Annotated in this window: 50 protein-coding genes (2 of these 50 only partly in view); 28 read left to right on the plus strand and 22 right to left on the minus strand. The window is 71.6% G+C overall.

The features are described from left to right. Positions 1-70 carry the final stretch of a MurR/RpiR family transcriptional regulator gene (locus tag CP983_RS25850; RefSeq protein ID WP_030952500.1) on the plus strand. The gene continues 791 nt to the left of window position 1, outside the view, so 70 of the gene's 861 nt are visible here — the last part of the coding sequence; its start codon lies off the left edge, out of view; the stop codon is at positions 68-70. A gap of 93 nt (positions 71-163) precedes the next feature. Continuing rightward, complete coding sequence (locus CP983_RS25855) at positions 164-751, plus strand: hypothetical protein (RefSeq protein ID WP_150502112.1); 588 nt, start codon at positions 164-166, stop codon at positions 749-751. Position 752: 1 nt separating this feature from the next. On the opposite strand, the gene CP983_RS25860 is transcribed toward CP983_RS25855, so the two are convergent. The 5 genes from CP983_RS25860 to CP983_RS25880 all read right to left on the minus strand — a co-directional run bounded on the left by CP983_RS25860 (position 753) and on the right by CP983_RS25880 (position 4,494). After that, entirely contained in the window at positions 753-1,127 is a 375-nt protein-coding gene (locus tag CP983_RS25860) for a roadblock/LC7 domain-containing protein (RefSeq protein WP_030965085.1), read from the minus strand. Between the two features lie 14 nt (positions 1,128-1,141). Next, entirely contained in the window at positions 1,142-1,639 is a 498-nt protein-coding gene (locus CP983_RS25865; protein ID WP_150502114.1) for a roadblock/LC7 domain-containing protein, read from the minus strand. A 79-nt stretch (positions 1,640-1,718) separates the two neighbouring features. Continuing rightward, on the minus strand, positions 1,719-2,510 hold the full coding sequence (locus CP983_RS25870) for a transcriptional regulator (RefSeq protein ID WP_150502116.1): 792 nt from the start codon (positions 2,508-2,510) through the stop codon (positions 1,719-1,721). Further along, entirely contained in the window at positions 2,507-2,899 is a 393-nt protein-coding gene (locus CP983_RS25875; RefSeq protein ID WP_030951831.1) for a hypothetical protein, read from the minus strand. Before CP983_RS25875 ends, CP983_RS25870 begins: the two co-directional genes overlap by 4 nt. A gap of 182 nt (positions 2,900-3,081) precedes the next feature. Then, positions 3,082-4,494, minus strand: coding sequence for a type III PLP-dependent enzyme domain-containing protein (locus CP983_RS25880; RefSeq protein WP_150502118.1), 1,413 nt, complete (start codon positions 4,492-4,494; stop codon positions 3,082-3,084). 128 nt (positions 4,495-4,622) lie between these two features. Between CP983_RS25880 and hutU the strand changes: the two genes are divergently transcribed. The 4 genes from hutU to hutI are packed head-to-tail and all read left to right on the plus strand — an operon-like array spanning position 4,623 to position 10,139. Beyond that, positions 4,623-6,287, plus strand: a complete 1,665-nt coding sequence (hutU, locus tag CP983_RS25885; RefSeq protein WP_150502120.1) for a urocanate hydratase — start codon at positions 4,623-4,625, stop codon at positions 6,285-6,287. Between the two features lie 11 nt (positions 6,288-6,298). Next, complete coding sequence (locus tag CP983_RS25890; protein ID WP_150506876.1) at positions 6,299-7,501, plus strand: allantoate amidohydrolase; 1,203 nt, start codon at positions 6,299-6,301, stop codon at positions 7,499-7,501. Next, positions 7,498-8,859, plus strand: coding sequence for a formimidoylglutamate deiminase (locus CP983_RS25895; RefSeq protein ID WP_150502122.1), 1,362 nt, complete (start codon positions 7,498-7,500; stop codon positions 8,857-8,859). Before CP983_RS25890 ends, CP983_RS25895 begins: the two co-directional genes overlap by 4 nt. Further along, positions 8,856-10,139 (plus strand): imidazolonepropionase, encoded by a 1,284-nt coding sequence (gene hutI / locus CP983_RS25900; protein ID WP_150502124.1) that lies wholly within the window; start codon positions 8,856-8,858, stop codon positions 10,137-10,139. Before CP983_RS25895 ends, hutI begins: the two co-directional genes overlap by 4 nt. A 27-nt stretch (positions 10,140-10,166) precedes the next feature. Here the strand turns inward: hutI and CP983_RS25905 are convergent, their stop codons facing one another. Then, positions 10,167-11,768 (minus strand): RICIN domain-containing protein, encoded by a 1,602-nt coding sequence (locus CP983_RS25905; protein WP_150502126.1) that lies wholly within the window; start codon positions 11,766-11,768, stop codon positions 10,167-10,169. A gap of 279 nt (positions 11,769-12,047) precedes the next feature. Then, positions 12,048-12,998 carry an RNA polymerase sigma factor SigF gene (locus CP983_RS25910; RefSeq protein ID WP_163016926.1) on the minus strand — a complete coding sequence of 317 codons (951 nt, stop codon included), beginning with the start codon at positions 12,996-12,998 and terminating at the stop codon, positions 12,048-12,050. Between the two features lie 238 nt (positions 12,999-13,236). On the opposite strand from CP983_RS25910, the gene CP983_RS25915 reads away from it, so the two are divergent. The 6 genes from CP983_RS25915 (at position 13,237) to CP983_RS25940 (ending at position 18,773) form a co-directional block, all read left to right on the plus strand. Next, complete coding sequence (locus CP983_RS25915) at positions 13,237-13,623, plus strand: STAS domain-containing protein (RefSeq protein WP_107905769.1); 387 nt, start codon at positions 13,237-13,239, stop codon at positions 13,621-13,623. Between the two features lie 235 nt (positions 13,624-13,858). Further along, positions 13,859-14,449, plus strand: coding sequence for an ATP-binding protein (locus tag CP983_RS25920; protein ID WP_150502128.1), 591 nt, complete (start codon positions 13,859-13,861; stop codon positions 14,447-14,449). A gap of 287 nt (positions 14,450-14,736) precedes the next feature. Then, the gene (locus CP983_RS25925; protein WP_150502130.1) at positions 14,737-15,423 is read left to right on the plus strand and encodes an LPXTG cell wall anchor domain-containing protein; all 687 of its coding nucleotides are present in this window, start codon (positions 14,737-14,739) and stop codon (positions 15,421-15,423) included. Between the two features lie 31 nt (positions 15,424-15,454). Further along, positions 15,455-16,312 (plus strand): COG1470 family protein, encoded by an 858-nt coding sequence (locus CP983_RS25930; protein WP_150502131.1) that lies wholly within the window; start codon positions 15,455-15,457, stop codon positions 16,310-16,312. A gap of 56 nt (positions 16,313-16,368) precedes the next feature. Next, a complete protein-coding gene (locus CP983_RS25935; RefSeq protein ID WP_373309834.1) occupies positions 16,369-17,394 on the plus strand; it encodes a hypothetical protein in 1,026 nt (341 codons plus the stop codon). Further along, positions 17,391-18,773: a hypothetical protein gene (locus CP983_RS25940; RefSeq protein WP_373309823.1), complete on the plus strand. Its 1,383-nt coding sequence runs from the start codon at positions 17,391-17,393 to the stop codon at positions 18,771-18,773. The genes CP983_RS25935 and CP983_RS25940 overlap by 4 nt, the downstream gene beginning before the upstream one ends. A 110-nt stretch (positions 18,774-18,883) precedes the next feature. Here the strand turns inward: CP983_RS25940 and CP983_RS25945 are convergent, their stop codons facing one another. After that, the gene (locus CP983_RS25945; RefSeq protein WP_150502133.1) at positions 18,884-20,380 is read right to left on the minus strand and encodes an oligopeptide:H+ symporter; all 1,497 of its coding nucleotides are present in this window, start codon (positions 20,378-20,380) and stop codon (positions 18,884-18,886) included. 504 nt (positions 20,381-20,884) lie between these two features. Here CP983_RS25945 and CP983_RS25950 point away from each other — a divergent pair. Next, the gene (locus CP983_RS25950; RefSeq protein ID WP_107905766.1) at positions 20,885-21,562 is read left to right on the plus strand and encodes a response regulator transcription factor; all 678 of its coding nucleotides are present in this window, start codon (positions 20,885-20,887) and stop codon (positions 21,560-21,562) included. 76 nt (positions 21,563-21,638) lie between these two features. Further along, the gene (locus CP983_RS25955) at positions 21,639-22,910 is read left to right on the plus strand and encodes an ATP-binding protein (RefSeq protein WP_107905765.1); all 1,272 of its coding nucleotides are present in this window, start codon (positions 21,639-21,641) and stop codon (positions 22,908-22,910) included. 8 nt (positions 22,911-22,918) lie between these two features. Here the strand turns inward: CP983_RS25955 and CP983_RS25960 are convergent, their stop codons facing one another. Further along, complete coding sequence (locus CP983_RS25960) at positions 22,919-23,479, minus strand: GtrA family protein (RefSeq protein WP_125526048.1); 561 nt, start codon at positions 23,477-23,479, stop codon at positions 22,919-22,921. A 153-nt stretch (positions 23,480-23,632) separates the two neighbouring features. Between CP983_RS25960 and CP983_RS25965 the strand changes: the two genes are divergently transcribed. Genes CP983_RS25965 through CP983_RS25975 form a run of 3 tightly spaced genes read left to right on the plus strand, consistent with a single transcriptional unit; the run spans position 23,633 to position 26,486 of the window. Next, positions 23,633-24,772 (plus strand): 5-(carboxyamino)imidazole ribonucleotide synthase, encoded by a 1,140-nt coding sequence (locus tag CP983_RS25965; protein ID WP_150502135.1) that lies wholly within the window; start codon positions 23,633-23,635, stop codon positions 24,770-24,772. Next, positions 24,769-25,296 carry a 5-(carboxyamino)imidazole ribonucleotide mutase gene (gene purE / locus CP983_RS25970; RefSeq protein WP_107905762.1) on the plus strand — a complete coding sequence of 176 codons (528 nt, stop codon included), beginning with the start codon at positions 24,769-24,771 and terminating at the stop codon, positions 25,294-25,296. The genes CP983_RS25965 and purE overlap by 4 nt, the downstream gene beginning before the upstream one ends. 5 nt (positions 25,297-25,301) lie before the next feature. Next, on the plus strand, positions 25,302-26,486 hold the full coding sequence (locus tag CP983_RS25975) for a dipeptidase (RefSeq protein WP_107905761.1): 1,185 nt from the start codon (positions 25,302-25,304) through the stop codon (positions 26,484-26,486). Here CP983_RS25975 and CP983_RS25980 read toward each other — a convergent pair. Next, positions 26,435-27,589: an alkene reductase gene (locus CP983_RS25980; RefSeq protein ID WP_150502137.1), complete on the minus strand. Its 1,155-nt coding sequence runs from the start codon at positions 27,587-27,589 to the stop codon at positions 26,435-26,437. The two genes, CP983_RS25975 and CP983_RS25980, sit on opposite strands and share 52 nt — an antisense overlap. Before the next feature lie 65 nt (positions 27,590-27,654). Here CP983_RS25980 and CP983_RS25985 point away from each other — a divergent pair, with 65 nt between their 5' ends. Then, a complete protein-coding gene (locus CP983_RS25985; RefSeq protein ID WP_150502139.1) occupies positions 27,655-28,014 on the plus strand; it encodes a MerR family transcriptional regulator in 360 nt (119 codons plus the stop codon). Between the two features lie 98 nt (positions 28,015-28,112). Further along, the gene (locus CP983_RS25990; protein WP_150502141.1) at positions 28,113-29,228 is read left to right on the plus strand and encodes a dipeptidase; all 1,116 of its coding nucleotides are present in this window, start codon (positions 28,113-28,115) and stop codon (positions 29,226-29,228) included. 30 nt (positions 29,229-29,258) lie between these two features. On the opposite strand, the gene CP983_RS25995 is transcribed toward CP983_RS25990, so the two are convergent. Further along, on the minus strand, positions 29,259-29,618 hold the full coding sequence (locus CP983_RS25995) for a VOC family protein (protein ID WP_107905757.1): 360 nt from the start codon (positions 29,616-29,618) through the stop codon (positions 29,259-29,261). A 122-nt stretch (positions 29,619-29,740) separates the two neighbouring features. Here CP983_RS25995 and CP983_RS26000 point away from each other — a divergent pair, with 122 nt between their 5' ends. Then, positions 29,741-30,241 (plus strand): CGNR zinc finger domain-containing protein, encoded by a 501-nt coding sequence (locus tag CP983_RS26000; RefSeq protein WP_107905756.1) that lies wholly within the window; start codon positions 29,741-29,743, stop codon positions 30,239-30,241. 141 nt (positions 30,242-30,382) lie between these two features. Here the strand turns inward: CP983_RS26000 and CP983_RS26005 are convergent, their stop codons facing one another. Next, positions 30,383-31,726 carry a UDP-glucose dehydrogenase family protein gene (locus CP983_RS26005; protein WP_107905755.1) on the minus strand — a complete coding sequence of 448 codons (1,344 nt, stop codon included), beginning with the start codon at positions 31,724-31,726 and terminating at the stop codon, positions 30,383-30,385. Between the two features lie 189 nt (positions 31,727-31,915). On the opposite strand from CP983_RS26005, the gene CP983_RS26010 reads away from it, so the two are divergent. Beyond that, on the plus strand, positions 31,916-33,073 hold the full coding sequence (locus CP983_RS26010) for an acyl-CoA dehydrogenase family protein (protein WP_107905754.1): 1,158 nt from the start codon (positions 31,916-31,918) through the stop codon (positions 33,071-33,073). 219 nt (positions 33,074-33,292) lie between these two features. After that, positions 33,293-33,652, plus strand: a complete 360-nt coding sequence (locus CP983_RS26015) for a four-helix bundle copper-binding protein (protein ID WP_030955587.1) — start codon at positions 33,293-33,295, stop codon at positions 33,650-33,652. A gap of 62 nt (positions 33,653-33,714) precedes the next feature. Here CP983_RS26015 and CP983_RS26020 read toward each other — a convergent pair whose 3' ends face one another. Beyond that, a complete protein-coding gene (locus CP983_RS26020) occupies positions 33,715-35,007 on the minus strand; it encodes an LCP family protein (RefSeq protein ID WP_107905753.1) in 1,293 nt (430 codons plus the stop codon). Positions 35,008-35,126: 119 nt separating this feature from the next. Between CP983_RS26020 and CP983_RS26025 the strand changes: the two genes are divergently transcribed. Further along, a complete protein-coding gene (locus tag CP983_RS26025) occupies positions 35,127-35,684 on the plus strand; it encodes an acyl-CoA thioesterase (protein WP_176576861.1) in 558 nt (185 codons plus the stop codon). Positions 35,685-35,754: 70 nt separating this feature from the next. On the opposite strand, the gene CP983_RS26030 is transcribed toward CP983_RS26025, so the two are convergent. Further along, positions 35,755-37,209 (minus strand): LCP family protein, encoded by a 1,455-nt coding sequence (locus CP983_RS26030; protein WP_150502143.1) that lies wholly within the window; start codon positions 37,207-37,209, stop codon positions 35,755-35,757. Positions 37,210-37,351: 142 nt separating this feature from the next. On the opposite strand from CP983_RS26030, the gene CP983_RS26035 reads away from it, so the two are divergent. Next, the gene (locus CP983_RS26035) at positions 37,352-38,380 is read left to right on the plus strand and encodes a glycosyltransferase family 2 protein (protein ID WP_150502145.1); all 1,029 of its coding nucleotides are present in this window, start codon (positions 37,352-37,354) and stop codon (positions 38,378-38,380) included. A 24-nt stretch (positions 38,381-38,404) separates the two neighbouring features. On the opposite strand, the gene CP983_RS26040 is transcribed toward CP983_RS26035, so the two are convergent. The 4 genes from CP983_RS26040 to CP983_RS26055 form a co-directional block, all read right to left on the minus strand. Next, positions 38,405-39,982, minus strand: a complete 1,578-nt coding sequence (locus CP983_RS26040) for an LCP family protein (RefSeq protein WP_150506880.1) — start codon at positions 39,980-39,982, stop codon at positions 38,405-38,407. A 446-nt stretch (positions 39,983-40,428) separates the two neighbouring features. Then, entirely contained in the window at positions 40,429-42,243 is a 1,815-nt protein-coding gene (locus CP983_RS26045; RefSeq protein ID WP_125529794.1) for an LCP family protein, read from the minus strand. A gap of 224 nt (positions 42,244-42,467) precedes the next feature. Further along, positions 42,468-43,676: an LCP family protein gene (locus CP983_RS26050; RefSeq protein ID WP_150502147.1), complete on the minus strand. Its 1,209-nt coding sequence runs from the start codon at positions 43,674-43,676 to the stop codon at positions 42,468-42,470. Between the two features lie 132 nt (positions 43,677-43,808). Then, the gene (locus CP983_RS26055) at positions 43,809-44,564 is read right to left on the minus strand and encodes a TIGR03089 family protein (protein WP_150502149.1); all 756 of its coding nucleotides are present in this window, start codon (positions 44,562-44,564) and stop codon (positions 43,809-43,811) included. 140 nt (positions 44,565-44,704) lie between these two features. Between CP983_RS26055 and CP983_RS26060 the strand changes: the two genes are divergently transcribed. Together CP983_RS26060 and manB are read left to right on the plus strand one after the other, a co-directional pair. Further along, entirely contained in the window at positions 44,705-46,285 is a 1,581-nt protein-coding gene (locus CP983_RS26060; protein ID WP_150502152.1) for a peptidoglycan recognition protein family protein, read from the plus strand. Positions 46,286-46,581: 296 nt separating this feature from the next. Beyond that, positions 46,582-47,664: a mannose-1-phosphate guanylyltransferase gene (gene manB, locus CP983_RS26065; RefSeq protein WP_107905746.1), complete on the plus strand. Its 1,083-nt coding sequence runs from the start codon at positions 46,582-46,584 to the stop codon at positions 47,662-47,664. 375 nt (positions 47,665-48,039) lie between these two features. On the opposite strand, the gene CP983_RS26070 is transcribed toward manB, so the two are convergent. Genes CP983_RS26070 through CP983_RS26085 form a run of 4 tightly spaced genes read right to left on the minus strand, consistent with a single transcriptional unit; the run spans position 48,040 to position 51,926 of the window. Then, a complete protein-coding gene (locus CP983_RS26070) occupies positions 48,040-49,041 on the minus strand; it encodes a DNA-3-methyladenine glycosylase family protein (RefSeq protein ID WP_150502154.1) in 1,002 nt (333 codons plus the stop codon). 59 nt (positions 49,042-49,100) lie between these two features. Then, positions 49,101-50,429: a coenzyme F420-0:L-glutamate ligase gene (locus CP983_RS26075; protein WP_150502156.1), complete on the minus strand. Its 1,329-nt coding sequence runs from the start codon at positions 50,427-50,429 to the stop codon at positions 49,101-49,103. Continuing rightward, positions 50,426-51,385 carry a 2-phospho-L-lactate transferase gene (gene cofD, locus CP983_RS26080; protein WP_150502158.1) on the minus strand — a complete coding sequence of 320 codons (960 nt, stop codon included), beginning with the start codon at positions 51,383-51,385 and terminating at the stop codon, positions 50,426-50,428. The genes CP983_RS26075 and cofD overlap by 4 nt, the downstream gene beginning before the upstream one ends. A gap of 34 nt (positions 51,386-51,419) precedes the next feature. Then, on the minus strand, positions 51,420-51,926 hold the full coding sequence (locus CP983_RS26085; protein WP_107905742.1) for a cysteine dioxygenase: 507 nt from the start codon (positions 51,924-51,926) through the stop codon (positions 51,420-51,422). A gap of 714 nt (positions 51,927-52,640) precedes the next feature. Here CP983_RS26085 and CP983_RS26095 point away from each other — a divergent pair. Together CP983_RS26095 and CP983_RS26100 are read left to right on the plus strand one after the other, a co-directional pair. Continuing rightward, positions 52,641-52,904, plus strand: a complete 264-nt coding sequence (locus CP983_RS26095) for a WhiB family transcriptional regulator (protein ID WP_010986447.1) — start codon at positions 52,641-52,643, stop codon at positions 52,902-52,904. Positions 52,905-53,130: 226 nt separating this feature from the next. Further along, on the plus strand, positions 53,131-56,754 hold the 5' portion of the coding sequence (locus CP983_RS26100; RefSeq protein ID WP_150502160.1) for a glycosyltransferase family 2 protein. 54 nt of this gene lie beyond the right edge of the window; the window shows 3,624 of its 3,678 coding nt (coding positions 1-3,624); it begins with the start codon at positions 53,131-53,133; its stop codon lies off the right edge, out of view.

Genomic DNA, 56,754 nt, shown 5'->3' on the forward strand with positions numbered 1-56,754 from the left:
GCCGGACGCCCAGGCGCGGCTGGAGGAGTTCGACGCGCGGGCGGCGAACCGGGGACTGTTCGTGGAGTGAGCTCCTGAGCGCTTCTTAAGGCTCGTCTCACGTTGGCTGGCTAGCGTGCGCGCACAGCGGCTGGACAGGCAGTGCTGGGACGGGAGGCGGAACGTGGCACGCGGTGGAGGACAGGGACTGGCCCGGGTGGCCGTCGTCGTACGGGCCGGGGCGGGTCCGCTCTGGTGGCTCGGGGTGTTCGCGGCCGGCATCGGCGTGCTGGTGCCGGGCTTCACGGGCCGCAGGATCGGTGTCCTGGCCGGCGCCGCCCTGTTCATCGTCACCACGGCCCTGGTGGCGTCCGCGCGCCGCAAGCGGTATGCCGCGCTGATCGACGCGGCCACCCGGGCCGGCAAGCACGACGTCCTCCAGGACCGGGCGGTGGCGGTGCGCAACTGGCGCCGGGGCCACCGCTGGTGGCTGGTGGCGGCGTTCCTCGCCGCGCTGGGCAGCGCGTTCGCGGTGCCGGCGGCCGGCGGGATGCTGCTCGCGGGCTGCGGCGCGGGGCTGCGGCTCAAGGCGGTGTGGCTCGGCCGGCGGGAGCGGGCCGGGAACGCGCTGCTGTGGGTGCGGGTCGACTGGCTCGACGGCCGGGGCGGCCGCGCCGCGGGCAAGGCCGTGAAGGGCTACCGCACCACGGGTGTCGCCGCGGGCGACGCGGCCCCCGGCGGGGCCCGCCGCCGCACCGCGGCGCTCGTCTAGCTCAGACCTCCAGGTCCTCCTCGATCTTCTTCAACTGGTGCCGGGCCATGGCCAGATTGGCGCGCTTGCCGTCGAGCACCAGATAGAGGAACAGGCCGTTGCCCCCGCGCCCGGCGATCAGCCTGATCAGGTGGTACTGGTCGGAGAGGGTGATCAGGATGTCCTCGATACCGCCCTTGAGGCCGAGGTGTTCCATCGTGCGCATCTTGGCGCGGACGACGTCGGTGTTGCCGGCGGCGGCGACATTGAGGTCGAAGCTCTTGCTGCCGCCCAGCGTGCCGAGCGCCATCCCGCTGGTGTAGTCGACGAGCGCGACTCCGGTCGCGCCCTCGATCGAAGCGAGGCATTCCTTCAGGGTGGTCTCGGTGTTGGCCATGACGTGTCTTCCTCTCAACTTTCGTTAGTGGTGCGCGCGTTGGCGGTGGTGCGTGCGGAACGCGCGGTCTTCGTGCGAGTGGGCATGGGTTTGGCGGGCTCCTTGGCGGAGCTCCTGGCCGGGCTCCTGCGCGCGGGCAGCGCCTCCGCGTCGACGAGCTCCCCGATTCGGGCACCGGCCCGGCGGCCCTCCAGATGGAGCCGGCCGACGTTGACGCGGTCCGTCGCGAGCAGGGTCAGCACGGCGGTACGGCCCGCCGCGTACGTCGCGACATAGCCGTCGTTGCCGCGGACGAGTAGCTCGCGCAGGTCGCCCCGGCCGGTCGCGTCCGTCATCCGGACCGCGACGCCGAGTGCCGCGGCGGTCAGGGCGGCGAGGCCGTCCGGTTCCACTCCGGGCGTGTCATGGGCGATCACGAGGCCGTCAACGCCGGCCGCGAGCGCTCCGGTCAGCTGCGGCACACGGGCTCTGAGCCGGCGGAACTCGTCGAGTATCGGGGCCTCGGCCGCCATCAGGTTTCTCCTCTCGGCTCGGGACCGCTGCGGTGGGCGAGGCACCCCACCGGGCTCGCGGTCCTCGAAGGGTTTGCGGTCAAAGGGCCTCCAGCGCATCCCTGACCCTCTTCAGCAGCGCGACGTAGGGGTCGGCGGCGGCGTCGGGCGGGGGATCCGGGGCGGGCGGCGGCTGCGGGGACACCAGCCCCGCGGCGGCCAGCCGCCTTATGTGCACCAGCGTGTGGAACGCCGGCCTGCCCAGCGCCCGCGCGATGTCCTCGGCCCTGCGCACGCCGTCCACCCGCTCCAGGACGGCCGCCTGCCGGGACGGCACCGTGGGCGCCGCGACCGGGTCGGCCCGGATCAGGGGTGCCGCGTCGGTCGCCGGGTCGGGCCAGATGCGGCGCAGCAGGGCGCGGCGGCGCAGCGTCTCGTGCTCCAGCTCGGCCACCGGCACCGGATGCACCGAGGCGAGCCAGTGCGCGGTGCCGTAGCGGAAGCGGCCGGGTGTGCTGCTCGGGCCCAGCGCGAAGTACGCGGCGTCGTACAGGGCGCTCACCTGCGCCAGCTCCAGCGCGCCCGGCGTGACGCCGTGGCCCAGGAGCCGTTCCTTCTCGGCGCCGGCCTCGACGGACTGCCAGGTCTCGGCGTCCAGGAAGCCGTGGGTCGTCAGGAGCATGCCGAGGCTGGGCGCGAGCGGGCTCTCGGCGTGCACGACCCGGCCGTCGGCCAGGTGGAGCGTGCCGTGCTCGCGCTCCAGCACGCCGGTGGCCCGCTCCTCCGCGAGCCGGGTCAGCATCGGCGAGACGCCGCCCCCGGCCTGCTTGAGGGCCACCTGCCGGTCCCGGACCGGCAGCCGGGGCGGCGGGGTGCTCGCGACCACGGTCATCCCAGCACCAGCCGTTCGGCCATCTCGCCGAGCCGGATGCGGGCCAGCGCGAGATTGCCGTCCGCGCGGGCCAGCCACAGGTACAGGAACACGCTGCTGTCGAACGACGTCGGCACGAACCGCAGCACGTGGTAGCTGTCACGGTTGCTGAGGATCAGGTCCTCGACCGGCGGATCCACCGTGTCCGTGTCGTCCTCGGGCCCGAAGGCCCCCTGCTCGGCGGCCAGCCGGGCCAGTTCGGCGGCCTCGGCCGCCGCCGTCTCGTGATCTCCTCCCGGTGGATCGCCCACGGTGCCCAGGGCCAGCCCGCTGGTCCAGTCGACCAGCGCGGCGCCTCGCGCACCGGGCAGCCGCATCGTCTCCAGCAAGCACTCGTCGATTCCGGGCACCGTCGCTCCCCTCCCGCCGCGGGGTTCGGCTGAGTGACGGCAAAACTACGCAACGTGTGTGCGGCGAGTGAGCGTTCAGGCATTTTCCAGTGGAACATGCGCCGGAGGACTAAGGTGGGTCAACTGGCCCTGTTTTCACTCCAGTTGATCACGTATGGCCTACTGCTCCGCATCGGTGCGCGTCAACGGCTCTTCGGCGCGCGCAGGGTGGTGAGCGACGCGGCGTGCGCCCCTCCCGATTCGGCCACGATCTCGTCCAGCGACTGCGCCTCGCGCACCGTCGCGAAGGCGATGCCGCCGCCGGCGTCCGGCGCGAAGCCGTGAACACCGGGCCGGGCAAGGGAGTTGTACGCGTAGTGGTGGGCGAAGTAGTACGCCCCCGTGTCCAGCGCCGCCGCGAAGTCGCCCTGCTCCAGCAACGGCAGCGCACTGCCCTCGGCCAGCAGATCGCCGGAGAAGCAGGCCGGCCCGGCCACGTCCTGCACCACGTCCGGACCGGCCTTCGGGCGTCCCTTGCCGTCGTACGCGGCGATCCGCAGCGGCCAGCTCCCAGGCGCGTACACCGTCCGCGTGGCGACCTGCACGCCCGCGTGCGTGACCGCCACCGGCCGCCCGCCCGCGCTCTTGGCGTACTCGACCCGCGCCACGATCGTCCCGTGCTTGGCGAGCAGCGACCGCCCGAACTCCGTGACCAGGCCGTAGCGCCCGTCGAACAACCCCGGCACCGCCTCGCCCAGCAGCCGCGCGTACTGCTCGTACGTCGGCGTGGTCGCGTCCGAGGCGAAGTTCACCGGCAGCCCGCCGCCGATGTCGAGCGTGTCGATCTGCCGCCGCCCGATCCGCGCGTTGATCTCCTCGGCCAGCGCGTACGCCTGCGTGACCCCCTGGACCATCAGCGACAGCGGGATGCCCTGCGAGCCGGTGTGCGCGTGCAGCCGGGTCAGCCACGGGCGGTCCCGATACGCCTGTACGACCCACTCCCGGGCCCCCTCGTCGCGCAGCGCCACCCCGAACTTCGAGGTCGCCGTGGCCGTCGAGGTCGCCTCGATCGAACCCCCGCCGACCTGCGGATTCACCCGGATCCCGAGCGGTGAGCGGCTGGCGGCGGAGTCCATCAGGGCGTCGATGCGCGCCAGCTCCTGCGGGTTGTCGGCGTTGACCGCGATGCCCAGCGCCAGCGCCTCACGCAGCTCGGCCGGCGTCTTGGCGGGGGAGTCCAGCACCGTCGACTCCGGGCCGAGCCCCGCCGCCCGCGCCAGCGCCAGCTCACCCGGGCTCGCCACCTCCGCGCCGATGCCCTCCTCGTGCAGCAGCCGCAGCACCGGCACCAGCGGGGTCGCCTTCACCGCGAAGGCGTGCAGCACCGGGGTGCCCGGCGCCACCACCGCGTCGAACGCCGCCCGCAGCGCCGCCGCCGACTCCCGGATGCCCGTGACGTCGAGCAGGCCGACGATGGGCGTGCCGGGCCCGAGCAGCCCCTGCTCCACGGCCGCCCGCACCGCCTCGTCGCGCCGGGCCGCCCGCTCCGCGTCCCCGGCCGGGATCTCGATTCCGTTGCCCACAACATCCCCCGTCGTGTCGTTGTACGAGCCCATGCATCCAGCCAAACACCGGAGCGCCGGCAGTGCTGGCGCACCGATCTATTGACTAGTTCTATTCAGGAAGTCAGGATGTGAATATCCACCTCAACAGTCCGCAGTCACAGTCCGCTGGGAGGCAGACCATGTCAGGACCCCGCCCCGTCCGAGCGCCGCGCGGTACGGAACTGAGTGCCCTGGGATGGCAGCAGGAAGCCGCCCTGCGGATGCTCCAGAACAACCTCGACCCCGAGGTCGCCGAGCACCCCGACAAGCTCGTCGTCTACGGCGGCACCGGCAAGGCCGCCCGCGACTGGCGCTCCTTCGACGCCATGGTGCGCACGCTGAAGGGCCTCAAGCAGGACGAGACGATGCTCGTCCAGTCCGGCCGCCCCGTCGGCGTCATGCAGACCCACGAGTGGGCCCCGCGCGTCCTCATCGCCAACTCCAACCTCGTCGGCGACTGGGCCAACTGGGAGGAGTTCCGCCGCCTGGAGGCCCTCGGCCTGACCATGTACGGCCAGATGACCGCCGGCTCCTGGATCTACATCGGCACCCAGGGCATCCTCCAGGGCACCTACGAGACCTTCGCCGCCGTCGCCGCGAAGAAGTTCGGCGGCACCCTCGCCGGGACGATCACCCTCACCGCCGGCCTCGGCGGCATGGGCGGCGCCCAGCCGCTCGCCGTCACCATGAACGACGGCGTCGCCATCTGCATCGACGTCGACCCGCGCGCCATCGAGCGCCGCATCGAGCACCGCTACCTGGACGTGAAGGCCGACAGCCTCGCCCACGCGCTCCAGCTGGCCACCGAGGCCCGCGACGCGCGCCGGCCGCTGTCCATCGGCCTGCTGGGCAACGCCGCCGAGCTGCTCCCGCAGATGCTCGCCGAGGGCGCCCCGATCGACATCGTCACCGACCAGACCTCCGCCCACGACCCGCTGGCCTACCTGCCGGTCGGTGTCGCCTTCGAGGACATGGCCGCCGCCGCCGCGAAGGACCCGGCCGGGTTCACCCAGCGGGCCCGCGAGTCCATGGCCAGGCACGTCGAGGCCATGGTCGGCTTCATGGACGCCGGCGCCGAGGTCTTCGACTACGGCAACTCCATCCGCGGCGAGGCCCAGCTCGCCGGGTACGACCGGGCGTTCGCCTTCCCCGGCTTCGTCCCCGCCTACATCCGCCCCCTGTTCTGCGAGGGCAAGGGCCCCTTCCGCTGGGCGGCCCTGTCCGGCGACCCGGCCGACATCGCCAAGACCGACAAGGCGATCCTGGAGCTCTTCCCGGAGAACGAGTCCCTGCACCGCTGGATCAAGATGGCCGGCGAGCGCGTCCACTTCCAGGGCCTGCCCGCGCGCATCTGCTGGCTCGGCTACGGCGAGCGCGACAAGGCCGGCGAGCGCTTCAACGACATGGTGGCGAGCGGTGAGCTGGCCGCGCCGCTGGCGATCGGCCGCGACCACCTGGACTGCGGTTCGGTGGCCTCCCCCTATCGCGAGACCGAGGCCATGCTCGACGGCTCGGACGCGATCGCCGACTGGCCGCTGCTGAACGCCATGGTCAACGTGGCCTCCGGCGCCTCCTGGGTGTCCATCCACCACGGCGGCGGCGTCGGCATGGGCCGCTCCATCCACGCCGGCCAGGTGACGGTGGCCGACGGCACGCAGCTCGCCGGCGAGAAGATCCGCCGGGTCCTGACCAACGACCCCGGCATGGGCGTCATCCGGCACGTGGACGCGGGCTACGACATCGCGGAGTCGGTCGCCGACGAGCGCGGTGTCCGGGTCCCGATGCGCGAGGGTGACGACGCGTGACCTTCCACAACATGTGGGCGGAGCTGCTGCAGATCGGCCGCAGTTCCGCCTCCGGCGGCTACCGCCGCTTCGCCTGGACCGGCGCCGACCTCGACTGCCGGGCCTGGTTCAAGGACCAGGCCGAGGCACGCGGGCTCACCTACGAGGTCGACCGGAACGGCAACCAGTGGGCCTGGCTCGGTGACCCCGCCGCCGGGGACGCCGTCGTCACCGGCTCGCACCTCGACTCCGTGCCGGACGGCGGCGCCTTCGACGGGCCCCTCGGCGTGGTGTCCTCCTTCGCCGCGCTCGACGAACTGCGCGGCCGGGGCGCGGAGCTCGCCAGGCCGCTGGCCATCGTCAACTTCGGCGACGAGGAGGGCGCCCGCTTCGGGCTCGCCTGCGTCGGATCCCGGCTCACCGCCGGACAGCTCACCGTGGACAACGCCCACAAGCTGACCGACGGCGACGGAGTGAGCCTGCCGCGGGCCATGGAGGCCGCCGGCTACGACCCCGACACCATCGGGGCCGACCCGGAGCGGCTCGACCGCATCGGTGCCTTCGTCGAGCTGCACGTCGAGCAGGGCCGGGCGCTGGACCTGTCCGGCGACCGGGTCGGCATCGCCAGCGCGATCTGGCCGCACGGCCGGTGGCGGTTCGACTTCCGGGGCGAGGCCAACCACGCGGGCACCACCCGCCTCGTGGACCGGCGCGACCCGATGCTGACGTACGCCGAGACCGTGCTCGCCGCCCGCCGCGAGGCCGAACTCGCCGGTGCCGTCGCCACCTTCGGCAAGATCGCCGTCGAACCGAACGGCGTCAACGCCATCCCCTCCCTGGTGCGCGGCTGGCTCGACTCCCGGGCCGAGGACCAGACGAGCCTGGACACCGTCGTCGGCGGCATCGAGAAGGCGGCCCGCGGCTACGCGGACGCGCACGGCATCGAGCTCGACGTCGTCCGGGAGTCGTTCACGCCCGTCGTCGAGTTCGACCACGCCCTGCGTGACGAACTGGGCCGCATCCTGGGCAAGGACACCGACCTCACCGTGCCCGTCCTGGGCACCGGGGCCGGACACGACGCCGGGATCCTCTCCGGGCGCATCCCGACCGCCATGCTGTTCGTACGCAACCCCACGGGCGTCTCGCACTCCCCGGCGGAGTTCGCCGCCGAGGACGACTGCGTGGCCGGGGTCCTCGCACTCGCCGACGTACTGGAAGGGCTGGCCTCCAGGTGACGACCAAGACCTACTGGCTGGAGCACGCCTGGCTCGACACCCACGTCGAGCCGGGCGTCGCCCTCACTGTGTCCACAAGCGGCTCCGCCGCGGGCCGCGACGGTCGCATCACCGCCGTCCGCACGGACGTCCCCACCCCGCCCCCCGGCGCGGAGATCCTGCGCGGCCTCACCCTCCCCGGACTGGCGAACGCGCACAGCCACGCCTTCCACCGCGCCCTGCGCGGCACCGTCCAGGTCGGCTCGGGCACCTTCTGGACCTGGCGCGAGGTCATGTACTCCGTCGCCGACCGGCTGACCCCGGAGACCTACCACGCGCTGGCCCGCGCGGTGTACGCCGAGATGGCGCTGGCCGGCGTCACCTCGGTCGGCGAGTTCCACTACGTCCACCACGCGCCCGGCGGCACCCCCTACGCCGACCCCAACGCGATGGGCGAGGCCCTCATCGCGGCCGCCGCCGACGCCGGTGTCCGCATCACCCTCCTCGACACCGCCTACCTCTCCTCCGGCTTCGGGCAGCCGCCCACCGGCCACCAGCTCCGCTTCTCCGACGGGGACGCCGAGGCCTGGGCCGCACGCTCTGCACTTCTCAAGGAACGGGATCACGCACGGATCGGGGCCGCCGTCCACTCGGTACGGGCCGTGCCCGCCGACCAGCTTCAGACTGTGGCGCGGTGGGCCGAGGAGCGGCGGGCGCCGCTCCATGTGCACCTGTCCGAGCAGACCGCCGAGAACGAGGCGTGCCTGGAGGTCCACGGCTGCACCCCGACCCAGCTCCTCGCCCTGCACGGCGTCCTCGGGCCGCGCACCACCGGCGTCCACAACACCCACCTCACCGCCGAGGACATCTCCCTCATCGGCGGCAGCGGCACCGGCACCTGCATGTGCCCGACCACCGAGCGGGACCTCGCGGACGGCATCGGTCCGGCCGTCGCCCTCCAGAACGAGGGCTCACCACTGTCCCTGGGCTCCGACAGCCACGCGGTGATCGACCTGCTCGAAGAGGCACGCGCGATGGAGCTCAACGAGCGCCTGCGCACCCGCACCCGCGGTCACTGGACGGCGGCGGCCCTGCTGCGGGCGGCCTCGGCCGACGGGCACGCGGCCCTCGGCTGGGACGAGGCGGGCACCCTGGAGGCCGGCGCGCTCGCCGACTTCACGACGATCGCGCTCGACTCGGTCAGGACGGCAGGGCCGCTTCCGCGGCTCGGGGCCGAGACGGCCGTATTCGCCGCGTCGGCAGCAGACGTGTCGCATACGGTCGTGGCAGGTCGGCACGTCGTGCGGGACGGGGCCCACACCCTCGTACCGGATGTGCCGAAGGCCCTCGCGGACGCCGTCGCAGCCCTGCGCGGATGACCCCGGGCCGACCGTCCGTCACCGCCCCCGAACCCCACACCGCCGACCAGGCAACCGAGGACGCCATGAGCAACGCGACGACCGTCAGCCCCGCCCACTCCGCGAGCACCGCAAGCACGCTCATCACCAACATCGCCGCCCTGGTCACCAACGACCCCTCCCTCGGTGACAACTCCCCCCTCGGACTGGTCCAGGACGCCGCGATCGCCATCGAGGGCGACCGCGTCGTGTGGACCGGTGATCAAAGCAAAGCACCCGCCACTGACAATCGGATCGACGCAGGTGGCCGGGCCGTCGTACCCGGCTTCGTGGACTCCCACTCGCACCTCGTCTTCGCGGGCGACCGCACGCGGGAGTTCAACGCCCGGATGTCGGGGCGGGCGTACAGCGCGGGCGGCATCCGCACCACGGTCGCGGCGACCCGGGCGGCCAGCGACGCGGAACTGGAAGCCAACCTCACCCGCTACCTCCACGAGGCCCTGCGCCAGGGCACCACCACCTTCGAGACCAAGTCCGGCTACGGCCTGACCGTCGAGGACGAGGCCCGCGCCCTGCGCATCGCCGCCGCCCACACCGACGAGGTCACCTATCTCGGCGCCCACATCGTCTCGCCGGACTACGCCGAGGACCCGGCGGCCTACGTCGCCCTCGTCACCGGCGAGATGCTCGACGCCTGTGCCCCGTACGCCCGTTGGGTCGACGTGTTCTGCGAGAAGGGCGCCTTCGACGGCGACCAGGCCCGCGCGATCCTCACCGCGGGCAAGGCGAAGGGCCTGCACCCGCGTGTCCACGCCAACCAGCTCACCTACGGCCCCGGCGTGCAGCTGGCCGTGGAGCTGGACGCCGCCAGCGCCGACCACTGCACCCACCTCACGGACGCCGACGTCGACGCCCTGGCGAGCGGCCGTACCGTCGCCACCCTGCTGCCCGGCGCCGAGTTCTCCACCCGCGCCGAGTGGCCGGACGCCCGCCGCCTGCTGGACGCGGGTGTCACCGTCGCCCTGTCCACCGACTGCAACCCGGGCTCGTCGTTCACCTCGTCCGTGCCGTTCTGCATCGCCCTCGCGGTACGGGACATGGGGATGACCCCGGACGAGGCGATGTGGTCCGCCACGGCGGGCGGGGCCGCAGCCCTGCGCCGCGACGACATCGGCCGCCTCACCCCGGGCGCCCGCGCCGACCTGCTCCTGCTCGACGCCCCGAGCCACGTCCACCTGGCCTACCGGCCGGGCGTGCCGCTGGTCAGCGGGGTGTGGCGGAGCGGCGTGCGCGAGGTCTGAGGCCGCGAGGGCGCCGGGCCGTCCCGGTCAGGACGCCCCTGCCCGCCACCGCTGCGCGCTGCTCCCGCTCGCCGGCTCCAGGGACAGCGCGTCCCCGGCGCCGCCGTCCGGTGTCACGGCCGTCCCGAACGCGATGGCGGGGCGGATCAGCCCGGCGCCGTCCACCACGAACATCAGGTTCCGCCCGTTACGGCCGTCCACCGAGTCGCACGACCAGATGCCGACGCCCCGGTCCGTGGAACCCCGGCTGTCCAGGCAGAAGTCGGGATCGGCGGCCGACTGGAGCACACCGCGGTCCGCGTCGACCCGCCAGCGCTGGGTGCTGGACGACGAGCAGGGCGCGGTGATCACGTCGGTGCCGTCGAAGAACGCGCCGCCCACGTCCAGGCAGAGCCCCGAGGCGACGTTCACCACCTGGGCGTACGTGCCGCCCGGCGGACGAGTGGGCGGCGGCGTGGGCTTCGGGCGGGCCGTCTTCGTCGGGGACGGACTCCTCGTCGGCGACGGGGACTTGGAGGTCCGCGACGGTGACGGGGAGGGCGACGACGTCGTCGGCGTCGCCGAGACCGTCGCCGTCACGGTCACCGCGACCGGCGGCACGCGCACCGCAGTGCTCGCCGCACCCACCGGGTCCTGCGCGGTCGATCCGCCCTGCGCCACCAGGAACGCCACCAGCGGCAGCAGCGCCACGCCCAGCGCCGCCGACACCAGCACCACCCGGCGGCGGTCCGCCGGCCCGCCGCCGTCCGTCGCACTCCGGCCCGCGCGGGCGCCCCGCGCGGTGAGAACCCCGGCCCGCGTCCGGGCCGACTCGCCCGCGCCGTCCGCCGCATACCCCGTGCCGCCCCACGGCAGGAGTCCCTCCGCCAGCGCCGTGCGCGGGGAGTCCCGCAGCGCCGACAGCTCCTCGTACGCCGTCGTGCAGTGCGGGCAATGCGTCATGTGGGCGTGCAGATCTGCGCTGTCGCGGGGGCTGTCGGGCCGTACGGACTCCTCGATGAGCCGCCCGAAGTCGACGCAGTCCGGGTCGTCGGAGGCGGCGAGGCGGGCGCGCAGACAGGCGCGGGCCAGCAGCTGGAGCGCCGGGTCCGTGCCGTACGTGACGTCCTCGCGGGTCAGGCCGAGGAGGGAGGCGGTCCGCTCCACCGGCTCCCGCTCCACGACGCCGTACCAGATCAGGCCCTGGGTGCGCGGCGGCAGGGACTGGAACGCCGTCAGCATGGGCGGGACAGGGCCGGCGGGACCGGCGGTGTTCAGGACGAGCAGCAGCCCCGCGTCCAGGCCGGCCGCCCGCTCGTCCATCGCCCAGGTGCCGGCCAGCCGCGCGGTCAGCAGCAGGAGTTGATGCCGCCAGGGGACACCGGGGTCGATGCCGCGCGCCGTCTGACGGGCCGCCAGGGTGAACGCCTGGGCCGCCAGCTGCCGCGCCATGGAGTCGTTCGGGGTGCACAGCCGGGCGTAGGCGAGGACGTGCGCGTGATGGCGGGTGCGCAGCTCCTGGAGCGCCGGATACGCGGTGGCCGTCTCGGCGCGCAGCAGTTCGGTGAGCCGTGCGTCGGACGCGCCCGCGTGGACCCCGTGGCCATGTTCCTGGCGGCCACGGTCCCTGTCGTCGTCGGCCCGAGCCATTGCGCCGCCTCCTCGCAGCCTTGCGACCCGCTCGGAGTCCTGACCTACCGGCGGGTATGACGGCTCATAGTGGAGGAAGCGGGGCCGTGGGGAAAGGGTTTCTGTGGGTAACCCGTGAGCTCTCGGTGAAAGATCCGAACGCACCGTGCCCGATGCGTTCGGTGAAAGACCCCAACGCACTGTGCCCGGTGCCCCGCCGACAGGTTCGGCAGGGCACCGGGCACAGTGCGGGTCGGCGTGCGGGAGGCGGCGCTCCTCGACCGGTCACCGGTGGACCGGTCATTCCTCGAGCGTCAGTCCCTTTCTGAGCCTGATCAGGGTCCGCGACAGCAGTCGCGACACATGCATCTGGGAGATGCCGAGTTCCTCGCCGATCTCCGACTGCGTCATGCCCGCGACGAACCGCAGGGAAAGGATCTTCCGGTCCCGGGGCGGCAGTTCGGCGATGAGGGGCTTGAGGGACTCGACGTACTCGATGCCCTCGATGCCGTGGTCCTCGTAGCCGATCCGGTCGGCCAGCGCGCCCTCGGCGTCGTCCTCCTCGGGCTGGGCGTCCAGCGAGGAGGCGGTGTAGGCGTTCGAGGCCGCCATGCCCTCGACGACCTCGTCGTTGGTCAGACCCAGGCGCTCGGCCAGTTCCGCCACCGTCGGGGCGCGGTCGAGCTTCTGCGCCAGCTCGTCACCGGCCTTGGCCAGGTCGAGCCGGAGCTCCTGAAGGCGGCGCGGCACCCGCACCGACCACGACGTGTCGCGGAAGAAGCGCTTGATCTCGCCGATGATCGTCGGCATCGCGAAGGTGGGGAACTCCACGCCACGGCTCAGCTCGAACCGGTCGATCGCCTTGATCAGGCCGATGGTGCCGACCTGGATGATGTCCTCCATCGGCTCGCTGCGCGAGCGGAAGCGGGAGGCGGCGAACTTGACCAGAGCGAGGTTGAGTTCGACGAGGGTGTTGCGGACGTACGAGTACTCGTGTGTCCCTTCCTCCAGCGACTCCAGCCGCTCGAAGAGAGTCTTGGACAGGGCCCGCGCGTCCACCGGGCCCACCTCGTCGTACGGGGGGATCTCCGGAAGGCCCGCGAGAGCGTCGTCCTGGTCGAAGTCGCCCTCGCGGACGACGGCGACCGATTCGCCGTGCTGCTCGCCGGAATCCGGATGCTCCGGTTGGGATGCCGACGTCGCGCTCTGGGTATGCGATGCGTCGAGCCGGGGTGACATGATGTCCTCCATCGTTCTCGGCATATGGCTGCCGAAGCCTGTCGTGCACTGCGGTGTGCGGCGCCTCCAAGCCGGCCGAGTCGGTTACGTGTCTCTACTAGCCCTACCCGCTTTCCTGAGCCCACCGCAAGTGCGCTCTGGTCCGAAATGTCCGATTCTGTGTGGATGTTCGGGTGTGTAGGTGACGTAGGGAAGGCGTAGTGTTCGAGAGCGTCAGTCAGCAGCCACGACGTCGGGAGTGAGACACGGCATGGACCGCGGGACGGTCGGCAGCGCACAGTCTGGCCGACTTCTGGTCGAGGTGCGGGAAGAGGGCTCCAGTGCCGTCGTGACCCCGGCGGGTGAGCTCGATCACCACACCGCCGATTTGTTGCGTGAGCCACTCGAGGACTGCCTCGGCAAGGGCTTCAGCCGGCTGGTCGTCGACTGCTCGCGGCTCGAGTTCTGTGACTCCACGGGGCTGAACGTGCTGCTGGGGGCGCGCCTGAAGGCGGAGGCCGCCGGTGGCGGGGTGCATCTCGCGGGCATGCTGCCCGTGGTCGCCCGCGTGTTCGAGATCACGGGGGCCGAGGCGGTCTTCACGGTCCACGACTCGCTGGAGGACGCCCTCGCCGACGGGCCGGACGGCGCCGGCTGACCCCGGGCGTCCGGCACTGCATCAGACGTCACATCATTCGGCCCGAATACAGGGGTGTTCCCTTCGCCCGGTAGGGCAGGAGACATCCTGAACGTGTCGGCTGTGATGTCGGCCACCGGGGGTGGGGACTGTGACCGACGTATCAGGCAAGGACGTGTACCGGTGTACTGACTCTGCGTACTGACTTGTGAATCGTGTGAATGTTGAACTGGTGAATCGGTGAGGTGAAGCGCTGATGAGCACCACCCGGCCTTTCTCGCCGGGCGACCGCGGCCCTGAGCCCAGCGGCGCTTCCGGAGCGTCCGAGGGGGGCGTGCCAGGGACGGGGGCCGCCGAGCGGGGCGCGCCGGCGGCGGGAGCGCCCGACGGGGGCGCTGCGTCGCCCCTGAGGCCCGAGGAGTCCCAGGCGTCCGCGGGGCGTCAGGTCCGCAGGCTGGACTTCGCGGACCAGAGCGGGGTCGTCCCGCTCGCCCGTGACTTCGCCCGGCAGGCGCTGTACGCGTGGAACTGGCTTCCCGCGGCCACCGCCGACCAGCGGGCCGCCGCCGAGGACGTCCTGCTCGTCGTCTCCGAGCTGGTCACCAACGCCTGCCTGCACGCCGAGGGGCCCGACGAGATGTGGATCGCCTGCGACAACAAGGTGATCCGCATCGAGGTCTCCGACAAGGGCACCGGCCAGCCGGCCCCGCGCACCCCGCACCGCTCGGGGCGCCCGGGCGGTCACGGCATGTTCATCGTGCAGCGGCTGTGCCTGGACTGGGGCGTCGTCCGGACGCCCGGCGTCACGGGCAAGACGGTGTGGGCGGAACTGGGCGCACCGGCGTAGGGCGCCCGTACGGCCGTACCGAGAGATCGGTTCCGTGCCGCTGACGTGCTGCTCCAGCTTCTCTGCACGCGCTGACGGAGAGTCGGCAGTGGGCGGCAAGCGGAGCCGGAACGTGTACCGGGCATGCCCCACTCCGTCGGTCTCCGCCACTGCCGCCCGGCGGTCACCCCTTCCACTCGGTGCACGCCGGATCGCCACAACTCCGGTGTGCACCGTGTCTTCCTTCCTCAAGTCCCCGGGCGTACCTTGACGGCCGATCTGATGTGCCGTCAGGAAATGAGGGGACCGTGTCGAAGCAGAAGCGAACCGCCGCGCTCGCGACCGCCGCGGCCCTGGCCGGATCGGCGGTGCTGATGGCCGCCCCCGCGGCCAGGGCCGAGGTCGTCGACGTCAACTACGCCTGCAAGACGCCGATCGGCGACAAGAGCGCCGTCTCGCCCATCGACATCAAGGGCGTCAAGAGCGGCAGCGGCTACAAGATCACCATGTCGTGGCAGAAGGGCGTCTCGTCCAGCCCGGTCGAACTGGGCAAGGGCGCGATGAACCCGAGCGCCACCATCAAGCTGGGCGGCGCCGACAGCGGCACCATGAACGTGACGGGCCCGGCCAACCAGGAGGCCATCCCCGCCAACACCCCCATCAAGATCAACGACTTGACGGGTACGTACTCCCCGAAGAAGACCGGCAAGGTCACCTTCACCGCGGGCATCCTCACCATCAAGGCCCTCGGCACGACCACCACGTGCACGCCGTCCAACAGCCCGGGTCCCTCGCTGAGCCTCGACGTGACTGCGGCATCCGGTGGCGGCGGCGACAGCGGGGCCCAGAGCGGTTCCGGCTCCGGTTCCGAACTTCCGCAGACCGGCCCCGAGGACTCGGCCATCGCCCTCGGCACCCTGGGCGGCACGGTCCTGCTCGCGGGTGCGGCGGGTGCGCTGTGGCTGACGAGGCGGGGGCAGACCGTACGCCGCTGAACGCCTCCGTATGAGAGCGCTGGAGCCGCCGATGTCGTCAGCCGCCCGTGTCCTGTCCCTGCCCCTGCTGCTTCTGTCCCTGCTGGCGGTGGCCCCCACGGCGACCGCCGCCGAGGCCTGGCTCGTCGCGCCCTCCGGGGGCGGGCGCCCGTCCTTCTACACCGAGGGCGAGCCCGGGTCGGTCCAGCAGGACACGGTGTCCGTGACGAACCGCGGCGCCGAGCCGGTCACCGTAGGGCTGACCGGCGACGGCGTGCCGATCGCCTTCGCCGAGAGCCGGGTGCGGATCCCGGCCCGCACCCGCGCCGAGGTCCCGTTCACGGTGACCGTCCCGACGGGCACGGCCCCCGGTGACCGCTCCGGCGAGATCGTCGCCCGGGACGCCGACGGCCGCGCCCAGCGTGTCGCCCTGCGGCTGCGAGTCACCGGCCCGGAGCTGACCGCGCTGACCGTCGAACAGGTGGCAGTCAGGGCCGACAGCATCACATATGTGCTGGTCAACAGGGGTACGACCCCCCTCACGCCGAGTCTCGCAGTGCGCGCCGACGGTGTCCTCGGCCGCCTCCTGGACCGCGCCCCGCGCACCCTGCCGGTCGACCTGCCCCCGGGCAGCCGCACCCGGCTCACCGAGCCCTGGCCCGACCGGCCCGCGCTCGACGCGGTCGACGTGCGGCTCACGGTCACGGCGGCGGGCGGAGCCGCCGACACCGCGCAGGTGTCGGTGCGGTTCGTGCCGTGGGGCGCGGTGGCGGGGGCCGCGGGGGCGCTCGCGGCGGCGGGCGCCCTCGTCGCCGTACGACGTCGAAGGCACCGGGGCCCGTACGACGGCGGGGCGACCGAGGTCGAACGGCCTTTGCAGCAGGCGGAGTTGACGGGAGCGGGGACGTGAGGGGCAGGGTGCGGATTCCGGCGCTGGTGACGGTACTGGCGCTGCTGTTGCCGCCGATGGCGGCCGTGAGCGCGTCGGCGGCCGACGACCCGCCCGTCGTGAAGCTGTCCAGGACGCAGGCGGGGACGGGCGGTTCGGTCACCGTGACCGGCAGCGGCTGGCGGCCGCGCGCGCTGCTGATGCTCCTGATCTGCGGGCAGTCCGTGCCGTCGACCGGCGTGACCGGGGGCACCAACTCCTGCGCCAACGCGGACGGCCGGGCCGTGACCACGGACGGCGAAGGGCGCTTCAGCCGGAAGCTGCCGGTGGCGGAGCCGCCCGTGCCGTGCCCGTGCGTGGTGCACGTGGCGACGGCGACCGGACCCAAGGCCGAGGCCGACGCGATCTTCCAGGTCGCCGGGCACGCGGTCGAGCCGCTGCCCGCGGAGCCGGCGGGCGGCCGTCTTTCGGTGCTCACGGACACCCGGCTGGACGGATCGAGCGGCCTGCTCACCTGGTTCGGCGCACCCCCGGCCCGCACGTTCGTCTTCACGGTCGGCAACGTCGGCACCTCCGCCGTCAGGAACCCGGTCTTCCAGGTCGGCACCTCCCACGGCGTGTTCGCCCCGCAGTGGGAGGAACAGCAGTGGCGCGGCACGATCCAGCCGGGCCGCAAGGCACGCATCGAGCTGCCGGTCGAGCTCGCCGCCGGGGCGCACGGCGACTACGCCGTCTCCCTGAAGTACGGCGGCAAGGTGATGGCCGAGCAGCCCTGGGGCGTGGGGCGGCCCTGGGGCGTGACGCTGTTCTGGATCCTGGTCTGTCTGGTCGTACCGGCGGCGCTGTTCCGCGTCGGGATGGCGGTGGTGGACCGGATACGGCCGCGGCAGTCTGCCCGCCGCCGGGGCCTGCGCCTGCCCGAGGTCGCGTTTCGCCTGCCGGGGCTCAGGCCCCGGGAAGAGGCGAGGCACGCGGCTCCACCCTCTTCGGCCCTGCCGTGGTTCACCCCGGACAGCGATCCGGGCACGGCCGGCCGGCTCTCCGCACCGCACGACGAAAGCCCGACGAGTCCGACGACTCCGACCAGGAAGGGACCCCCGTGAGCAAGCCAAGGAGAGCCGTACCGGCCCGGCCCAGGAGAGCGAGTGCGGCCGGCGTCGCGCTGATGCTCGGCGGCGCGGGCGTCCTGCTCGGCGTGAGCGCCGGGACCGCCCAGGCGGCGGAGGTGGCGTACGCGACCGAGTGCATCCCGCCCGCCATCTCCGGGCTGCCGCCGGTGCAGGGCACGACGAAGGTGGAGATCACCGCGCCCGCCGAGGCGAAGGTCGGTGACGAGGTGGAGATCGTCTGGAAGTTCGTCCAGGCGGCCTCCAAGAACCCGAACATCCTGGACCTGGAGGCGAACACGGTCCAGCCGACGGGCACCCTGAAGGCGGCCGGCGCACAGACCGGGGACATCGCCATGCAGGGTCCGCGGGAGAACCCGCCGATCCCCAAGAACACCGACATGAAGCTGTCCGACATGAAGGGCAAGCTGAAGCTGACGGCACCGGGCGAGGTGAAGCTGACGCCGGACGCGTACAACATCAACGTCAACAAGCCGATCTCCACGGACACCAAGTGCGCGCCCAAGGAGGCGGTGAAGCAGGCGGCGACGATCAAGGTGACGGACGAGGGCGGGAACTCGGGCGGTACGACGGGAGGTCTGCCGACGGTGATCCCGACGCTGCCGACGAGCGTGCCGACCGGCCTGCCCACCGGGTCCTCCAGCCCGACGCCCAGTGAGAGCGAGACGGGCGGCGACGACGGCGGCACGAGCACCGGCGGCGGCACCGGGGGCGGTGGCGGCCAGACCGACTTCACCGGCAAGGAGGTCCAGGTCCCCTACGAGTGCAAGACGCCCATCGGCGACAAGAACGCCACCTCGCCGGTGCAGATCAATGCCAAGAAGAGCGGCGAGAACTTCGACCTCACGGTCAAGTTCAAGAAGTCGGTGATGGACAGCCCCGCCGACATCCCCAAGGACTCGGTCAAGCCGTCGATGGAGGTCGCCCTGGGCGGCGCCGACAAGGGCACGGTCCATGTCGAGGGCCCCACCAACTCCGAGGACATCAAGTCGGGCGAGCCGATCGAGATCCCCGACCTCACGGGGACGTACAAGCCGGGCGCGAGCGGCGAATCGACGTTGTCGCCGGGCGTCCTGACGATCGAGGCCCTGGGCACGACGACGACCTGCACGCCCGCGAAGTCGGAGGTCTCCCTCACCCTGGACACGACCGAGCAGGCGAGCGGGGCGTCCGGCGGCGGTTCGGCCGGCGGTTCGGCGGGAGGCTCCGCGGGCGGCTCGTCGACGAACGGCGGCCTGGCGGCGACGGGCGCGGAGGACCACGCCGCTCTGAAGGCGCTGGGCCTGGTGGCGGGGACGGCACTGCTGCTCGGGGGAGCGGTGTTCACGTTCATGCCACGGCGCAGGACGCGCTGACCGACGCCTGTTTCTCAGGGGCGCGGGGAACCGCGCACTTCCAGCAAAACCGACGGGGCCGTCGCACCCACCCAGGTGCAACGGCCCCGTTCGGCTCAAGCCGCGCGGCGTTAGCGCACGTCGCCCATGAGCTCCTTGACCTTCTTGCGGTACATCCACACCGCCACACCGGCGAGGACGGCGAGCGTCGCCTCCAGGGCCACGATGTTGGTCTTGTTCAGGTCGACACCGGCGATGGAGAGCAGACCGGTCGTGGCGTCACCGGCGGTGACGGCCAGGAACCAGACGCCCATCATCTGCGAGGCGTACTTCGCGGGCGCCATCTTCGTCGTCACCGACAGACCCACCGGGGACAGCAGCAGCTCACCGACGGTCTGGACGAAGTAGATCGCCACCAGCCACATCGCGGCCGCCCTGTGACCGCCCTCGGCGATCGACAGCGGGGCCAGGAAGAGGAAGAACGACGCGCCGACCAGGACCAGACCCGAGCCGAACTTCACGATCGTGCTCGGCTCCTTGCCGCGCCGGTTCAGCGCCAGCCAGAACCAGGCGAAGACCGGGGCCAGCGCCATGATCAGGACCGGGTTGACCGACTGGTACCAGGAGACCGGGAACTCCCAGCCGAAGACGCTGTTCTCGGCGGAGCCGTCGGCGAAGATCGACAGGGTCGAGCCGCCCTGGTCGTAGATCATCCAGAACACGGCCGCGGCCACGAAGAACCAGATGTACGCGGACATCTTCGACTGCTCGCCGCGGTCCAGGTCCTTGTCGCGCTTGATGCGGACCAGGACCATCGTCGGGATGATCACGCCGAGCAGGGTCAGCGGGACCAGGACCCAGTTCAGCGTGTAGTTGCCGGAGAAGCCGACGATCGCGTAGAAGACGACCGCGATACCGGCCCAGATCGCCGCCTTGCGCAGGGTGGAGGACTTCTCCTGGTCGGACAGCGGGGTGGGGACCACGCTGGAGCGCTCGGCCAGGTGGCGCGAGCCGATCAGGAACTGGGCCAGGCCCAGCGCCATGCCGAGCGCGGCGAGCGCGAAGCCCAGGTGCCAGTTGACGTTCTCACCGATGGTGCCGATGATCAGCGGCGCGGCGAAGGCACCGAGGTTGATGCCCATGTAGAAGACCGTGAAGCCACCGTCGCGGCGCGGGTCGGACGGGCCGTCGTAGAGGTGGCCGACCATCGTGGAGATGTTGGCCTTCAGCAGACCCGAACCGATCGCGACCAGGCCGAGGCCGGCGTAGAACGTGCCGGAGGACGGCAGGGCCAGCGTGAGGTGGCCGAGCATGATGACGCCACCGGCCACGGCGACGGTCTTGCGCGGGCCCCAGACCCGGTCGCCGAACCATCCGCCGGGCATGGCGAGCAGGTACACCATCGACACGTAGACCGAGTAGATCGCGGTCGCCGTCGCCGCGTTGAGGTTCAGGCCGCCCGGAGCGACCAGGTACAGCGGGAGCAGTGCCCTCATGCCGTAGTAGGAGAAACGCTCCCACATCTCGGTCATGAAGAGAGTGGCCAGTCCGCGGGGGTGGCCGAAGAAGGTCTTCTCGGAGCCGGGGGTGCCCGGGCGGGCCGAGTCCTTCGTCAGGCTGGACGCCATGGTCGATCCTTGCTGGTCGGGACGCGCACCGACGTAGAACGTTCACGCGCCCGGTGGGGGGCGGCCGGCACCGGCGGACACGGCCGTCCGTCCCACGCCCAGGGACAGTCCGCTCCGGATCACGGAGGGGATGACGGCGACCGTCGGGATCCACGCCCCCGCCATCGGGGGCCCGGCCACAGGTCATTCCTTCGGGGACCGGTGAGCACCGGTCCCGCACACAAAAGAGACCCTCAGCGTCAAGTGCGCCGAAGGTCCCCGCAGTGCTACGGGCGTAGAGTCACCATACGTCAGGACAGTGCCTGAAATGGAAGGACTTGAGACCGGGATCACAGGTGTCGAGGGAACCGCGGACACCCTTTCCAAGGTCCTTTCCAGGATCGCATCCCGAGGGCATAGGTCTGTACCACAGCGGCCGAAGGTAAGAGACACGCCCGGGGCCGGTGAGAATCGGGGCGGTCGATCACCCTCCAGCTCTTGTCATGGGCGGACTACCATCACCTCATGACCCGAGTACTGCTCGCCGAGGACGACGCGTCCATTTCGGAGCCGCTGGCCCGCGCACTGCGCCGGGAAGGGTACGAGGTCGAGGTGCGTGAGGACGGCCCCACCGCGCTCGACGCTGGAATGCAGGGCGGTATCGATCTGGTCGTACTGGACCTCGGCCTGCCCGGCATGGACGGTCTGGAGGTGGCCCGGCGACTGCGTGCCGAGGGCCACACCGTGCCGGTCCTCATCCTCACCGCGCGCGCCGACGAGGTGGACACCGTCGTGGGCCTGGACGCGGGCGCCGACGACTACGTCACCAAGCCGTTCCGGCTGGCCGAGCTGCTCGCCCGGGTCCGGGCCCTGCTCCGGCGCGGGGCGGCCGAGCCGCAGCAGCCGCCGGCCACCCACGGCGTACGGATCGACGTCGAGTCGCACCGGGCGTGGATGGGCGACGAGGAGCTCCAGCTCACGGCGAAGGAGTTCGACCTCCTGCGCGTGCTGGTGCGCGACGCCGGCCGGGTGGTGACCCGGGACCAGCTGATGCGCGAGGTCTGGGACACCACCTGGTGGTCCTCGACCAAGACCCTCGACATGCACATCTCCTGGCTCCGCAAGAAGCTGGGCGACGACGCGGCCAACCCCCGCTACATCGCGACGGTGCGAGGCGTGGGCTTCCGTTTCGAGAAGAGCTGAGTCCGGTCCCGAGGCCGGCGCCGTACCGGCGAGCACGCCGCAGCGGTATCCAGGCCCCACAGGTAAGTAGCAGGACATGCGCCGTCGACTGATCCAGTCCACCCTCGCCGTCGTTCTCGTCGTGATCGCCGTCTTCGGCGTGTCGCTGGTGATCGTCGAGACACGGACGATCACCAGCACCGCACAGGAGCGGGTGGACACCGAGGCGGTACGCCTCGCCAGCATCGTGGACAGCCGGCTGCTCGGGGACGAGACCGTGGACGCCAAGGTGCTGCGGGAGCAGGTCCAGGGGGACCGCTACGCCGAGATCCGGATCCCGCAGAAGCCGGTCATCCAGGTCGGCACCAAGCCCACCGGCGACGTCATCAGCGCCACGGAGACCGGCGAGGAGGGCGAGACGGTCACCGTGCAGGAGCCGCGCTCCTCGGTGACGCGGGAGGTCGGCCGTACGCTGCTGATCATCGCGGCCGTCGCCCTGCTCGCGGTGATCGCGGCCGTGCTGCTCGCCGTCCGCCAGGCCAACCGGCTGGCCTCGCCGCTGACCGACCTCGCGGAGACCGCGGAACGACTGGGCTCCGGCGACCCCCGGCCCCGGCACAAGCGCTACGGCGTGCCCGAGCTGGACCGGGTGGCGGACGTCCTCGACTCCTCAGCCGAGCGCATCGCCCGGATGCTGACGGCGGAGCGGCGCCTGGCCGCCGACGCCTCGCACCAGCTGCGCACCCCGCTCACCGCGCTGTCCATGCGGCTGGAGGAGATCACCCTCACCGACGATCCCGACACGGTGAAGGACGAGGCGACCATCGCCCTGACGCAGGTGGAGCGCCTCACGGACGTCGTCCAGCGCCTGCTGACCAACTCCCGGGACCCGCGCACCGGCTCCGCCGTCACCTTCGACCTCGACGAGGTCATCCAGCAGCAGCTGGCCGAGTGGCGCCCCGCCTACCGCAGCGCGGGCCGGGCCATCGTCAGCTCGGGCAAGCGGCACCTCAAGGCGGTCGGCACGCCGGGCGCCGTGGCGCAGGTGCTCGCCGCGCTGATCGAGAACTCCCTCATGCACGGCGGCGGCACGGTCGCGCTGCGCACCCGCGTGACCGGCAATCAGGCGGTGATCGAGGTCACGGACGAGGGTCCCGGTGTCCCCGCGGACCTGGGCGCCCGCATCTTCGAGCGCGCCATCAGCGGCCGCAACTCCACGGGCATCGGCCTCGCCGTGGCCCGTGACCTGGCCGAGGCCGACGGCGGCCGCCTCGAGATGCTCCAGGCGAAGCCGCCGGTCATAGCGCTGTTCCTGTCGCGTACCCAGCCGCCGAAGAAGCCGCAGGAGTCGGGGCCGACGGTCCGGTGACGGCCCGTTCAGCCGACGCGCTGGCCGACCCGGCGCTCCTGCGCCGCGGGCCCGCGAGGGGGCTCCAGGAACGATTCGGCGGATGGTGCGGGCTCCGGTGCCGGCAGCGCACGGAACACCCACGTGCGGTACGACCAGAAGCGGAACAGCGTCGCGATGCCGATGCCGAGGAACTTGAAGACGTTGCTCTGCAGCGGGCTGTCCCAGCCGAAGCCGTAGGTCGCCGCGTACAGGACACCGTTCTCGATCACCAGGCCGACCACGCTGAACAGCAGGAACAGGCTCAGTTCCTTGGTGCGGCGGCTCTTGTCGCGATCCCGGTAGGTGAAGTACCGGAAGCCGACGTAGTTGAAGATGATCGCGACGACCGTGGCGATGACGCTCGCGCGCACGACCTGGAGGTCGGTGACATGCCGCACCAGGTTGAACACCAGAAGGTTGACGAGCAGCCCCGCGCCGCCCACCGCGCCGAACTTCGCGACCTCACGTACCAGCCGGTCGAAGCGCTGCCGTACGGATTTTCCGGACACCGGAGGCGACACATGAAGCCCCGAGGAACCACGTCCCATGGTTGTGAAGGCTCCCTGTCGGTCGGTTTCGTCAACTCAGCCATGCTAACCACCCCCCTTCGCGATTGCCTGTGGGTGAGCTCATACGTCGGGGAAGAGACCCGGAAAAGTCCGGTAAGAGGGTCGCCCCGGCGCGGCCGATACCCTAGGGGCGTGACGTTCCCGGTAGTCGGCATGGTCGGCGGGGGCCAGCTCGCGCGTATGACACACGAGGCAGGCATCCCGCTCGGCATCAGGTTCAAGCTTCTCAGTGACACCCCGCAGGATTCCGCGGCGCAGGTGGTCAGCGATGTCGTCATCGGCGACTATCGCGACCTCGACACGCTGCGCGAGTTCGCCCGCGGGTGCGATGTGATCACCTTCGATCACGAACATGTACCCACCGAGCACCTACGGGCGCTGGAGGCGGACGGCATCCCCGTCCGCCCCGGCCCCGACGCGCTCGTGCACGCCCAGGACAAGGGAGTGATGCGCGCGCGGCTCGATGCGATCGGTGTGCCGTGCCCGCGGCACCGCATCGTGAGCGACCCGCAGGACGTCGCCGCGTTCGCGGCCGAGGGCGACGGCTTCCCGGTCGTCCTCAAGACGGTCCGCGGCGGCTACGACGGCAAGGGCGTCTGGGTCGTGGACGACGTGACCGGGGCGGAGGATCCCTTCCGCGCCGGCGTCCCCGTCCTCGCCGAGGAGAAGGTGGACTACGTCCGCGAGCTCGCCGCCAACGTCGTGCGCTCGCCGCACGGCCAGGCGGTCGCGTACCCCGTGGTCGAGTCCCAGCAGGTGAACGGTGTCTGCGACACCGTCATCGCCCCGGCACCCGACCTCGACGAGGCCCTCGCGCTGAAGGCCGAGGAGATGGCCCTGACCATCGCCAAGGAGCTCGGCGTCGTCGGCCACCTCGCGGTCGAGCTGTTCCAGACCCGCGACGGCCGCATCCTCGTCAACGAACTCGCGATGCGACCGCACAACTCGGGCCACTGGAGCCAGGACGGCGCCATCACCTCGCAGTTCGCCAACCACGTCCGGGCCGTCCTCGACCTGCCCCTGGGCGACCCGCGCCCGCGTGCCGGGTGGACGGTGATGGTCAACGTCCTCGGCGGCGACTACCCCGACATGTACTCCGCGTACCTGCACTGCATGGCCCGCGACCCGCAGCTGAAGATCCACATGTACGGCAAGGACGTGAAGCCGGGCCGCAAGGTGGGCCACGTCAACACCTACGGCGACGACCTGGACGACGTCCTGGAGCGCGCACGTCACGCAGCCGGTTACCTGAGAGGCACGATCACCGAATGAGCCCCGTTGTAGGCATCGTCATGGGTTCGGACAGCGACTGGCCCGTCATGGAGGCCGCCGCCCAGGCCCTCGACGAGTTCGAGATCGACTACGAGGTCGACGTCGTCTCCGCGCACCGCATGCCGCGCGAGATGGTCACCTACGGCGAACAGGCGGCCGAGCGCGGGCTGAAGGTGATCATCGCCGGTGCCGGCGGCGCCGCCCACCTGCCCGGCATGCTCGCCTCGGTGACCCCGCTCCCGGTGATCGGTGTGCCCGTGCCGCTGAAGTACCTCGACGGCATGGACTCCCTGCTCTCCATCGTGCAGATGCCGGCCGGCGTGCCCGTGGCCACCGTCTCGGTCGCCGGCGCCCGCAACGCCGGGCTGCTCGCCGCCCGCATCCTCGCCACCCACGACGAGGACCTGCTCCAGCGGATGCGCGAGTTCCAGCAGGACCTGAACGACCAGGCCACCGAGAAGGGCAAGCGCCTGCGCGCCAAGGTCGAGGGAGCGGGCGGGTTCGGCTTCGGCGCGGGGAAGTGACGCCGATGACCTCCCTGGAGGCAGCCCGGGAACTGCTGCGCGAGTTCCCCGTCGTCGACGGCCACAACGACCTCCCCTGGGCACTGCGCGAACAGGTCCGCTACGACCTCGACGCCCGCGACATCGCCGGCGACCAGGGCGGCCATCTGCACACCGACATCCCCCGCCTGCGCGCGGGCGGCGTCGGCGCGCAGTTCTGGTCGGTGTACGTCCGCTCGGACTACGCCGGTGACAAGGCGGTCAGCGCCACCCTGGAACAGATCGACTGCGTACGGCAGTTGCTGGCGCGGTATCCGGGCGACCTGCGCCCGGCGCTGACGGCGGCGGACATGGAGGCGGCCCGCGCGGAGGGCCGTATCGCCTCCCTGATGGGTGCCGAAGGCGGCCACTCGATCGCCGACTCCCTCGCCACGCTGCGCGCGCTGTACGCGCTCGGCGTCCGCTACATGACGCTCACGCACAACGACAACATCGCGTGGGCGGACTCGGCGACGGACGAGCCCGGCGTGGGCGGTCTGTCGGCGTTCGGCCGTGAGGTCGTGCGGGAGATGAACCGCGAGGGCATGCTGGTCGACCTCTCGCACGTGGCGGCCACGACCATGCGGGACGCCCTCGACGCCTCCGCCGCCCCGGTGATCTTCTCGCACTCCTCCTCCCGCGCGGTGTGCGACCACCCGCGCAACATCCCGGACGACGTGCTGGAACGCCTGCCCGGCAACGGCGGCGTCGCGATGGTGACGTTCGTGCCGAAGTTCGTGCTCCAAGCGGCGGTCGACTGGACGGTCGCGGCCGACGAGAACATGCGCGCCCACGGCTTCCACCACCTCGACACGACCGCCGAGGCGATGAAGGTGCACCGCGCCTTCGAGGAGACCAACCCGCGCCCGGTCGCCACGGTGTCCACGGTCGCCGACCATCTGGACCACATGCGCGAGGTCGTCGGCGTCGACCACCTCGGCATCGGCGGCGACTACGACGGCACCGCCTTCACCCCGGACGGTCTGAACGACGTCTCCGGCTACCCCAACCTGATCGCCGAGCTGCTGGACCGCGGCTGGTCCAGGCCCGACCTGGCGAAGCTGACCTGGCAGAACGCGGTCCGGGTGCTGGGCGCGGCGGAGGACGTGGCCCGCGGCCTTCAGACGACGCGGGGTCCGTCCAACGCGACCATCGAGGCACTGGACGGCTGATCGTCGAGGGCGGGGTAGTCGGTGTAGCCGGTCGCCCCGCCCGTGTACATCAGGTACCGGTCCCGCACCGGGTTCAGCGGTGCCCCCAGCGCGAGGCGCCGCACCAGGTCCGGGTTGGCGAGGAACGGGCGGCCGAGGGCGATCAGATCGGCCCCGGCGGCCAGCAGCCGGGCCGACTCGACGCCGATCCTCGCCGCGGACAGCTCCGGGAGCACCGGGTTGGCGATCAGGGTGCCCGGCCAGGCGGCCCGGATCCGCCCGAACAGCGGGTCCGCCGGGTCGGCGTGCACCAGATGCAGATACGCGAGCCCCAGCCCGCCCAGCGCCGCCACGAGCGCCGGGTAGAGCGTGTCGGTGTCGGTCTCCTCGATGCCGTTGACGGTGTTGCGCGGAGAGATCCGTACGCCGGTGCGCTCGGGCCCGATCGCGGCGGCCACCGCCTCCACCACCTCCCGCACGAACCGGATCCGCCCGGCCGGCGAGCCGCCGTGGCCGTCGGTGCGGCGGTTGGTGTTGCCGGACAGGAACTGGTGCAGGAGATGGCCGTTGGCGGAGTGCACCTCGACGCCCGCGAAACCGGCGGCCACGGCATTGCGCGCGGCGTTCGCGAAGTCGGCGACGGTGGTGCGGATGTCGTCGCCGGTCATCTCCCGGGGGACGACGGCTGGGCGGTGCCCGTCCGGCGTGAAGATGGTCTCCGGGAGCGGCAGGGGAGAGGGCGAGACGGGGGTCAGTCCGCTGGTCGCGGGGTGGCCGACCCGGCCGCCGTGCTGGAGCTGGAGGAACATCGGGCCGCCGCCGGCCGCCCGTACCGCCTCGGTGACCAGCCGCCAGCCGGCCACGTGCGAGGGCGAGTGGATCGCCGTGATGTTCGGGTACGTCTGCCCGGTCGCGTTCGGTGTGGCGGCCTCGGCGACGATCAGGCCCGCCGAGGCGCGCTGGGCGTAATAGGTGGCCATCAGGGGAGTGGGCGTGCCGTCAGCCTCCGCACGGTTCCTGGTCAGCGGAGCCATGACGAGGTGGTTGGACAGGTGCAGCCGGCCCAGGCGGGCCGGGGCGAGAAGCGGGCCGACGGTTGGCTTCTGGGACTCCGTGTGCGTCATGCCCGTACCGTAAAATCTGACATCAGTGTCAGATTCAAGCCCGGACGGACCGAGAGGGTCGCGGAATGCGGATCGGTGAACTGGCCCGGCGCACCGGTGTGAGCGAGCGGTCGCTGCGCTACTACGAGGCCCAGGGGCTGCTGCGCGCCGAGCGCACGCCGGGCGGGCACCGCGACTATCCCGAGGCGGCCGTCGACCGGGTCGTCCGGATCCAGGAGCTGTTCGCCGCCGGGCTGCACAGCAGCCGGATCGCCGAGCTGCTGCCGTGCATGCGGGACGCCGACGGCGGCCCCTCCGCCGTCGCCACGCCCCGGCTCGTCGAGGACCTCACCGCCGAGCGCGCCCGTATCGACCGCATGATCGCCGACCTGGTCCGTTCCCGCGACACGCTGGATGACGTCATCGAGGCGGCGCGGGAGGGCTGACGTACCCCCGAACGCCCCGTCCACCTCGAAGGGCCCGCGGGTCCGTGCGACCGTGACCGTACTGCTGATCAGTACGTCGATCACGTACGGAGACCGCCATGGCAGACCTCAAGTACGAAGCGGATGCCGGCCCCGAGGTCGGCGAGATAGGTGATCTGCCGGAGCGGCTGCCCGAGGCCGTCGACGGTCCGGAGGCGGACTCCGGCGCCGACCTCCTGGCCCGTGCCCACCGCCTGCTGGCCGCGCATCCCGTCGCCGACGGCTACAGCGGACTGCCGTGGGCGCTGCGCCGGCTTCCCTGGTTCGACCTGGAGCTCGGCGAGAGCGCCGTCGACACCGATGTGCCGCGGATGCGTGAGGGCCATGTGGGCGCGCTGTTCTGGGCGCTGCACCTGCCCGAGGCGCTGGACGGGGACCGGGCCGTCGGCGCCACGCTGGAACAGCTGGACCTGGTGAAGACCGTCGTACGGGCCCACGCCGAAGGTCTGCGCCTCGCCGACACCCCCGGCCCGATCACCGACGCCCTGCACAGCGGCCGGGTCGCCGTGCTGCCGGGACCGGCGGGGGCCGCCGCGCTCGGCGACTCGCTCGGCATCCTGCGCTCCCTGCACGGCCTCGGGCTGCGCGCCCTGACCCTGTCCGGCGTCTCCTGGGCGAGCGAGTCGGGGCTGACCCGGTTCGGCGAGGAGGTGCTGCGCGAGATGAACCGCCTCGGTGTGCTGGCCGACCTCTCCGGCGCCTCCGCGGACACCGTGCGCCGGGCGTGTGCGGTGTCCAAGGCGCCGGTCCTGTGCGCCCGTTCGGCCGCCCGCGCCCTGCGCCCGCACCCGGCCAACCTCCCCGACGACCTGCTGGCCGAGCTGAGCGCGGTGCGGGGCCTGTGCATGGTGCCGCTCACCGCCGAGCAGACCGGCCCGTCCGTCCGGGACGTCGCCGACCACCTGGACCACGTCCGCGAGATCGCCGGCCCCGGCTGCGTCGGCCTGTCCGGCACCTACGACGCCGGCGCCGCCCATCCGCAGGACCTCAGCGACGCCTCCTGCTACCCGCACCTCGTCGCCGAACTGCTGCGCCGCGGCTGGTCCGAGACCGACATCGCCCTGCTGACCTGGGGCAACGTCCAACGCGTGCTGCGCGAGGCCGACTTCACGGCCCGGGAGGCACAGCGCCGCCGGGCACCCTCGACGATGAAGATCGCCGAGCTGGACGGCTGACCGGCGGCCGGCGCGGCCCGGTCGCGGACGTCAGGCCCGGCAGAGGCAGAACGGGTGGCCCGCCGGATCCGCGTAGACCCGGAAGCCGCGTGAGCGGTCGTCGGTGTCGAGGGGCTTGGCTCCGAGGGCCAGGATCCGCGCCTCGGCCGCGTCCAGGTCCTCGACGCTCAGGTCCAGGTGGAACTGCTGCGAGTGATCGGGCGCGGGCCACTTCGGCGGTACGAATCCGGGGGCGGCCTGGAACGCCAGCGCCCGCCCGCCCGGCACCGTCAGGTCCACCCAGTCCCCCTCGCCCTCGACGCTTCCGCCGAGCACGCCCGCGTAGAAACCGGCGAGTGCGCGGGGGTCGGGACAGTCCAGGACGACGGCGCCCAGTTCGGCGATGGCCATGACTTCCTCCTTGAGATGCGGTTACCGCTATAGCGCGCCAATGGGTAACGCGGTTACCTGATACTCCCGTATTGGAGGTAACGTCGCAAGGGGATCGGAGAACTGAGGGATAGCGTGCAGCCATGAGTGAGAGATCGCCCGCGCCCGGGGGCCTGGAGCTGGTCCAGTCGCTGGTCAACACGCTGGCCCTGGATTCGGGCGCGGACTCGCTGGACACGGCGGAGGGCCGGGCGCGCTTCGGGCTGGGCGAGGGGGACGTGGCCGGGGCGCGGGAGCTGCGGGAGTCCCTGCGGGTGGCCCTGCTCGCCCACGCGGGCCATCCGGCGCACCGCGAGGTGACTCCGCTCGGCGTGCTGCTGGCGGCGAGCCCGCTGCTGGTCGCGGTCGACGCCGCCGACGGCTCGGCCGTCCTCGCCGCCGCCGACCAGGGGCCGCTGCGCTCCCGGGTGGCCGCCGCCATCGCCCAGGCCCTGGTCGAGGGCACCTGGAGCAGGCTCAAGGCCTGCGAGGCGGGCGACTGTCACTGGGCGTACTACGACCGCAGCCCGGCGGGGCGCGGCCGCTGGTGCTCGATGCAGGTGTGCGGAGCGCGCGCGAAGATGCGGCGCTACCGAGCGAAGTGAGCCATTTCGAAAGGTCGTTGAAGATTCATTCGGCGTGATACGCCCGGGTGCGGCAGAATGCGAAGGACGCCGTTTCGGCCGACTGAGCCTCGGCCGAAACGGCGTCGCCCGTCTCCGGGGACGCCGCACCGGCGCCGTCGGCTAGGCGGTCGGGCGTCCCATCGCCCGGTAGCTCCAGCCGGCCTTGCGCCACAGCTCGGGGTCGAGGGCGTTGCGGCCGTCCAGGATGACCCGGGCCGCCGCGACCTCGCCGAGCGACTTCGGGTCCAGCTCCCGGAACTCCCGCCACTCCGTCAGGTGCAGTACGACATCGGCGCCCCGCACCGCCTCGATCGCGCTGTCGGCGTAGCCCAGGGTCGGGAAGAGACGGCGGGCGTTGCCCATGCCCTTGGGGTCGTAGACCGTGACCTGGCCGCCCTGGAGGTGGATCTGCCCGGCGACGTTCAGCGCGGGCGAGTCCCGTACGTCGTCCGAGTCGGGCTTGAAGGTGGCGCCGAGCACCGCGACCCGCTTGCCGAGGAACGACCCGCCGCCCAGCGCCTGCCGGGCGAGCTCCACCATCTGACCGCGCTGGCGCATGTTGATCGAGTCGATCTCGCGCAGGAACGTCAGCGCCTGGTCGGCGCCCAGCTCACCGGCGCGGGCCATGAAGGCGCGGATGTCCTTGGGCAGGCACCCGCCGCCGAAGCCGATGCCGGCGCGCAGGAACTTCTTGCCGATCCGGTCGTCGTGCCCGATGGCCTCCGCGAGCCTGGCGACGTCGCCGCCGGCGGCCTCGCAGACCTCCGCCATCGCGTTGATGAAGGAGATCTTGGTGGCCAGGAAGGAGTTCGCGGAGGTCTTCACCAGCTCGGCGGTGGGGAAGTCGGTGACGACGAAGGGGGAGCCGTCGGCGATCGGCGTCGCGTACACCTCGCGCAGCAGCTCCTCGGCACGCTCGCTGCGCACGCCGACCACGATCCGGTCCGGGTGCAGGGTGTCGTCCACGGCGAAGCCCTCGCGCAGGAACTCCGGGTTCCACGCCAGCTCCACCTCGCCGCCGCCCGGCGCGAGCTCCAGGATGCGGGCGGCGAGCCGGTCGGCGCTGCCCACCGGCACGGTCGACTTGCCGACGACCAGGTTCGGGCCGCGCAGGTGCTTGGCGAGGGACTCGACGGCGGAGTCGACGTAGCTCATGTCGCAGGCGTACTCGCCGTGCTTCTGCGGAGTGTTCACGCAGACGAAGTGCACGTCGCCGAACTCGGCGACCTCCGCCCAGTCCATGGTGAAGCGCAGCCGGCCCGTGGAGCCCTCGATGCCGGCGACGTGCTTGCGCAGCAGTTCCTCGAGACCGGGCTCGAACATCGGGACCTGGCCCCGGCCGAGCATCTCGATCTTCTCGGGCACCACATCGAGCCCCAGCACCTCGAACCCGAGCTCGGCCATGGCCGCGGCGTGGGTGGCGCCGAGATAGCCGGTACCGATCACGGTGATCTTGAGGGCCATGGGGGACTCCAGAAGGGGGACGGCGGCGTGCGGGCCCGAGCATAGTCGGAGGGTCTGACGGGCAACTTCCCAGCTGTCGCCAAGCTCACGTATCACTCCCGTGAGACGACCCCTAAAATTTGAGTTACTTAACGGTAATTAGCACCGGCATCACACTTGCCACCCAGCGTCCTTGGAGCGTGAGAGACCTTGGCCGGATCGGCTGACTTCGACCTGTACCGCCCGTCCGAGGAGCACGACATGCTCCGTGACGCCATCCGCTCCCTGGCCGAGGCGAAGATCGCACCGCACGCTGCCGCGGTCGACGAGGACGCCCGCTTCCCGCAGGAGGCGCTTCAGGCCCTGGTCGCGGGTGATCTGCACGCGGTGCACGTGCCCGAGGAGTACGGCGGCGCCGGCGCCGACGCCCTGGCCACCGTGATCGTGATCGAGGAGGTGTCCCGCGTCTGCGCGTCCTCCTCCCTGATCCCGGCCGTGAACAAGCTGGGCTCGCTCCCGGTGATCCTCTCCGGCTCCGAGGACCTGAAGAAGCGGTACATGACCCCGCTCGCCAAGGGCGAGGGCATGTTCTCCTACTGCCTGTCCGAGCCCGACGCCGGCTCCGACGCGGCCGGCATGAAGACGAAGGCCGTCCGCGACGGCGACCACTACATACTGAACGGCGTGAAGCGCTGGATCACCAACGCCGGCGTCTCCGAGTACTACACGGTGATGGCGGTCACGGACCCGGCGAAGCGCTCCAAGGGCATCTCGGCGTTCGTGGTGGAGAAGTCCGACGAGGGCGTCTCCTTCGGTGCCCCCGAGAAGAAGCTCGGCATCAAGGGTTCCCCGACCCGCGAGGTCTACCTGGACAACGTCCGCATCCCGGCGGACCGCATGATCGGCGAGGAGGGCACCGGCTTCGCCACCGCGATGAAGACGCTGGACCACACCCGCATCACCATCGCCGCCCAGGCCCTCGGCATCGCCCAGGGCGCCCTCGACTACGCCAAGGGCTACGTCCAGGAGCGCAAGCAGTTCGGCAAGCCGATCGCCGACTTCCAGGGCATCCAGTTCATGCTCGCCGACATGGCCATGAAGATCTCGGCCGCCCGCGCGCTGACCTACCAGGCCGCCGCCGCCTCCGAGCGCGGCGACGCCGACCTGACCTACCTGGGCGCCGCCGCCAAGTGCTTCGCCTCGGACGTGGCGATGGAGGTCACCACGGACGCCGTCCAGCTCCTCGGTGGCTACGGCTACACCCGTGACTACCCCGTCGAGCGCATGATGCGCGACGCCAAGATCACGCAGATCTACGAGGGCACCAACCAGGTCCAGCGCATCGTCATGGCGCGCAACCTGCCGTAGCCCCGCGGGATTTGAAGGTGAAGGGTGTCCGGGTCCCCCGGGCACCCTTCACCCGTTCGGGCCCCTGGCACCGCCTGCGACGGAATGCGGAGGTGTGTGCCCTGTGCGACTTCTGGTGTGAATTGTTCGCGTCCGCCCGATGGCGCCCCGCCGTGCGCGGGCGTAGGACGGAAGGGCACGGGGCCCGCCCCGGGCTCCCGCGTCCCCCCAGGAGGAGCCATGACCCAGCCCGGAACCATGCCGATGAGCAAGGAGATGCAGGACTGCGTCGACGCGTGCATGACCTGCCACAGCATCTGCGAGGAGACCATGAGCTCCTGTATGCAGATGGGCGGCCAGGCCCAGATGCAGATCATGCGGGCGCTCATGGACTGCGCCGAGACGACCCGTATGTGCGCGGACATGATGATGCGCCGCTCGCCCATGTCGGCCGAGATGTGCGCGATGTGCGCCAAGGCCTGTGAGATGTGCGCCGAGGCGTGTATGTCCATGCCGGACGATCCGCAGATGATGCGCTGCGCGGAGGCGTGTCGCCGCTGCGCCGCGACCTGTCACGCGATGGCCGGCGCCACGATGTGACCGCCGCATGACAGCAGTCGAGGGCACCCGGTTCGGGTGCCCTCGATCGGTGCGCTCGCGCCTCACTTGTCCGAGACGGTCACCGTCTCGTCGTTCTTCAGCTGCTCCACCAGCTTCTTCACCTTCGCGGTGTCCCACTGCAGGTTGCCGTTGCCGGAGTTGCCCGAGATCGGCATGTTCATCGACTTGCCCTCACCGCCGCTGACGCCCTTCATCGCCCAGAACATGGACGCCAGGTCCCACAGGCTCATGTCCTTGTCGACGGTCAGGGAGTCCAGGCCCGCGCCCATGGTCGGGTACAGCTTGAAGGGGTTCAGGATCGTGCCCGGGGTGGCGACCTGGTTGGCCAGGGCCGAGAGGAACTTCTGCTGGTTCTTCGTACGGTCCAGGTCGGAGCCGGGCAGTGCGTACCGGGTGCGGACGAAGGCGAGGGACTCCTCGCCGTTCAGGGTCTGCTTGCCCTCCTTGAAGTCGGCTCCGGACTTGGAGTCCTTGATGCCGCCCTTCGGGATGTCTATCTCGACGCCGCCGACGGAGTCCACGATGTTGGCGAAGCCGCCGAAGCCGATCTCGACGTAGTGGTCGATGTGCAGACCGGTGTTGGCCTCGACGGTGCGGACCAGCAGCTCGGGGCCGTCCTCCGCGTACGCGGCGTTCAGCTTGGTCTGCCGGCCGGTGCTCTCGTAGAGCTTGCCGGAGTCGGAGCCCTTGTACGACGGGATCGTGACGTTCGAGTCGCGCGGCAGGGAGACCAGGGTGTCGCCGTTGCCGCCGACGTGCAGGATCATCATCGAGTCCGTGCGCTTGCCCTCGGCGGAGCCGGTGTGCAGCTTCTTCTTCTCCTCGGCGGACATGCCCGCACGGCTGTCGGAGCCGACGATCAGGTAGTTGGTGCCCTCGCCCGCCTCCGGCCGGTCGATGACCTTGGACAGGTCGACGTCACGGTTGAGCTTGGAGTCGGCCCAGAAGTAGGTGGCGACGGACGTCACGACCAGCAGGGTCACCAGCGTGATCGTCGTCACCTTGATACGGCGCCGCCAGTTCGGCGCGGGCCGCGGCTCGCGCATCCCCCCGCCGTCACGGCCGCCGCCGCCCCCGCCGCCGTAGACCTGGCCCGTGTTGTAGCCGCTGTCGTACCCGTCGTCATAGCCGTCGTCGGCGTAGCCGCCGTGCCCCTGGCCGTTCACGTACGACGGCTGCTGCGGCACACCGCCGTAGCCCTGGCCGGGCGGCGCCGCCGGGCCGCGGCGGACCTGCCGCATCACGCGCGCGCCCTCGGGCTGTGCGCCAGCGCTGCCGCGTCCGTAACGGCTGCCGCGGTTGTCGTCGGACCATGCCTGGGGCCAGTCATTCATGCGCCTAAGTGTGCAGGGCGCGGCCTGGTGTCTTACAAGGGTCGGCGAAAAATAGAGGCACGGCTGTTGCGAACCCAACACAAAGTCCGCGAATGACGACGCGGCATAAGGTGGACGGCATGACAGACCAGGTCACCGCAGTGGAGTCGGGCAATCCGGAGATCCCGGGCAAACCGACATCCGCATCACGCACCACTCTCAGCCACATCATGACCCACAACGACACCAACCTTCTGGGGACGGTGCACGGCGGTGTGATCATGAAGCTCGTCGACGACGCCGCGGGAGCCGTGGCCGGCCGGCACTCCGGCGGCCCCGCAGTCACCGCGTCCATGGACGAGATGGTGTTCCTGGAGCCGGTCCGCGTCGGTGACCTCGTCCATGTGAAAGCGCAGGTCAACTGGACCGGACGGACCTCGATGGAGGTCGGCGTACGGGTGCTCGCCGAGCGCTGGAACGAGTCGACGCCGCCCCAGCAGGTCGGCTCCGCGTACCTGGTGTTCGCCGCCGTCGACGCCGACGGCAAGCCGCGCCGGGTGCCCCCGGTGATGCCGGAGACCGAGCGCGACAACCGCCGCAACCAGGAGGCCCAGATCCGCCGCACCCACCGTCTGGCCCGCCGCCGCGCCATCAAGGAGCTGCGCGAGAAGCGGGCGGCGGAGGGTTACCAGGACTGAGCCGGCCGGACCGGCACCCCCGGAGACGGGGGCGCCGACGGCATGGCCGGTTCTCGACCCTGTTCCGGGGTTACGAGCACCCTGTCTCGTCGCCCCGGACCACCGCGGAGTGGCTCTTCAGCGGGTCCTCGGCCCGTACCTTGCGGACCTGCTTGAAGTCCTTGCCCACGATCACCTTCAGCGTCGGCCCGAGCCCCTTCACCGCCCGCAGCTCGCTGCCGGGCAGGGCGGCCGCCAGGGACTTCGCCGAGCGGTCCCAGCCGGGGTCGTGGGCGACGACCGTCCGCTTCAGCGAGTGCTCCGCCGAGGGCACCGGACGTCCCGTCGTACGGAACCCGATCCCCGCCAGCGCCGAGTCGGCACGCTTGCCGAGGCCCTCCCGCGCGGTGCCGTTCTCCACCTGGACGTGGATCTGCTGCGGGGCGACCTCCACCGGGACGGCCCGGTGCCGCGTGCGCTGCTCGGCCAGCGGCTTGTCCTCCCGCAGGGCCCGGAACAGGCGCTCGGCCCGCTCGTTGTCCCACTTCACCGTGGAACCGAGGCCCTTGACCGTGTACCCGAGCTGCCCGATCGGCACGGTCGTGAACTCCGACGACGAGGGCGAGAAGTTCCGCATCGCCCGGCCGAGGTCGAGCAGCTCGCCCGTGCCGAACTCCTTGTCGGCCCGCACCGACCCCAGCACCGCCCGCGTCACGTCCCGGAACCGCATCGGGTTCAGCAGGATCCCCGACGACGTCGCCCGCTCGACCAGCGCCGCCATGAACCGCTGCTGACGCTGCACCCGCCCCAGGTCGGAGTCGCTGTCGATGTGCCGGGCGCGCACGAACTGCAACGCCTCGCCGCCCATCAGCCGATGGGAGCCGGCCGACAGGTCGAGCCCGGTGTAGGAGTCCTTCAGCGGCTCGGCGGTGCAGATCCGCACCCCGCCGAGCACGTCCACCGTCTTCATGAAGCTGGTGAAGTCGACCTCCAGATAGTGGTCGATCTTGACGTGCGTCATGTGCTCGACGGTGCGCACGGTGAGGTTCGGACCGCCCTCCGCGTACGCCGCGTTGATCTTGATGGCGTGCGCCCTGCGGCCCTCGCCGGCCGGCACCTCGGCGTAGGAGTCGCGCGGCAGGCTCACCACGCTCGCCCGCTCCCGGTCCGCCGAGATGTGCACGATCATGATCGTGTCGGTGCAGTGGCAGGGGGCGCCGCCCAGCTTGTACTTGCGCCGTTCCTCGTCGCTGATGCGGTCGCGGCCGTCGGTGCCGACGAGCAGGACGTTCATCCCGTGCCCGGTCGGCGGCCGGTTCTTCATGTCCTTGAAGGGGTCGACCCGCTCGATCTTCGCGTCCAGGCTGGTCACCACCGCGTGCCCGATGCCGGCGGAGGCGAGCACCACGACGGACAGCGTCGTCACCGCCCGCATGGCCCAGCGTGGCCGCCTGCGCCGCGCTGGAGCGACCGGCCGCTCGCCGCCGCGGGACGGCTGCGGGCGTCGCTGCGCGGGGGCGGGGGAGCGGCGGGGCGGCGTGGGCATGGGGCGGTACCTCCGCTGGGGCTTGCCCTGGGGGCCGAACGTGGGATCCGTGAGCACCGTAGGGCCATACGATCTGCTGCCCGGAGCACCGGCCCCGGCGGGGCGCACCGGTGTCCCCCGTTCGCGGTAACGTGAGGCCCCTATGAACGCCAATCCCGACGTGCAGCTCCCCGCCGTGTCCGTCATCATGCCCGTCCTCAACGAGGAGCGGCATCTGCGCGGAGCCGTCCAAGCGATCCTCGCGCAGGAGTACGCCGGCGAGATGGAGGTCGTGATCGCCCTCGGTCCCTCCGCGGACCGCACGGACGAGATCGCCGCCGAGCTCGTGGCCGAAGACCCTCGCGTGCACACCGTCCCGAACCCGACCGGCCGCACCCCCGCCGCGCTCAACGCCGCGATCAAGGCCTCCCGGCACCCGGTCGTCGTCCGCGTCGACGGGCACGGGATCCTCTCGCCGAACTACATCGCGACCGCCGTACGGCTCCTGGAGGAGACCGGCGCGCAGAACGTCGGCGGCATCATGCACGCCGAGGGCGAGAACGACTGGGAGCACGCCGTCGCCGCCGCGATGACCTCGAAGATCGGCGTCGGCAACGCGGCCTTCCACACCGGCGGCGCGGCCCAGCAGGCGGAGACCGTGTACCTCGGTGTGTTCCGGCGCGAGGCGCTCGAGCAGCAGGGCGGCTACAACGAGGAGTTCATCCGCGCCCAGGACTGGGAGCTCAACTTCCGGATCCGCGAGGCGGGCGGGCTGATCTGGTTCTCGCCGGAGCTGAAGGTGTCGTACCGCCCGCGGCCGTCGGTGAAGGCCCTCGCCAAGCAGTACAAGGACTACGGCCGCTGGCGGCACGTCGTCGCCCGCTACCACGCCGGCTCCATCAACCTGCGCTACCTCGCCCCGCCGACGGCGGTCTGCGCGATCGCCGCGGGCCTCGTGCTGGGCGCCCTGGTCACCCCGTGGGCCCTGGTGGTCCCCGGCGGCTACCTCGCGGCGATCGCCGCGGGCTCGGTCCCGGCCGGCAAGGGACTGCCGCTGAAGGCACGCCTGCAGATCCCCGTCGCCCTCGCGACCATGCACATGTCCTGGGGCTACGGCTTCCTGACCAGCCCGCGTTCACTGGCGCGGAAGGTCATCGCCTCCCGCCGCCCGGCGGTGCTCAGCGCGAGCTGAGCGGGCCGCCGGGCGCGGCGCCCGTCACCAGGTGAATCCGTCGCTCACCTTCATGCACGCCTTGGTGTCGGAGGCGTTCAGCGCCTCCGCCGTGTCCGGTGTCCTGTCGTCCTGCTTCGGGGCCTTGTACGCCGTGCCCTCGCGCCAGTCGGCGCCGACGACGAGGGTGACGCCGGAGACGTCCGTGGACTTCTCCACGGCCTTGGCCGGGATGCCGAGGGCCTTGGCGAGCCGCTGGGCGTCGCCCTCGAGTTCGGCACTCGGGTAGCGCACGACCGTCGTGTCCGCGGTCGGCGTCGTCGAGGAGTCCGCGACGGCTCGCGTGAAGCCCTTGTCGACGAGCAGCCCGGCGACGGTGGTCGCCCGGCCGGAGACCGGCGCGAGGACGTCGGTGCGGGTGCCGTTCTGCACCTGCACGGCGATCTCCCCGTCCGCGGCGGCCGGGTCGGTCGGGGCCGTCTCCTCGGTGGTCTTCTTCTTGTCCTTGCCGTCGAGCGCGATGTCCTCGCGCACCAGCCGGAACAGCTTGGTGGCGTCCTCGGTGGGCTCGACGCGCGAACCGACGTACTGGTTGGGCATCGTGGTCATGGTGATGCGCGACGTCGGCACCTTCTTGAGCTCGCCCGCCAGGTCGTAGAGCTTGGCGACCGTGCCGATGCCCTCGTCGACGGTCAGCGCGTTGGTCGCGGCCTCGGCGAGCTTGCGCAGCTTGTTGGGGTTGCTCAGCTTGGCGTTCTTGCGCAGCTCACGCACCATCGAGTTCATGTACTGGTGCTGCGCCTTGGCGCGGGCCAGGTCGCTGCCGTCCTCGAAGCCGTACCGCGTGCGCAGCCACTGCAGGGCCTGCTCGCCCTTGACGTACGTGGTGCCCTTCTCCAGCTTCAGCCCGGAGCCGTGGCCCTGGCTGTCCTTGGAGTGGATGTTCTTGTCGACGCAGACCGGGACGCCGCCGATCGCGTCCGCCATCGACACCACACCGGAGAAGTCGATCATCATGAAGTGGTCGATGTGGATGTCGGTCAGCTTCTCCCACGTGGCCACCGTGCACCCCGGACCGCCGCGCCCCAGCGACTGGTTCGTCATCGTGCGCTGACGCGACTCGAAGACGTCACCGCTGTCCGGGTCGGTGCACTTGGGGATGTCCACGAGCGTGTCGCGGGGCATGCTGACGACCGACATGTTGGAGCGGTCGGCGGAGACGTGCAGCAGCATCTGGACGTCGGCGAGCGGTGTGCCGCCGAACGTCTCCTTCGCGCCGCCGAGTTTCTGGTTCTCCTCGGTGTCGCGGGCGTCCGAGCCGATCAGCAGGATGTTCAGCGGGGTCTGCCCGGCCGCGTTCGCCTCGGACTCGGCGGCGCGGTCCTTGGCGTCGCCGATGTTGAGGTCGTCCTTCTTCAGGTTGCCGTTGAGGTGCTGGTAGTAGAGATAGCCGGCACCCGCGGTGCCCAGTATCACCACCGCCAGTACCGTCGCCGACCAGCGCAGCACGCGCCGTCTGCGGGGTCTGCCGTCGGTTCCCCGGCCGCCCCCGGAACCCCCGCCACCGTGCCGGCCGCTCTGGTCGGCCGGCGTGTCCTGGTCGGCCCGTGGGGTGAGCGACATGGTGTCGTCCACCGCGGGGGCCTCCCCTCGCACACTGCTCTGCGCCAACTCTCCGCCCTTCCCCACCCTTGGCCCGGCATGGCCACGCTCCGCGTCGGACCTCCCTGTCCGGTGCGGAGCGAACCATGTCAGACCACTCTGTCCGACACCGGTTCGCAACCTGTCAGACCTCTGTGGGTCCGAGCCGGGTTGGCCACGCGTCGGCAAAATCCGCGCCGGGTGCGCCGCTCGGCGCGCCCGGCCAACGCCGGCTGACACACCTGTGTCGTGTGTCAGACCAACGAGCGACGAAGACAGTTGCGCTCCACGCCGCAGATTCCGTACAGCTGTCCTCCTGCGGCGATCCTGTACGACTGCCCGCATGCCCCGGCCCGTGCACCGCAGCGGGCCCGTCGCACCCCAAGTGGGCTGTGGGACGGGCCCGTCGGGCCGTTACCGGCCGCCGGCTACTTCGCGCACTCGACCTTGTCGGCCGTGGACTTCTCCACGTCCGGCGCCTTCGTCGGCGCGGTCACCGACTTGCCGGCGCCCTTGAAGTCCTTGCCCAGCGTCAGCGTCATCGTCGGCAGGCCCTGCGAGTTGGTGACGCTCTTGCCCGGCTTCATCGCCGCACCGGAGAGCCCCATGATGTCGGCGAGCCGACGTGCCTGGTCCGCCTGGTCCGGCGCGTACTCCAGCGTCGTCTTCGCCAGCGACGCCGGGGCGTTGCCCGCGTTCTCGGACTTGGACACGCCCTCCTCGTTCTGCAGCCAGGTGAGCGTCTCCGACGCGCTGCCCGAGGGCGCCCCGCCGTTGAGGACCTGCACCCGCACCTCGGAGGCGTCGGCCTTGGTGCCCTTGAGGCGGGCGGCCACGGCGGCGGCCTCCTTCTGCTTCTGCTCCTTGACCGCGGTGAAGGAGACGTCGTTCTGGATCGCCTCGAAGACCTCGGGCGCCGTCGACTCGTTCAGCACGACGGTCGTCTTCACCTGCTCCGCCGGGTTGTCTATCACCGGAACCGTCGTGAAGGTCAGGTTCTTGGTGTTGAGCTTGCCCAGCTCCAGACCGAGGTCCTTCAGCTTGTCGATGGAGTCGAGCTGGGAGTCGACGGTCAGCGCCTTCGTGCCCGCCTCGGCCAGCTTGATCATCTTGGACGGGCTGCTGAGCGTGTCGTTCGACTTCAGCTTGCGCATCAGCGCGCTCAGGAACTGCTGCTGGAGCCCGATCCGGCTCAGGTCGCCGCCGAAGCCGACCGAGTGCCGGGTGCGCACGAAGGCCAGGGCGTCCTCGCCCTCGATCGTGTGCTTGCCCTTGGTGAGGTTCAGCTTGGAGTCGCGGTCGTTGATGTCCTTGGCCAGACACACCTCGACACCGCCGACGGCCGTGGTCAGCGTCTTGACCGCGTTGAAGTCGGCCACCATGAAGTTGTCCGGCTTTATGCCGGTCAGCTCGGTGACGGTACGGGCGGTGCAGCTCGGCGTACGGCCTTCCTGGCCCAGGCTGGTGTTGAAGCGGACGCCGGTCTCGCCCGCGATGACCTCCTGGGAGCCGTCCTCCTGCGTGGTCGGGCAGTCCGGGATGTCCACGATGAGGTCACGCGGGATGCTCAGCGCGGTCGCGTTCGAGCGGTCCTTGGAGACGTGCAGCAGGATCGTGGTGTCGGCGTGGCCCGCGCTGCCCGAGTCGCCGTACTTCTCGTTGCCCGCGCCCGTGCGCTTGTCCGTGCCGATGAGCAGGATGTTGATGGCCTTGTCCTTGCTGAAGCCACCGGTGCTCGCGCCGTCGTCGTTCACGGACTGGATGTTGTCGTTGAGGTGCTCGATGTAGAGATACGCGCCGGCCGCGGCGGCGACCACCACGAACGCCATGATGCCGCCGGTCCAGAGCGCGGCCTTCTTCGCCTTGCCCTTCTTCTTCACCGGCCGGCGACTGCGACGCCCCGGCAGCGGCTCCTCGGGTGCCCCCCTGCGCCTGCGCTGCGGCGGGACCTCACGGCCCGGCGCCTGACGGGACTCACGTCCCGGCGCCGCGGTCCTGTTCCGTACGGTGCCCCCCGCATCGCCCGCTCCGCCCGCGGCACGGGCGCCACCGGCGCCCTTCGCGGCGGTACCGGCCGAACGCGCGGCGGCGCCTGCGCGGGAAGCGGCTCTGCGGGGACCCGGGACCGGTGACTGCGGAGAGGAAGGACCCAGTCGCAGTTCGTATTCACCGGTGTTCGGATTGAGCACCCACTGGTCTGCGGGATCGATATCGTCCGCCCGCCCACGGCCTTGCGCGTCCACGGTTGTCTGAATCCTCCGTCGGGGCCACGCGGCGCCTACCCCCTCCAAGGCGCTCGGGTCTCGGTCAAACAGTGCGCAAGCCTAACTACGGCAGGGAGCACCGGATCGCTCACACTATCCGCCCAGTTCAGCGTGGAGCGAGGACGGTGACAAATTCCACGTCCCTACAACTGGGCAATCTGCCGCATTTCTTTGAATCGGGGTTCGCCGACTTGGTGAGCGCTTTACCCGCAGGGGTTCTCGGCGGCCGTACTGCCGCGGAAAGTGGGTGCCGGAGATGTGGACCCGCCGGGCTCGTCGGATCCCTTCGTACCGGACTTCTGATCCTCGCCGCTGGAACGCTTGTGCGAGGATCCGCGAGGTGACCCCTGGGACTTTTCGGTCGAATTCATGACTTCCACCGGCGCGTCGATCCGCAGCCGTTCGAAAAGGCGCTCGGCCTCGGGTTCCACGAGCTGGTCGCGATTGGCGTTGTAGACGTACGACTCCCTCGGAACCGTGAGGAATTGCACGCGTTCGGTGGGGATGTCGCGCACCCCCCGCGCGAGTTCGTACAAACCACGCAAGTTGGCCAGTGCCGGGTCCGTGGTCAGGGACGATGTGGCGGCGTCCAGGACCGGATAGAGCCGCACCGGGTTCAGCAGGACGTCATTGCTCTGCGCCTTGTGCACGAGCGCGGCGAGGAAGCGCTGCTGGCGGTCCATGCGGTCGGTGTCGCTGCCGTTGCCGAGGGACTTGCGGGCACGGACGTAGCCGAGGGCCTGCTCGCCGTCGAGGGTCACCTTCCCGGCCGGGAGCCTGAGCTTGGCCGCCTTGTCGTCGATGGGCTTCGAGAGGCAGATCTCGACGCCGTCGAGGGCGTCGACCATCTCCTTGAAGCCGTGGAAGTCGATGACCATGTGGTGATCCATGCGGATGTTCGTCATCCGCTCCACGGTGCGCACGGTGCAGGCCGAACCGCCCACCTGGAAGGCGTAGTTGAACATCGCGAACATCGGCTCGCTGCGGCGGCCGTCGGAGCGGCGGCAGCCGGGGACGTCGACCATGAGGTCCCGGGGTATCGAGACGGCGGTGGCGCTGCGGTGGTCGGACGACAGGTGCAGCAGGATCGTGGTGTCGGAGCGCTCGGTGCCGGAGTCCTTGCCGTAGCGGCGGTTGCCGGAGCCGGCCCGGGAGTCGGAGCCGATCACGAGGATGTTCTGGGCGCCGCGCACGAGCGAGGTGGGGCGCTCCTTCTCGTACCGGGCGAGCTCCGCCGCGGCGGCCTCGTCCGGGGTGATGTTGGAGTCGAGCTTGGCGTACACGCCCCAGGCGACGCCCCCCGCGACGACGACCACGAGCCCGACCCCGATCGCCCCGCGCCGGACCCAGCGCCGCACAAGCCCCTTCCTGCTGGCCGACGCCCCCCGGTGCGCATCTGCGGTGTCGGTCACGGCTGTGTCCACCCCTCATTGCGTACAGCGTGTGGTGTGGGCTGCTGTTACGACCATCGCGTGGATGGGGGGTGGGGGGTGGGTCGTGGTGGGCCGAACGGGTGAGGTTCGTGGGGCCTGGCTTGCCAGGGGCTACCTCGCCGTCGCCGTCACTCGTTCCGCCTCGATCCGCTTGGCCAGGGACTCCTCGCCCAGTTCGTCGAGGTGCCGGCACAGGACCACCGAGCCGCCGGTCGCCAGCGCCGCGTACAGGCCGGCGGCGAGGCCCTCCCAGGTGTCGTACGGCAGGGCCGACAGGATCCGTGAGCCCGGACCCGTGAGCCCCAGGGCCGGCGCCTCCGCCCGGGCGCGCTCGACCAGCTCGGCGGCGCTGAACTCCCGGCCCGCCACGATCAGCGCCGGGTCCTCGGGGTCGACCGGGGCGTACGGCGCGAAACGGTCACCCTGGCTCGGCACCTCGACCGCGTAGTCGGCGAAGCCGGCCGGCGGCTGCGGGAAGCGGCCCCCGAGCGGCCGCAGCGCGAGCGCGACCCGCTCCCCGCGGCACGCCCGCGCGGCCTCCAGGTCGTCCGGCCCGCTCACCACCACGTCGGCCGTCGCCGGGTCCCCGCCCACGTCCGCGATCGTGCCCACCGACGAACACGCCAGCAGCCACACCGCCGTCTGCCAGTGCGTCGGCAGCAGCACCGTGACCCGGTCGCCCGGTCCGGCGCCGAGGTCGCCCTGAAGCAGATTCGCGGTCTTGGCCACCCAATTGGCGAAGGTGGCCACGGACAATTCCACGCGTTCCCCGGTGGCGTCGTCGTAGAAGGTCACCAGGGGGCGTCCGGGATCCGCGGCGAGCGCGGAACGCAGCAGGTCGGCGGGGGTGCGATCGGTGGCATTCACCCGCGCAAGGGTACGCGCAGCGGTGCTCGCGCACCCCCTTGCGGGCCGTTCCGCCGCCACCGGTTCGGCGGAGCCGGGGACCGACGTGCCGTCAGTTCCCCAATGGACAGCTTTGTATGACTATGTCCAACATCAGGAGCATGCGTGGATTCCTTGCTTCCTCGATCGGTGTCACGTGCGCGGCCGCCCTCGCTCTTCCGCTCACTCCACCCGCCGCCGCGTCCGTGCGCCCGGCGCTCGGAGCGGAAGCCGCCAAGAGCGGGGCGACGGCGACGGTCGGATCGGCGTCTCGGCGTGCGGACGCCGATACGCCCGTCCCCGGCAGCACTCAGTCGCTGCCCCTCGTCCCTCTCACCCGTGACCGTTCCGCCGGCACCCCCACCGAACAGGGGCTGCCCCGACGGGACGTACGTCACTTCTCCCTGGTCGGCGTCGTCTGGGACGACCCGGCCACCGAACTGCACGGCCGCGTCCAGGTCCGCACCCGCGCGGTCGCGACCGGAACCTGGTCGGGCTGGCAGGACGTCGAGACCCACAACGCCGAACACGCCGCCGACCCGGGCACCGCCGAGAGCGCCGCGGGCGGGGTGCGCGGCGCGACGGCACCGCTGTGGGTCGGCGACTCGGACGGCGTGCAGGTACGTGTGACGGCGGAGGGCGCGGATCCCGATGCGGATCCCGATGCGGATCCCGATCCGGGGGCGACGAAGCCGAAGTCGGAAGCGGAGGCGCCGAAGCCGAAGCCGAAGCCGAAGTCTGAAGCGGAGGCGCCGGAGCCGAAGCCGAAGTCCGAGGCGGCGGAACCCAAGCCCAAGCCCGAGCCCGAGGAGGGCGAGCAGGGTGGGGACGACGCGGCCGTCGCCCCGCTGCCCGCCGGTCTTCACCTCGAACTCGTCGACCCCGGCGACCCGGCGCAGAGCGAGCCCGGCCCCCGCCCCGGCTCGCTGAACCCCGAGACGCTCGGCTCCGCCGAGGCCCTCGCCGCCTCCGCCGCCAACGCCGAACTCGCACCCCTGGGCGCCACCGAGATCCCCGCCCTCGAACGCGCCGAGACCGAGCGGGAGATGCTGGCGCTGCGCGGCAGCGAACTCACCGAGGAGCAGCGGGCGAAGCCGTACATCGGCCCGCGTCCGCGCATCGTCACCCGGCGCGGCTGGGGAGCCAACGAGAGTTGGCGGGAGCGGCAGTTCGCCTACACGAACAAGGTGAAGGCGGCCTTCGTGCACCACACCGCGTCCGGCGGCAAGTACTGGTGCACCCAGGCTCCCTCGCTCATTCGCGGTATCTACCGCTACCACGTCCTGAGCATGGGCTGGCGCGACATCGGCTACAACTTCCTCGTCGACAAGTGCGGAAACATCTACGAGGGGCGCGCCGGAGGCGTGACGAAGGCGGTCCTGGGCGCGCACACCCGCGGTTTCAACAGCAACAGCATGGGGATCGCCGTCCTCGGCAGCTACGGCTCCACCAAGCCGACCGTGGCCACCGTGAACGCCATCTCCCGGCTCACCGCCTGGAAGCTGGGGCTCTACGGCGCCAATCCGCGCGGAAAGACATACCTGACGTCCGGCGGTGGCAATCTGTTCCGAAAGGGCAGGAACGTACGACTGAATGTGATCTCCGGCCACCGGGACGGCTTCTCCACGGAGTGCCCCGGCCGGCTGCTCTACGCCAAGCTCGGCACCGCCCGCGCCTCCGCGGCCCGTCTCCAGGGCCGCTGAGGCGGGAAGGGCACTTCACGGGTAGGCACGGAGAAGTACGGGGGAGCACGGGCGAGTACGGGCGAGTACGGGGAAGTACGGGGAAGTGCCGGGCGGACCGGGAACCATGGGGAGGACCGGTCCGCTCTTGGAGCACCGGGAAGTCTGGGGCGGGAGCACATTCACCGCCGTCGGGGGAGGAGACGCGGGATGTGTCGTCATACCGCACTGCCGTCGAGGGCGCCGCACAACGGTCTGCATACACTGGCCGGCCGAAAGACAGTTCGGCCGGTCCCGGCAGGAAGCAGAGACGACAGGTGACAGAAGCGATCCTCCTGGTCGGCGGCAAGGGCACACGGCTGCGTCCGCTCACGGTCCATACGCCGAAGCCCATGGTCCGGGCGGCCGGTGTGCCGTTCCTCACGCACCAGTTGGCGAGAGCGAGAGCGGCGGGCGTCGAGCACATCGTGCTGGCCACGTCGTATCTGGCCGAGGTCTTCGAGCCGTACTTCGGTGACGGTTCGGCGCTGGGGCTGCATCTGGAGTACGTGACGGAGGAGGAGCCTCTCGGCACGGGTGGCGCGATCCGGAACGTGGCGTCCCGGCTGCACTCGGGGCCCGAGGACCCGGTCCTGATCTTCAACGGGGACATCCTGACGGGCTTGGACATCAGGGCGTTGATCCGTACGCACGAGACGACGGGAGCTGATGTCTCCCTCCACCTCACGAAGGTGACGGACCCGCGGGCGTACGGGCTCGTCCCGACGGACGACACGGGCCGAGTGACGGCGTTCCTGGAGAAGCCGCAGACGCCCGAGGAGATCGTCACCGACCAGATCAACGCGGGGGCGTACGTCTTCCGTCGGTCGGTCATCGACACGATTCCGGCGGGGCGGCCGGTGTCGGTGGAGCGCGAGACCTTCCCGGACCTGCTGTCGGCCGGGGCGCACCTTCAGGGCATGGTCGACTCGACGTACTGGCTCGACCTCGGCACGCCGGCGGCGTTCGTCCGGGGCTCGGCGGACCTGGTCCTCGGCCGGGCTCCGTCCCCGGCGGTTCCCGGCCGGTGCGGCGACCGTCTGATCCTTCCCACGGCTCGGGTGGCCCCCGACGCGAAGCTGACGGGCGGCACGGTGGTGGGCGAGGGCGCGTTCGTGGCCGAGGGTGCGCGCGTCTTCGGCAGCACGATCCTGCCGGGTGCCGTCATCGAGCCCGGCGCCATCATCACCGACTCCCTCATCGGCACCCGCGCCCGCGTGGGGGAACGCTCGGTCCTCACGGGGACGGTCATCGGCGACGGCGCGGTGATCGGCGCCGACAACGAACTGCGGGACGGGGCGCGGGTGTGGTGCGACGCGCAGATACCGGCGGGGGCGGTGCGCTTCTCACCGGATCTGTAGGCGGTGCCTGCTGGGTGGGGTGCGGGCAGCGCCTGCGGCTGGGGGTGGGTCGGGGCCGCGCCGGGGGGTGTCCGTCCTCGGTCCGGCGGTTGCTGTGCCTCAGAAGGTGCCGTGTCTTGACGCCGGCCGCTGCGGGCGGACACCCCCCGGCACGGCCCCTTGCCGCAGTACGCGACTGCGGGGCCACCCCCACCCGGTCTTCAGGCCCGAGCCTCTCGACGCCGGTCCGCGTTCTTTGTTTTCAGCCCGTCCGGCGTTTGAGGACGAGGCCGTTCAGGCCGAAGCGGGGGTCTGGGGGCGCAGCCCCCAGGGATGGGATGGGTAAGGGCGGCGGGGGCGAGGAAAAAGGGGCACGTACGGTGCGGGCCGGTGTTGTCACAGGCGGCCGATATCGCCTCGCGGCATCCGCGGAGCCCGCCGCGCCGGCACCCTCCCGCTCAGCAGGATCAACCGAGCCGCCCGATGCCGCTGCCCCGCATACGGCTCCAGCAACTCCAGCATCACGGAGTCATCCGCATCCCGATCCCCGGCCAACGCGAACCCCACGATCCCCGGCAGATGTAGATCCCCCACGGTCACCGCATCGGCCGCCCCATGACTGCGCTGCACGACCTCCGCCGACGTCCACGGCCCGATCCCCGGCACGACCTCCAACCGGGCCTGCGCCTGAGCCGGTGGCATCCGCACGGCCTCCTCCATCCGCGCAGCGACCCGCACGGCCCGCAGAATCGTCGACGCCCGCTTGTTGTCGACCCCGGCCCGATGCCACTCCCAGGACGGAATCAGCGCCCAGGTCCGCGCGTCCGGCATGACATGCATGTGCCCCGGCGCGGGCCCGGGAGCCGGCTCCCCGAACTTCCGCACCAGCAACCGCCACGCCCGATACGCCTCATCGGTCGTGACCTTCTGCTCCAGCACCGACGGAATCAACGACTCCATCACCAGCCCGGTCCGCGTCAGCCTCAGCCCAGGCCGCCGATGCCGGGCCATCGCCACCACCCGGTGCCGCGGCACGAAGACGGACGGATCGTCGGCGGCCCCGAGCAGTTCCGGCAGCCGCTCCAGCAGCCACTCGGCCCCCGGCCCCCACGCCTCGCCCCGCACCTCGGCCCCGCGCGCGGCGACCCGCAGCGTCCCGGGCCCGGCGGGCGTGAGGCTGGCCCGCCACACGGAGCCGTCCGGCATCGCCCGGAACGTCGGATCCCCCGGCCCGCGCCGCAGAGGCCCCAGCACCAGCCCGAGATCGAGCGGCCACTCCGGCACCAAGGCCCGCACCCGCCCGGCGGCCGAGGCCTGCCGCGGTATCCCCCCGGGCACGGCGACATGCCCACCGCGCACGGTCGTACGCGTGGGCCGCGGAGAGAAACGTCCTGCCACGAATGAGGTCCTAGGGGGAGAGGAGGTGTCCTACGAGCGTAGGCGCTGGACGGTGTGGGTCACCGCACCTCGACGAAAGCCGCCGCATCCCGCTCCGGCCTCGCCCGCGGCGCTTCCGCCGCGTGGCCGACCGCCACCGCCCCCATCGGATCCCAGTCCTCCGGCAGCCCGAGCACCTCGCGCACCACGTCCCGGCAGAACATCGTCGACGACACCCACGCCGAGCCCAGCCGCTCCCCGGCCAGCGCGACCAGGAAGTTCTGCACCCCGGCCCCGGTGGCGACGACGAACATCTCCCGCTCGGCGCCGTCCCGCCGCGTGTCGCCGTAGGTGTGCGAACCGTCCATGACCAGGCACGGCACCACCAGATACGGCGCGTTGCGCAGCACGTCCCCGCGCCGTACCCGCTTGGCGATCGACTCCTCGCTCTTGCCGTCGCGCCGGAGGTCGGCGATCCAGGCGTCGCGCATCGCGTCGAGCAGCCGCGTCCGTGACTCCGGAGACTCCAGCAGCACGAACCGCCACGGAGTGGTGTGGTGCGGCGCCGGCGCCGTGACCGCCGCGGCGACGGCTCGTCGTACGGCCCCGGGGTCGACGGGCTCGTCCGTGAACGCCCGTACCGTACGGCGCTGGGTCACCGCCTCCCGTACCGCCTCCGAGGTACCCAGCCGGAACATGTCGTCACGCGCGTCGCGCACCATGGCCCGCGCGCCGGCCCCGTGGTCCTCGGTCACGGTGTGCGCCAGCCCGCGCACCACGGCGACGGGCAGCCCGGCGGCCTTGCCCTTGACCAGGTCACCGGCGGCGGCGAGTTCGTCGGCGGTCGCCACGACGGTCGCGCTGAGCGGGTTGCCGTGCGCGTCCGTGCCGCCGCGCAGGTCGTCGAGCACATGGATGCCGGCGGCGCCGATCGCCACGTCGGTGAGCCCGGCGCGCCAGGGACGCCCGAAGGTGTCGGTGACGAGGACGCCGACGTCGACGCCGAGGGTGTCGCGCAGCCCGTCGCGGATCGCCCGCGCGGACGCGTCCGGGTCCTCGGGCAGCAACAGCACGGTCCCGGCGGGAGTGTTGGAGGCGTCGACCCCGGCGGCGGCCATCACCAGGCCCTGCCGGTTCTCGACGATGCGCAGGGGGCCGCGGCGCGCCACGACCCGTACCGTCTCCGCGTCGATCGCGGACTCCCGGTCGCCCGCCTCCACGAGCCGGCCCTCGGCCTTGGAGACGATCTTCGAGGTGACCAGCAGCACGTCCCCGTCGACGAGACCGGGCTCGGCGGCCGCGATCAGCTTGGCCAGGTCGTCGCCCTGCGCGACCTCGGGGATACCGGGGACGGCCCACACCCGGTAGCCGGGGGCGCCGGGCCGCTCTTGCTGCTGCTCGCCGCTCAAATTCCCCGCACCTCCTCCGCCAGCTCCAGCGCCTCGCGGGCCATCTGCGCGGTGGCGTCGAGGTCGGTCATCATCAGCGGTACGGCCCGGCAGCGGATCCCGGCCGCCTCGACCCGCTCCACCGAGCCGGCGTCCACGGTGTCCACGAGCCAGCCGTCGAGCAGCCCCGAGCCGTAGTGCTCGGCGACCGCGGCGGCCGTCGACTCCACGCCCACCGCCGCGAGCACCTTGTCGGCCATCCCGCGCACGGGCGCGTCCCCGACGATGGGGGAGAGGCCGACGACCGGCACGCCCGCGTCGGCGATCGCCTCGCGGATGCCGGGCACGGCGAGGATGGTGCCGACCGAGACGACCGGGTTGGACGGCGGGAAGAGGATCACGTCGGCCTGGGCGACGGCCTCCAGGACGCCGGGCGCTGGCTTCGCCTGCTCGGCGCCGACCGGCACGATCGCCTCGGCGGGGACCGAGGCCCGCAGCCGTACCCAGTACTCCTGGAAGTGGACGGCCTTGCGCTCGCCCTCCTCCACGACGGCGACATGCGTCTCCACGCGGTCGTCGGTCATGGGGATGAGCCGCACTCCCGGCCTCCAGCGGTCGCAGAGGGCTTCCGTGACCGCGCTCAGCGGATATCCGGCGCCGATCATCTGCGTCCGCACGATGTGCGTGGCGAAGTCCCGGTCGCCGAGCCCGAACCACTCCGGGCCCACGCCGTACGCCGCGAGCTCCTCCTTGAGGTGGAAGGTCTCGTCGGCCCGGCCCCAGCCCTGTTCCTCGTTGATACCGCCGCCGAGCGTGTACATCACCGTGTCGAGGTCCGGGCAGACCTTCAGCCCGAAGAGGTGGATGTCGTCCCCGGTGTTGCCGATGACCGTGATGTCCGCGTCCGGCACGGCCCGCTTCAGACCACGCAGGAACCGGGCACCACCGATGCCGCCTGCCAGAACCACAATGCGCATGGGCCCAAGTCTTGCAGGCGGGTACGACAACGCGTCAGGCAGTCACCGGACGCGCCTCGGTGCGCGCCTCGCAGGCCGACGAGGTGTGCATCGGCATCTCGGTGAGGCCCGGGTAGTACACGTGCAGGCTGACCGCCGGCTCCAGCGCGTCGTTGACCACGTCGTGCGCGTACCCCGGGGCGAACACCCGCTGGGCGCCGGCCGCCAGCACGCGCGTGCCGCGCTCCGTGCGCTCGGTGAGCGTGCCGTCGAGGACGGTCAGGACGCCGGAGGAGCGGCCGTGGTCGTGCAGGCCGCTGCTCTGTCCGGGGACCCAGGACAGCAGCCACACCTCGTAGCCGGGGCCGGTGCGCAGCCGGTGGTACCAGCGCGTGGTGGCGTCGTACCGGACGAGGTGCTCCCACTGCGAGCGGTCGGCGGCGATGGAGCGGGCCAGGCCGACGAACTCGGCGACGGTGGCCGGGTGCTCGCGCGGTGCCTGGAGGAGGTGCGGGACTTCGAGGATGTCGCCGGCGATCTGGAGGTCGCTGTCGCTGTTCATGAGGTGCGTGGGTTCCTTGGCGGAAGTGGGGGATGGCTGGGTGTCGGTCGCCGTCCGCCCGGGTCGCGGGGGACGCAGTGGCCCTGGTCGGGGCGTGGGAACAAGCAGCCGAGTCGCGGTGGACTCAGGGGCAGCCGGAGCGGCGGGAGAGGCTCAACAGCTGGAACAGCAACAACAGCTACAGCGAGCGCGGGCAGCACCGTGGGACCCGGCGGTGCGGGTCGAGGTGAGTGCCGAGTTCGCGAGCATGCCCACAAGGACAGCGGTTCGCACCATCGGTGTCAACTCGGCGCCCGCCCTGTGGGACATGTTTCACCTCATCCGGTTCATCTCTGTGACGAAAGGTTTGTTCATGAGATGGACGGGACACATGGCGCACAATCGGGCGCACGGCGTCGTTGTGATCCTGTGATCCGACTGTGATCCGGTTCGCTTCCGCGCGTGTGTGCAACGAGATCGAACTTCTGGGCGTCCTTTTCCGTACAGGCTCTGCGGAGGGCAGGGGGCTCTCCTGGGTCTCGCCCGCGTGTCAAGGTTTATGCCGATTTGAACACTTTCCGCTAGGCCTTGGTTCCGCAGAGTGAATAAGGGGCTCAATAGCAGATCTCGGCTTGACTCGCCCGGAGCAGCACACTTGTAATTTCACTCGTGTCGTTCAGCCGGAATCGGTAACGGCTACATCACGGGGACGCGAAAGACAGACGAGGGGCGCACATGACCGAGCTGGTGCAGCAACTGCTGGTCGACGACGCGGACGAGGAACTCGGCTGGCAGGAGCGCGCGCTGTGCGCCCAGACCGACCCCGAGTCCTTCTTCCCCGAGAAGGGCGGCTCCACCCGCGAGGCCAAGAAGGTCTGCCTCGCCTGTGAAGTCCGCTCCGAGTGCCTCGAATACGCCCTCGCCAACGACGAGCGCTTCGGCATCTGGGGCGGTCTGTCCGAACGGGAGCGTCGACGGCTCAAGAAGGCGGCCATCTGACCGCACACCGGTCGCCCGGCCGTCGTGGGCCGGGCCGCAGGACCGAGCGGCCGCACACTCATACGTCTCGAACAGGTCTCGAACGGCCCGTCGCAGGTGGGTTATCCACAGGCGGCGGGCCGCCGTGATGCCCAGCCGATAGTGTGGTCGCTCGTCCGAGACGCCCCGGTGTCCCCTCGGGGCACGGGCGTCCACCGCAGTCCATCGAACCGGGGCCCGTACCTCGATGTCCGTGCACAGCCACACGGCAGCCCAGCACGACTCCGCTGCCACTCCTGAGTTCCCGCGCCATGTGGTGACAGCAGTGCTCGTCTCCCACGACGGCGCCCGCTGGCTGCCCGACGTGCTCGCCGGGCTGCTCGGCCAGGAGCGTCCCGTCCAGTTCGCCGTCGCGGCCGACACCGGCAGCGCGGACCAGTCCGCGCAGCTGATCACCGACGCCCTCGGCGCCGACCGCGTACTGCACCTCGCGCGGCGCACCGGATTCGGCCAGGCCGTCGAGGAGGCCAACCGCACCGCGCCCCTCCTCACCCCGGACGAGCTGACGTATCTGAAACGGCCCAGCGGCTGGGACCCCGTCACGCGCACCTGGCGCGACGACGCCTACGACATGCCGGAACTCCCCCACGGGGAGCCGGTCCAGTGGCTGTGGCTCCTGCACGACGACTGCGCCCCCGAACCCGACGCCCTGGCCCAGCTGCTGCGCGTCGTGGAGAACGAGCGCGAGCTGGGGCGCGACGACATCGCCGTGGTCGGCCCGAAACTGCGCGGCTGGTACGACCGCCGCCAGCTCCTGGAGGTCGGCGTCACCATTGCCAACTCCGGCCGCCGCTGGACCGGCCTGGACCGCCGCGAGCAGGACCAGGGCCAGCACGACCACGTGCGCCCGGTGCTGTCCGTGTCCACCGCCGGCATGCTCGTCCGGCGCGACGTCTTCGAGGAACTCGGCGGCTTCGACCGGCGACTGCCCCTCATGCGGGACGACGTCGACCTGTGCTGGCGCGCCACCGCCGCCGGGCACCGTGTCCTCATCGCCCCCGAGGCGGTCGTACGACACGCCGAGGCGTCCTCCCGCGAGCGCCGCACCGTCGACTGCGTGGGCCGCACCGCCGCCTCCCCGCACAAGGTCGACAAGGCCGGCGCCGTCTACACCCTGCTCGTCAACACCCGCACCGCCGTGCTGCCCTGGGTGCTGCTGCGCCTGGTCGTCGGCACCGTCGTGCGCACGCTCGCCTACCTCGTCGGCAAGGTCCCCGGACAGGCCCTCGACGAGATCCGCGGCCTGATGGGCACCCTGCTGCGTCCCGAGCGGATCATCGCCGGGCGGCGCAGGCGCGGGCGTCCCGTCATCGACAAGGTCGAGATGCGGGCCCTGTTCCCGCCGCCCGGCGCGACCGTGCGGGCCACCGTCGAGCAGGTCGCGGGCAGCCTCGTCGGCCGCTCCGACCCCGAGGTGACCTCAGGCGCGGGACGGCACGGCAGCGCCGTCGAGTCCGGACCCGGCGGCGACGACGCCGACTTCCTGGAGATAGAACAGTTCGCACGCCTCAAGCGCGTCGCCCGCAAGCCCGGGCCGGTGCTCTTCCTGGTGCTGCTGTTCGTCTCGCTCATCGCCTGCCGCGAGCTCCTCGGCGGCGGCGCGCTCGCGGGCGGCGCCCTGCTGCCCGCCCCGGCCGAATCCGGCGAGATGTGGGCCCGTTATCTGGACGCCTGGCATCCGGTGGGCGCCGGCGGCACCCAGTCCGCGCCGCCGTACCTCGCGCTGGTGGCGATGCTCGCCTCCACCCTGCTGGGCTCGACCGGGCTCGCGGTGACCGTGCTGCTGGTCTGCTCGGTGCCGCTGGCCGGCTTCACCGCGTACTTCGCCTCCCGTCCGCTCGTCGAGTCGCGCCTGCTGCGCGCCTGGGCGGCCGTCGTCTACGCCTTCCTGCCCGCCGCCACCGGCGCCCTCGCCGGCGGCCGCATCGGCACCGCCGTACTCGCCGTCCTGCTGCCGCTGATCGCCCGCGCGGGCATCGCGGCCAGTGGCCTGGCGAACAGCTCCGAAGCGCGCGGCAGCTGGCGTGCCACCTGGGCGTACGCCCTGCTCCTGGCCGTCGCCACGGCCTTCACGCCGATCATCTGGCCCATCGCGCTGCTCCTCGGCGTCGGGCTGCTGGCGGTGCGCCGCACCGACATCACCGCCTACGGACTGCGTTTCCTCGCTCAGTTCGGTGCGCCCCTGCTGGTGCTCGCGCCCTGGTCGCTGTCGCTGTTGCCGTTCGGCTTCTTCCGCGAGGCCGGTCTGGAGTACGGCGCTTCGGCCGCGTCCGCCCTCGACCTGCTCGGCGCCAGCCCCGGCGGGCCCGGCACCGTCAGCGGACTGATGCTCATCGGCGTCGTCCTGGCCGCGCTGGCCGCCCTGCTGCGCTCCGAGCGTCAGCTGGGGATCCGGACCGCCTGGGTGGTCGCCCTGCTGGGCTTCCTCTTCGCGGTCCTGTCCAACGGCTCCACCTGGGCCGGCCCCGCGACCCTCGTCTACGGCATCGCCCTGCTGGCCGCCGCCCTGCTCGGCGCCGACGGGGCACGCTCGCGCGTGGCCGAGCAGAGCTTCGGCTGGCGTCAGCCGGTCGCCGCGCTGATCGCCTTCACCGCGGCGGCGGGCCCGCTGCTCGTCGCCGCCGGCTGGATGATCCGCGGTGCCGACGGCCCGCTGGAGCGGCGCGATCCCGTGCAGGTGCCCGCGTTCGTCGCCGAGGAGAGCGGCACCCGCGACCAGGCCCGCACCCTCGTCCTCGACAGCGACTCCTCGGCCCACGTCGGCTACATGCTCGTGCGCGGCTCCGGCGCCCGCCTCGGCGACGCCGAACTGGCCGTGGCCGACGGGGAGAACGCCAAGCTCGACAAGATCGTCGCCAACCTCGTCGCCGGTTCCGGCGCCGACCAGGCGGACCAGCTGGGCGCGTTCGCCGTGCGCTACGTCCTCGTCCACAAGGGCGCCCCGCGCGACGTCACGCGCGTGCTGGACGCCACGCCGGGTCTGTCGCGGCTGAGCGAGCAGAACGGCAGCGCGCTGTGGCGGATCGACCGCCAGGTGTCGCGGGCGGCCATCGTCGCGGGGTCCGGCTCGGGCACCGCGGCCGGTGAGCCCCAGGCGGTCGCCGCCGGGCCCGTCGAGATCCACACCACGGTCCCGGCCGGCTCCGACGGGCGGGTGCTGCGGCTCGCCGACAGCGTCGACGACGGCTGGACGGCCACGCTCGACGGCAAGGAGCTCACCCCGACCACGGTCGACGGCTGGGCCCAGGGCTTCGAACTGCCCGCCGACGGCGGCAGGCTCGACGTCACCTACGACGACCCGATCGGCCACACCGTCTGGCTGTGGGCCCAGGGCTTCCTCGCCCTCGTGCTCGTCGTGATGGCGCTGCCCGGACGCCGCCGTGACGTCGACGACGACCTGCCCGAGGAGACGCCCGTCCCGGCCGAGGCCATGGCGGGCGAGGGCCGCAGGGCCCGTCGACTGCGCGCCCAGGCCGAGGCCGAAGAGGGCGCTCAGGGCGGGGAGTTCCCGCCGCCACCGGCACAGGAGCCGTCCACGGCCGTTCCGCAGCAGACGCCGTACGGCGAGTGGGACACGCCCAGCTACGCGGGCGCCGAGTACGGCAACTACGGCGGCGAGCAGTACCAGGGCGGTCAGGGCGGCGAGCAGTATCCGGCGGGCGGCGCCTACGACCAGGGGTACCAGGCGGACCCCTACCAGGGCGGCCAGTACGACCCGTACGCGTACGGCGGTCAGGCACAGGGCGCGGCGTACGACCCCTCGTACGACCAGACCTACCAGCAGGGTTACGACGCCACGTACGACCAGCAG

The organism is Streptomyces chartreusis (assembly GCF_008704715.1).
Taxonomy (GTDB): Bacteria; Actinomycetota; Actinomycetes; order Streptomycetales; family Streptomycetaceae; genus Streptomyces; species Streptomyces chartreusis.

What these genes read in the sequence shown, in the direction of transcription:
- CP983_RS26085 (WP_107905742.1), bottom strand. Translation starts at nt 51,926, where the DNA reads ATGAACAGCGACAGCGACCTCCAGATCGCCGGCGACATCCTCGAAGTC.
- CP983_RS25865 (WP_150502114.1), bottom strand. Translation starts at nt 1,639, where the DNA reads ATGGCGGCCGAGGCCCCGATACTCGACGAGTTCCGCCGGCTCAGAGCC.
- purE (WP_107905762.1), top strand. Translation starts at nt 24,769, where the DNA reads ATGAGCCCCGTTGTAGGCATCGTCATGGGTTCGGACAGCGACTGGCCC.
- CP983_RS26035 (WP_150502145.1), top strand. Translation starts at nt 37,352, where the DNA reads ATGAACGCCAATCCCGACGTGCAGCTCCCCGCCGTGTCCGTCATCATG.
- CP983_RS25860 (WP_030965085.1), bottom strand. Translation starts at nt 1,127, where the DNA reads ATGGCCAACACCGAGACCACCCTGAAGGAATGCCTCGCTTCGATCGAG.
- CP983_RS25910 (WP_163016926.1), bottom strand. Translation starts at nt 12,998, where the DNA reads ATGGAGGACATCATGTCACCCCGGCTCGACGCATCGCATACCCAGAGC.
- CP983_RS25975 (WP_107905761.1), top strand. Translation starts at nt 25,302, where the DNA reads ATGACCTCCCTGGAGGCAGCCCGGGAACTGCTGCGCGAGTTCCCCGTC.
- CP983_RS25995 (WP_107905757.1), bottom strand. Translation starts at nt 29,618, where the DNA reads ATGGCCATCGCCGAACTGGGCGCCGTCGTCCTGGACTGTCCCGACCCC.
- CP983_RS26005 (WP_107905755.1), bottom strand. Translation starts at nt 31,726, where the DNA reads ATGGCCCTCAAGATCACCGTGATCGGTACCGGCTATCTCGGCGCCACC.
- CP983_RS25880 (WP_150502118.1), bottom strand. Translation starts at nt 4,494, where the DNA reads ATGGGCTCGTACAACGACACGACGGGGGATGTTGTGGGCAACGGAATC.
- CP983_RS25960 (WP_125526048.1), bottom strand. Translation starts at nt 23,479, where the DNA reads ATGGGACGTGGTTCCTCGGGGCTTCATGTGTCGCCTCCGGTGTCCGGA.
- CP983_RS26000 (WP_107905756.1), top strand. Translation starts at nt 29,741, where the DNA reads ATGAGTGAGAGATCGCCCGCGCCCGGGGGCCTGGAGCTGGTCCAGTCG.
- CP983_RS26060 (WP_150502152.1), top strand. Translation starts at nt 44,705, where the DNA reads ATGCGTGGATTCCTTGCTTCCTCGATCGGTGTCACGTGCGCGGCCGCC.
- CP983_RS25870 (WP_150502116.1), bottom strand. Translation starts at nt 2,510, where the DNA reads ATGACCGTGGTCGCGAGCACCCCGCCGCCCCGGCTGCCGGTCCGGGAC.
- CP983_RS25980 (WP_150502137.1), bottom strand. Translation starts at nt 27,589, where the DNA reads ATGACGCACACGGAGTCCCAGAAGCCAACCGTCGGCCCGCTTCTCGCC.
- CP983_RS26030 (WP_150502143.1), bottom strand. Translation starts at nt 37,209, where the DNA reads ATGCCCACGCCGCCCCGCCGCTCCCCCGCCCCCGCGCAGCGACGCCCG.
- CP983_RS26020 (WP_107905753.1), bottom strand. Translation starts at nt 35,007, where the DNA reads ATGAATGACTGGCCCCAGGCATGGTCCGACGACAACCGCGGCAGCCGT.
- CP983_RS25890 (WP_150506876.1), top strand. Translation starts at nt 6,299, where the DNA reads ATGTGGGCGGAGCTGCTGCAGATCGGCCGCAGTTCCGCCTCCGGCGGC.
- CP983_RS25920 (WP_150502128.1), top strand. Translation starts at nt 13,859, where the DNA reads ATGAGCACCACCCGGCCTTTCTCGCCGGGCGACCGCGGCCCTGAGCCC.
- CP983_RS25930 (WP_150502131.1), top strand. Translation starts at nt 15,455, where the DNA reads ATGTCGTCAGCCGCCCGTGTCCTGTCCCTGCCCCTGCTGCTTCTGTCC.
- hutU (WP_150502120.1), top strand. Translation starts at nt 4,623, where the DNA reads ATGTCAGGACCCCGCCCCGTCCGAGCGCCGCGCGGTACGGAACTGAGT.
- CP983_RS25955 (WP_107905765.1), top strand. Translation starts at nt 21,639, where the DNA reads ATGCGCCGTCGACTGATCCAGTCCACCCTCGCCGTCGTTCTCGTCGTG.
- CP983_RS25915 (WP_107905769.1), top strand. Translation starts at nt 13,237, where the DNA reads ATGGACCGCGGGACGGTCGGCAGCGCACAGTCTGGCCGACTTCTGGTC.
- CP983_RS26095 (WP_010986447.1), top strand. Translation starts at nt 52,641, where the DNA reads ATGACCGAGCTGGTGCAGCAACTGCTGGTCGACGACGCGGACGAGGAA.
- cofD (WP_150502158.1), bottom strand. Translation starts at nt 51,385, where the DNA reads ATGCGCATTGTGGTTCTGGCAGGCGGCATCGGTGGTGCCCGGTTCCTG.
- CP983_RS25950 (WP_107905766.1), top strand. Translation starts at nt 20,885, where the DNA reads ATGACCCGAGTACTGCTCGCCGAGGACGACGCGTCCATTTCGGAGCCG.
- CP983_RS26015 (WP_030955587.1), top strand. Translation starts at nt 33,293, where the DNA reads ATGACCCAGCCCGGAACCATGCCGATGAGCAAGGAGATGCAGGACTGC.
- CP983_RS25985 (WP_150502139.1), top strand. Translation starts at nt 27,655, where the DNA reads ATGCGGATCGGTGAACTGGCCCGGCGCACCGGTGTGAGCGAGCGGTCG.
- CP983_RS25990 (WP_150502141.1), top strand. Translation starts at nt 28,113, where the DNA reads ATGGCAGACCTCAAGTACGAAGCGGATGCCGGCCCCGAGGTCGGCGAG.
- CP983_RS25935 (WP_373309834.1), top strand. Translation starts at nt 16,369, where the DNA reads ATGGCGGCCGTGAGCGCGTCGGCGGCCGACGACCCGCCCGTCGTGAAG.
- CP983_RS25945 (WP_150502133.1), bottom strand. Translation starts at nt 20,380, where the DNA reads ATGGCGTCCAGCCTGACGAAGGACTCGGCCCGCCCGGGCACCCCCGGC.
- CP983_RS26025 (WP_176576861.1), top strand. Translation starts at nt 35,127, where the DNA reads ATGACAGACCAGGTCACCGCAGTGGAGTCGGGCAATCCGGAGATCCCG.
- CP983_RS26040 (WP_150506880.1), bottom strand. Translation starts at nt 39,982, where the DNA reads ATGTCGCTCACCCCACGGGCCGACCAGGACACGCCGGCCGACCAGAGC.
- CP983_RS25905 (WP_150502126.1), bottom strand. Translation starts at nt 11,768, where the DNA reads ATGGCTCGGGCCGACGACGACAGGGACCGTGGCCGCCAGGAACATGGC.
- hutI (WP_150502124.1), top strand. Translation starts at nt 8,856, where the DNA reads ATGACCCCGGGCCGACCGTCCGTCACCGCCCCCGAACCCCACACCGCC.